The sequence below is a fragment of the Archangium sp. Cb G35 genome (assembly GCF_001896145.1).
Lineage (GTDB): Bacteria > Myxococcota > Myxococcia > Myxococcales > Myxococcaceae > Archangium > Archangium violaceum.
The window spans coordinates 1-57,671 of sequence record NZ_MPOI01000010.1; the positions used below are offsets into that span (position 1 = coordinate 1).

Below are 57,671 nucleotides of genomic sequence, written 5' to 3' on the forward strand. Positions count from 1 at the left end.
GGGCTGGAGGGGGGAGGGGAGCCAGCATGTTCGGGTTCTCTGGGAGGGGGAAGGAGTGGGCGGGGAGGTTCAGCGCGGCTTCTTGCCGGGAGCGGGGCAGCGCTGGACGGCGCGCCAGCGCACGAGGTCATCGAGCAGGGAGCGGAAGGAAGCGCGGGAGAAGGAGCGGGARGGGAGGCGGGAGAAGAAGGCGTGCTCGAGGGCGGAGACGCTCAGGGGCTTGCCCAGGTTGAGGGAGGAGACGAGGCGCTCGAGGCGGCGGCGCAGGAGGGGGGAGCCGGGGAGGGTGGAGGAGCGGCCGATGGCGGAGACCAGGAGCTGCTTGCCGGGAAGGGGAACGCAGACGATGGGGCGCTCGGGGTGGGCGCGGATCCACTCCTCGGGAGCGAGCGGGGGCTCCTGGGCCTCGGGCGGGGCGCCATTGAGGGCGCCGCAGGTGATGAGGCGGACCCAGTCGGCGGTGCTCTCGCGCTCGGCGGAGAGGAGGGCCTTGCGCTGGCCGCGCTGACGCAGGGCGGAGCGGATGCTGGCGGGCACCTGCCAGGAGCGCTTGCCGGGCAGCTCGTTGTGGCGCAACTGGCCGGGCCACTCATGCGGGGCCGCGTCGGCGGTGAAGTGCGGAGGGCCGAAGCTCACCCCGAGCGAGATGCTGAGGGACATGCCCTCGGTGGGCTCGGCGCGGTGCCAATGGGAGACGGGCCAGTAGGTGACGTCGCCCGCGGAGGCCTCGATGAAGGACGCGCGCGACAGCAGCTCCGCCTCCTCTTGTTTGTCGCGCAGGAGGATGGAGCAGGGCTTGTCGACGAGGGAGACGCCCTTGGGAACCTCCTCGCGGCCGGAGAGCGCCTCGTAGGGCCAGAGGCTGTAGGTCTTCCGGCCCTCGACGACGAAGTTGAAGACGTGCGAGTTGTCCTTGTGGATGCCGAAGGGCGTGTAGCGGTAGTTGCCCAGGAAGATGCTCGAGTCGTTGCTGCCCAGGGGCACACCGGCGGACGCGTAGAGGCCGGACAGGAAGCTCGTCGCTTGCAGCCAGTGCCTCCAGTGGAAGCCCTGGGCGCGGTTCAGCACGAGGCCGAAGCGCTTGCCCTCCAACAGCGTGTCCAGGCGCGCCAGATAGCTGGGGAGGTCTCCGTCCTCGCGCGTGGGCAGGAAGGGGGAGGGGAAGAGCTCCATCCCGTAGTGCGGCAGCCCGCCGGGCCCGTTCTCGTGCTCGATGAAGAAGCGCAGGGGGGTGGTGTACTCGCCCCGGCGCACGCGCCCGGCCGCCTCCAGGAGTGCCTCGTAGATCTCCTGGCCGGTGAAGAAGTGCTGGGTGAAGGGGCGCTTGAAGACGCCGGGCTCCCGGTTCCAGTGGCGCTGGGAGAAGTCCTTCCAGAAGGAGCGGGGCAGTGCGAGGGAGGGCTCGCCGTGGGGCGCGGGGGCCTGGGTCGGGAGGGGGGCCAGCATGGCCTGGGAGTCTAGCACCGGACACTGGGGCGGGGAGGAGCCCACCCCCGGCTCAGCTGCCCACGCCCTGGTAGCGCTTGAGGCATTGCGTCCAGAGCAGCCCCGCCAGACAGGTGATGGCGATTCCCACCAGGGGCGCGCCATAGCCCATCCACGGGTTGGCCCCTGGCTTGTTCAGCAGCAGGGTGCCCGGGTAGTAGCTGACGAAGGCGAATGGCAACACCCAGGTGGTGATCCACTGCAGCAGCCGGCCGTAGAGCGTGACGGGGTAGCGGGCGATCGTCGACATCTCCTGCACCAGCACGGGCACCTGCATGGAGGTGTCCGGCTCCCAGAAGACCACGCACTGGGCCATGAAGTTGAGCGAGCCGATGAGCAGCGTGGCGCCGAGCACGCTGGCGGCCAGGAAGACGTACTGCCAGGGGGCGAGGGCGAGGTTCAGCTCCGACACCGACCGCGCCAGCAACACGAGGCCCAGCACCACGCTGCCCAGCCCGTGGAGGCTCGAGGCGTGGCAGATGACCTGGAGCGCCGCGGGCAACGGCCGCACGAGCAGCCCGTCCAACTCTCCCAGGTTGACGAGCGCCGCCAGCTCCCAGGGGCCATCGTAGAAGAGCTCCACCAGCCCGATGGGGATGACGGCGAGTGAGTAGAGGAAGATCATCTCCCACTGGCTCCACCCCTGGACCTGGGGCACGTGGAGGAACACGGTCCAGAGGAAGACGAAGCCGGTGGCGTGGCGCAGCGCCATCGCGGCGATGCCGAGCCAGAAGTCGGCCTCGTACTCGAGCTGCACGCGCAGGTGCAGCAGTTGGAGCCGGAGGTAGATCCACACCCAGCGCGCGAGCCTCGTGAGCATGTTCAGCCTCCCTGGATGTCCAGGGCGCGGCGGCCCGGGTTCCACAGCGAGCGCGCCACTCCCCAGAGCACCAGCACCCAGAAGGCCTGGAGCGCCAGGGCCTGGAGGAGCGCGCTTCCCTGGAGCTCACCCAGGTAGATGGAGATGGGCGTGTGGATGATGCCCTGGAAGGGGAGGGCCAGGGAGAGGGAGCGGAGCCAGGAGGGGTAGAGGTCCAGCGGGACGAGCGCTCCAGAGAAGATGCTCATCAGGGCGGCCTGCATCCAGTGCAGGCCCAGCCAGTTCTTGGTCCAGAGGCAGAGCAGCGAGGTGATGAGGCTCACCATGAAGCGCACGAGGAAGCCGAGCAGGAGGCTCACGGCGAAGAACGCGGCGGCGGAGGCGGAGGCGGCGGGGAGCACGTCGAGCAGGGTGAGCCCGAGTCCCGCGGCCACGAGGACACCGAGGGTCCCCTCGACGAGGGCGGCGCCCGCGGAGAAGGCGAGCTGGGAGGTGAGGACGTCGTAGGGGCGGAGCAGCTCGATGGCGATGTCCCCGGTGCGGATGAGCTGCAGCATCCGGTGGACGGAGGAGGACGCGTTGATGAGCAGGTTGGCGGACTGGGCGAGCACCAGGTAGGTCCGCATGCGCGCCCAGTCGAGGCCGCCCACCTGCGAGGTGCCGTCGAAGACGGCGCTCCAGAGATGGTAGGAGACGGCCAGCCACACGGTGTTGCTCAGCAGGCTGAGCAGCACGGTGCGGGGGTAGGCGAGCGTGCGTTGGGCGCCGATGAACATCAGCGCGAGGTACTTGGAGCGAGGGGCCTGCCGGAGTGCCGCGGTGGCGGTGGAGCCGCTCATCGTGGGGGCTCCTGGAGCCGGTTCTCGTAGAGGTCGCGCAGGATGGAGTCGATGCTGGGCTCCTGGACGCGGAGATCCTGGACGGGGAGCGCGGCGAGCAGCCGGCCCACCACCGAGCCGACGGGAGCCTGGGCCATGTCGAACTGGACCACGAGCTGGTGTTGCTCGGGCTGGGTGCTGCAACTGGCGGCCAGCTCGGGCAGGGCCTGCCGCGCCAGGGCGAGCGCATCGGGAGGCTGCCCGCGCAGGGCGAGGTGGATGGCGCACGTGCGGCCGAAGCGTTCCTTCATGGTGCGCAGCGGCCCGTCGAAGAGGATGCGGCCGCTGTCGATCATCACCATGCGCTCACAGAGGTCCTCGATGTCCCCCAGGTCATGGGAGGTGAGCATGACGGTGACGCCGCGCTCGCGGTTGATGTGGCGGATGAAGCCGCGCACGCGCTCCTTCACCGCCACGTCGAGGCCGAGGGTGGGCTCGTCCAGGTAGAGCAGCTCCGGGCCGTGGAGCAGCGCGGCGGCGAGCTCGCAGCGCATGCGTTGCCCCAGGGAGAGCTGCCGGGCGGACCGGGCGAGCAGGTCTCCGAGCTCCAGCAGCGCGACGAGCTCGTCCAGGTTGCGGGTGAATTGCTCGCGAGGCACCTCGTAGATGTCGCCGAGCACCCGGAGGGACTCCTGGATGGGCAGGTCCCACCAGAGATGGGAGCGCTGGCCGAACACGACACCGATGCTGCGCGCATTGGCGGCGCGCTCGCGGTGGGGATCCACCCCGCGCACGCGGACCTGGCCGCTGGTGGGCGCGAGGATGCCGGTGAGCATCTTGAGCGTGGTGGACTTGCCCGCCCCGTTGGGGCCGACATACGCGACGCTCTCGCCAGCCTCGACGCGCAGGTCGAGCCGGTCCACCGCGGTGTGCTCGGTGTACCGAGGACGCAGGAGGTGACGGACCGCCCCGGTGAAACCGGGCGCTTTGTTGGAGATCCGGAAGGAGCGGGAGAGCTGCTGGGCTTCGATCAGTGCCACGCGCCGCATCCTAGCTCACGCTTCATCGGAGCCAGCCAGGGCAGGCCAGGGGGATGTAGGGGGGGATGCTACCCTCCGCGCGGGTGTTCGGCCGCCTCGAGCAAAGGCATCATCGAGGGACAGCAACTCAGGCGGGGAGGTCTGGTGTGAGCGTCGCAACCATCGAAGAAGGCCCCTTGCTGGGCCCGAGCTTCTTCCTCTCCCGGACGGCGCTCCGCTCGCTCGCGTTGGCCCACCGTGACAACTACGGCGCCGCACGGCCCTATCCGCACGTGGTCATCGATGGCTTCCTGGGAGAGCGGCTCGCGTCCGGACTGGCGGAGGTCTTCCCGGGCGCATCCGAAGCCAGCTGGAAGCGGCGAGATCACCAGGAACAGGCGGCGCGCCTGGGACAACTCCAGCGCAAGGCGTTCGAAGGGGTGCCCGGAGCGCTCCGGCATCTGCTCTCGGAATTCTCGAGCATGTCGTTCCTCGACTTCCTGGAGACGCTCACCGGCGTTCAGGGGCTCATCGCGGATCCGCACTTCCGAGGCGCCGGGCTGCACCTGACGCTGCGGGGAGGCCATCTGGCGTTGCACGCGGACTTCAATCGAGATCGCTTCCGTGCGCTCTCGCGGCGGCTCACCGTCCTCTACTACCTGAACCCTGGCTGGGAGCCCGCCTGGGGCGGCGACCTCGAGCTGTGGAATGCAGACCTCTCCCGGTGCGAGACGAAAATCGCTCCGCTCCTGGACCGGTTGGTCGTGATGGCGCACGGCGATGACTACTGGCATGGCCACCCATCCCCCCTGGAGTGCCCCGAGGGACGGGGCCGGGCGGCGGTCGCGGCCTACTTCTACACGGCGGAAGTGTCACCAGACGCGCCCGAGGCCCACAGCGCCATCTGGGCGCCCGTGCGTTCCCAGTCCTGACTGTCGCTTGCTCGCTCGCTGAGCCTTGGAGCCCATGGCGCGATCCGATGATGCTTTGGCGCGATCGGATTAGCGTGCTCCAGCCATCTTCGTGACTCTGCGTCTGGCCGAATCCCCGGCGCCACGAAGGAGCATGCGCATGTCGAAAGTCTGGCTCATCACTGGAAGCTCACGCGGTCTCGGCCGCGATCTCGCCAAGGCGGTGCTCGCTGCCGGCCACCGCCTGGTGGCCACGTCACGCAAGGCCGAGGACCTCCGGGAACTCGTCGCGAACCATGGCGATCAGGTGCGCGCGGTCGCGCTCGACGTGACCGATTCCGCCGCCGCGCGCCGGGCCGTCGCCGCCGCGACTTCTGCCTTTGGCCGGCTGGATGTCGTGGTCAACAACGCGGGCTACGCGAACATCTGCTCCATCGAGGATGTGGCGGAGGAGGACTTCCGCGCGCAGGTCGAGACGAACTTCTTCGGCGTGGTGAACGTCACGCGCGCCGCGCTCCCCGTGCTCCGGGCGCAGCGCGACGGACACATCATCCAGATCTCGTCCATTGGAGGGCGCCTGGGAAGCCCGGGGCTCTCGGCCTACCAGTCCTCGAAATGGGCCGTGGAGGGCTTCTCCGAGGTCCTGGCGAAAGAAGTGGGACCGCTCGGCATTCGAGTGACGATCGTCGAACCCGGCGGCATGCGCACCGACTGGGCGGGTGCGTCGATGCGCATCGATCCGGTCCAGGACGATTACAAGGCAACCGTCGGTGCGATGCAGAACCTCCGCGAGAACGCGGGGGTCGTGCGGGGTGACCCCCTGAAGGCGGCGCGGGCCATCCTCCAGATCGCCTCGGAACCCCAGCCTCCGCTCCGGCTCCTGCTCGGCTCGGACGCGGTGTTCCTCGCGGGGGCCGCTGCCCGGGCGCGAGCGGAAGAAGACGCCCGGTGGAAGCCGCTCGGCATGTCGACGGACTACGATGGCATGGGGGACTTCGCCGAGACTCCCATTGCCAGGATGATGGTCGAGAAGAGGAACTGAATTGCCCGCCGATCTCGTTCCCGTTCCAGGTGTGCTGCTCGAGCGCTTCGCCGTGCTCGGCGTGGATGTCGAGCGCGTGCTGCGACAAGCCGGTCTGTTGCGCTCACGATTCAAGGAAGCGAAGGCATATCTCACGACGCGCGAGTTCCTGGCGCTCTGGCGAGCGCTGGAAACCGGCAGTGGGCGGGACGTGGGCCTGCGCGTGGGTTCCGAGACGCTGCCGCACCAGTACGACGTCGCGTCGATGGCGGCGCTTCATGCCAGGAACCTCGGTGAGGCCCTGGAGAAGCTCGCCCGGTACAAACGCCTCACCTGTCCGAAGGATCTCACGATCGAGCGCGCGGACGGTGAGGCACGGGTGAGGTTCCACTGGGTGCTCGCCGAGGGGGCGTTGCCGGTGCGCCTCCTCGACGCGACGTTCGCTTCCACGCTCGGGCTGGCCCGCCGGGGAATGGGGAGGCCGCTCGTTCCGAGACGGCTCGAACTGGCACGGCGTCGAGCCGACGCGGACATGCTCACCCGCCACTTCGGCTGCGAGGTCGTGTTCGACGCTCCCGTGGATCTGCTCGTCCTGGACGAACGCGCGCTGGACGAGCGGTTCGTGACGCACAACGCGGATCTGCTCGCGGTGCTCCTGCCCGGGCTCGAAGCCGCGTTGAGTGAAAGCTCGCCCCATCGCACGCTCGCCGATGACGTGCGGACCGCGCTCCGCCGGAAGATGAGCGGAGAGCGCCCCTCCGTGGAGAAGCTCGCCGACGAGCTCCACATGAGTCCGCGCACGTTCCAGCGCCGGCTCAAGGAATCTGGGACGACCTATCAAGCGCTGCTCGACGAGGTCCGCCGGGAGTCCGCGTGCCGGCTGCTCGCGAACACGGAGCTGGATGCAGGAGAGGTGGCCTTCCTGCTGGGCTTCGAGGAGTTGAACTCATTCACACGAGCCTTCCGGGGTTGGGAAGGGGTGACGCCGAATCAGTGGAGAAACTCGGAACGTCGATCGGCTTGAAGACTCGCACGGCTGTGCTGGGCAAGTGCCCTGGAATACGGTGGGACCCGACCTTTTCTACTCAGACATCTGATGATGGCCACGCCTATGAGCCGCCTGCTGGAAGAAGTTTCCCGCGACCACTTCCCCTATCCGCCCGCCACGCCCGAGGAGATCGAAGCGTTCGAGCAGCGAGTAGGCTGGAAGCTGGACCCTGACCTCCGGGTCTTTTACATGCACTGCAATGGGGCGGAGCTGATCAAGCGGTTGCCGAACTCGCCATACCAGATGCTTCCCTTGTCTGAGATCGTCCGGGCCCGGGTGGCCATCTACGGCGAGGATGACGATAAATGGGGTCCGGCCTCGGTGTACGCCATCTGTGACGTGCAGGACGGCAACTACGTACTGGTGGACGTGAGTCGCCAGGCGAATGGTCGCTACCCCCTCTTCGACGGCGACCATGAAGCGTGGCCGGACCCGGCCTACTGCAAGCAGGTCGCCAGTTCCTTCTATGAGTTCCTGGAGCAGGTGATGCGGACCCGGCGAGGTCTCTACTGGCTGGGGGAATGAACCCACCACACCAGGAAGTCAGCGGGGACAACCGCCAAGGTTCTTACGCCGAAGCACGGGCGCTCTTTCTTGATGTACCCCTCGAATGACGCCGCCGAGAGCATCGGACACCGGGAGCTGTCAGACCAATAGGGTACCCGTTTGGAATAGCTACCCATCAGGGGGTGGTCATCGCCAGGGGGATTTCCCATGAAGCTGGGCTGGACGGCGGCGCTGCTGGTGCTCCTCGCCGGGTGTGCTACCGCTTCTCGGGTCGTGCGCCTGGACACGGGCCAGGCCGACACTCTCGTTTTCACCCCACGCTCCGGTGCCGAGCCGGTGAGGTTGAACGGCGACGAGTTCAAGGAGGCTGTGGCGAAGCGTGCCTGGGAGATTCGGCCCTCCACTCGGCCCCAGGAGGCCGCCCGGAAGTTGTTCGAGGTCGAGGCGCGGAGTGGTTCGTACACGTACGAGACACGCAGCCGCCGCGTCACTCCGCTCGGGTCGGACGAACATCTGGAGGGGGCACCACCGGCGGCGGAGGTGGAGTTGACGCGCGACTATCTGCGCTGGTGCGAGCGCACCGGCAGGCCCGGAGACTGTCTCCGCCTGCTGACGGAGAGCCATATCGTCAACGGGGACGGTCGTTTTGCTCTAGCCCTGGCCCTCGCCAAGGGAGCCGTGCTGGACGAGATGCTGGCTGCGTTCAAGGACATGGCCGATCCACACGCCATGGTGGCGGCGGTTCTCTGGACCTGGACCACATACATGGTCCTCATCTCCATTCCCGACGTGACGGTCTCGAAGGGCCTCGCGGCGGTGATGACCGCCACCCTCATCTCCTACGTGGGCATCGACACCTTCTGGGGCCTCGTCGTGGGCTTCAAGCGGCTGATGGACGAGGCGGATCGGGCCATCACGTTCAACGAGCTGCGTGAGGCCGGGGAGCGGTACGGCAAGGTGATGGGCCGCAACGCGGCGCGTGCGTTCGCCATGCTGGCCACGGTGGCTCTCGGCAATACGGCGACGGGGTTGGTGGCGAAGGTGCCGACGCTGCCCGGTGCGGTGCAGGCGGCGGCGCAGGCGGAGACTCAGGTGGGTATGCGCCTCGCGGCAGTGGGGGAGGTGGAGACGGTTGCCGTGAGTTCCGAGGCCGTCACCATCACCCTCGCCCCCAACGCGGTCGCGATGTCGGCCGGAGATGGCCAAGGCAACGGTCATGTCACGGGCGAGTTGGCAGAAGGCGCGTCGGATATCCACGTTGACAAGGTGGTCAACAGCAACATGCCGCACGCGGCGGAACGTGCGGTTGAGCGGGCTGGTTTCTCAAGCGTGCAGGATGCTCGCGCGGCCTTGCAGGAGTTCGGCCGACAGATCGAGAAGTCGGGGCTTCCGCCCGGAACCATTCGGGACACGGCCCACGCGGACCGCGTCATCGTTCCTGGCTTTGGCCGAGGTGGTGCGGTCGTCTATCAGCTCAGGGATGGTGTATTGAAGCTGAAGACCGTTTTGCAGTGGAGGCCGTAATGGGGCAGACGGATTCCAAGAAGAAGCTCGGGCGCTTCGAGCTGCGAGTCTCCCAAGACGATCAGGACGTGGCCTATTTGCGCCTCCCGAGTCATCCCGGTGAGACTTGCGAGATGTCGAAGTCGATCAGGCTGGCCGAACTCATGGGTTCCTACACGGGCCCCGATGTGGTGCTCGACTTCGACCAGGATGGAGTCCTGGTCGGGATCGAGCTCCTGGCGTGATGCCCTGCCGATGATGACGCGCATGGCCCCGTTTTGAGCTGAGCACCCAGTGGTGGGCTCTACTGGCCGGGGGAATGAATCTCCCCCAGCCCTACTTCAGTTCCGGGTTCTCACCGGCCCCGGGCGGAGGGGCTGGTGCTATCACCCTCGTGGGCTTGGGCACCCAGGGACAGGAGCACATCCGACGAAATGCCCAGGGTCTCGCACATACGGCGCAACGCAGGCACGCTGGGCGTCATCATCCCGCGCTCGTGAGCCTGCCCCGGTATGGTTCCATGCTGCCCATCTTGGCGAATCGCACCAGCTCCGAGACGTGCCAGTCGGTGCCTGCCTGCACGTCCATCCCGTCGCGCCAGTGCGGTGCAAGGTGCTTCGAGCCAGGAGGTAGTGCTCCCGGGGAATGTCCTTGGTCCGCTTCCACTGCTCGGGCCTGGCCGGGGCACGGTGAGCCGCCCGAAGGTCGGGTCCTCGGCCACCGAGAGGACGTGCTTCACCTTGCGCAACCAGGAGTAGACGCGCTTGAGGATCGCGATCCGATGCCCTCGGGCCTCCGTCCCCTCCAGGGTGGGGAGGATCTCATCGAGGAGCGTGGCCTTCCGCAGGTCTCGGCCCTTGAGCTGGTCGGCCCACCACACGAGATATCCCTGCTGCTTCTTCACTCAGGTGGAGCTGTTCTTGTCCATGTCGCGCGACCAGGCGAGGAATCCAGCCGCGAGCGGCGCGTCGAAGTAGATGGGTTTGGGGCAAGTCCGCCGGGTTGTAGTGCTCCAGGGCGGTCTCGAAGGTTGTCCGTGTTGTGCCCACGAGCAGGGGAGGGCAAAAGAAAAAGGGCGCCAGACTTGCGTCTGACGCCCTCTTTCAGCTCCCCGACGTGGACTCGAACCACGGACCTAGTGATTAACAGTCGTGAAAATGACTGGCGGACCACCATTCCTCCTCTAGGAGCTTGTCGGCGAATCGGCCAGAGGTACGGTAACGCGTAGCGGGCGCCATATGGCGCCCCAGGTGCAGAGGCCGTGGAGCCGCGACCGCCGTGCGGCGACCTGCTCCGCTACGCCGCCTGCGCGGCCAGGCTGGGCAGTTCCCACCCCAGCTTCCACAACTTCTTCAGGTTGTGGACGGCRCACGCCAGCGAGAATTCCCCTTGCACCTTGGTGAGGCCCCTCAGCGAGAAGCGTGGCAGGACTGTGTTCTTCACCTGCCCAATGACAGGCTCGGCTGTCACCTTGCGCCGCGCGTACGCCTTGCGTCCCCGCTTCGTCAAAATCTTGCGCTTCATGCGCTCCTTGAAGCTCAGCCCCGCCGGCGGGCGTCCGCGAGGAGCTGGCGGAGCTTCCTCTCCATGCTTGCTGCGCCCGGTGGCCACAAAGCACTCCACGCCCTTGTCCTCCACCTTCTCTACATCCTGCTGGCTCAGGTAGCCCGTGTCCGCACTCAGCTCCACGGGCAGCAGTCCCGTGTTGGCTTCCACCTGCTCCACCATCGGCGCGAGCTGGCGTGCATCACTGGTGCTCTGCCCCACTTCCTGGGCCACTATCAGTTGTGTGTCCGCGTCCGCCGCCACCTGCGCGTTGTAGGACTGCTGGAAAGCACCTGCCCGGGGCATGATTCTCGAGTCCGGGTCGGTGAAATTGCGCTGCGCCTTCTCGGAGGGCCTGGCCTTCTCGGGGTCGTCTCCCCTGGCCTCGGCCTTCTCCCTGGCCTCCTTCTCCAAGTCCTCCTTGGCCTTGCCAATCTTCTCCCGCCTCTTCTCCTTCTCCACCGCAAGCTCCAGCTTCTTCTCCGCCTCCAACTGGCGCGCGGCCTGCCGCAGCCGCTCGGCGCGCTTGTTGGGGTCCTTCATCTCCTCGGGCAGCTCATCCCCGCGCTGCCCCTTGCCGTAGCGCTTGTCCTCCTCGGCATCCAGCGCCTCAGCCTCTTGCAGCAGCCTGTCAATCTGCTCGTCCAGCTTCTTCATGGCCTCCTCCATCCGTCCGTAGCTCATCGCCTTGTGCTTGCTGGCGTTGGCCTTCCATTTCGAGCCGTCCACCGCCAGGTGCCCCAGCTTCTTGAGCCCCGAGCTGCGCGCCAGCCTCAGCGTGTCCACGAAGAGCGCTCGGAAGGCTTCCAGGTGCCTCACCCGGAAGGTGCACACCGTGTCGTGGTCGGGCCGCTCTCCTCCCGTCAGGTAACGGAAGGCGATGTCCGTCTCGCACCGCCTCTCAATCTCCCGGCTGCTCGTAATGCCCCGCGCGTACGCGTACATGAGCAGCAGCGTCATCATCACCGGGTGATAGGGCGGCTGGCCTCGCTCCTGGGTGTACGCCTTCAGTATGGGGCTGAAGTCCAGCGCCTTGCGCACCTCAACGAAGAAGCACGCCAGGTGCCCCTCTCCCAGCACCTCCCTCGCGTACTGCGGCAGCAACTGCCCCTGCTCCGGCGTCCACTCCCGGAATGGCCTCGGCGAGGCGTAGCGGGCAGAGCTCTTCGCTTGCTCCTCCCGCTCCGGCTTCTCGCTGGCGACTACGTCCAACAGGGCGGCCTGCTCTGGCTTCTTCGTCGAGGTGGTGCTCACCCTCCACCTTCAACCAGAACTCGCCTCCCCTCTGAAGGACCACCTGGGGCGTCACCCCTCTACTCCACCCTCTACGGTGGGATACTCCGACAAGCTCCTAGAGCGCCGGTGGGTGGCATCGCCTTCGTTGGGATCCAGAGAAGCCCGCGCATTCCTCCGTGCAACCCATAGCGACGGTGCTCGCGAATCCAAGCACCAGCTCTGCGGGGCGTGCACAGGTCTCCGACTGACCTCCACATTGAAAACTGGGAGATGTGCGGAGGGTTCCACATCATGGAAGGTACTCACGTCGAAGGCAGTCAACATCGTGTGCTGACGGCCGCACCCAGAATCACGCTGGGATGGATCAAGGCAAACCAAAGCACCCCTATTCGCAGTGAGGCCAAGGCCAACGATTTCCGAGTCGTCGATACGGGCGATGCATTCAAGGGCACAGGATGGAATAGGATTGACATCTGCACCGCAAATGCGACGGTTTCGTGCGAGGCCACCATCAATGGTCGATTGAGTATCGAATTGCAGTAATCGGGCCTCGCACCGGACAAGCAGGCAGGTGACCGCCTCCTGCACCTCCGTCGAGCAGCTCGCTGGAGGATGCAAGAGGCCAGGACCACGACGCTCCTCCGCCTGAGCTCTCTTCAGAAATTCTTTCTGAAGTAGAACGACCCTATCTTCAGCCTGCCCGCCCTAGGCGTCTCGTTGAAGAACAGATAGCCCTTCGGAAGAGATGAAAACCGGTGGTACTGCTCGGGTGTCCGATTGGAGAAAGGATACTCTCCCCACTCGTTGAGCATCATGACATATGCGGTGGTATAGGCCTTCATGAGACCTCGCCTGGCCTCCGACTGCCAGTAGCAATCCGCAATGGGGTTCTTCATGATCCTGTGGAAGTACGTCAGCTTCATACTCGGGTTCAGTCCGTTCAATCCATTGCCCACGGACATGTAATCACCCGCCATCTTCGCAATGACCCGGTTCGTCAAGCAGTCCGCGATGGCCTCAATGCTCTCTTCCTTGAGTTTGAGGTTGCTGATCTCGAAGTACATGGCCCGCGTCAACGCACTCACTGCGTCCGACGTGGGAGAGGAAATGGGCTTGACCGCTCCGACGAAGTCCAGGAAGGCATTGAACCCATCACTCCCGAAGATCGGATCACCGGCCATCTGCCCGAACTCCTCGTAGAATCTACCGAGGGAGTCACTGTAGGCCCGAGGATATCCTGCCTGGTAGATGAGTTCCTGCTGGCGGGCGGTGAGTGACAGGCTCAGGTTGGCCCTCACCTCATGCGGTGTCATTTCTTGCATTTCATTCCCTCCTTGTCCGATGGGCAATCCCCGGGTGAGGCACGAAACACCAGTGGAGCGAGCTGTTCATGGGGGATTGCCGACATGGCCGCTCCCGTTCATGAAGATTGAATTGCGCCTGAACGGTGACAAGAGTTCCCCTCCGAGGAGGAGCATGGGGCACCCCCTCGCAGGGAGCCCCTGCTCCCGGACACACGCCCGCCCGCGTGCATCGTCCACCGCAGCAACGGACGGACGGGCAGCGCGTCACCGTGGCGGACAAAGTAGCACCTTGCCCGGCGACGTAACGGTGCGGAAAAGCGCGCGAGCGGGAGGCCATGCCCTCAAGCGGTTCTCACCAGGGCGCGGAGAGAGGGGGGCCCACCCTGCCGACGCATGGCGGCATGGAAGTCGGGCCCAACCCCTCTCCATTCCAGCCATATGACAAGTCTGGGAACCGTTCCGCGTCCACGCACACGAAAGACGGTGCCGCCCGACGGGCCGGTAGGCGTGCTCCCTCAGGCTTCGTGCAGGACGCGGCCTTCCATGCCGCCGGCCACGGTGACGACCTCGCCCGTCACGTGGCCGGAGATGCGGTCGGAGGCCAGCGTCACCACCACGCGCGCCACGTCCTCGGGACGGCCCACCTTGCGCAGCGGCATGGTGCGCGTCACCCGGTTGATGAACGCCGGGTTCTCCAGCTTGTCCTTGTGGCGATCCACCGCCGTCCACCCCGGGCACACCGTGTTCACCCGGCCCAGCGGCGCGATGCGGGTGATCTCGTTCTTCAGGCTCTTGAGGAACCCGCTCGCCAGCGCGCCCTTCGCCGCCGCGTAGTCCGAGTGCCCTGCCTCCCCGAACAGCCCCGCCGTCGAGGCGATGATGATGATGTTGCCCGTCCCCGTCTTCTCCACGTGGCGCAGGAAGGCGCGGCAGCTCAGGAAGACGCTGTCCAGGTTCTCCGCCAGCGTCCGGCGCCACCGCTCCAGCGACATCTGCCACACGCCCTCATCCGGCGGCGGCCACACGCCCGCGTTCGCCACCAGCACGTCCAGCCGGCCCAGCTCCTTCACCGCCGCGGGCACCATCGCGTCCACGTCCGCCTCGGACGTCAGGTCCGCCCGCACCGCCGTGCCGCCCAGCTCACTGGCGAGCGCCCGCGCCTTGTCCTCGCTCCGGTGGTAGTGCACCGCCACCTTCGCCCCCTCCTCCGCGAAGGCCCGCACCACCGCGCTCCCGATGCCGCCCGCCCCGCCCGTGACGAGGACTCCCTTGCCTCGAAGATCCGTATCCATGGAGCTGCCCTCTAGCAGAGAGGGAGGGGGTCGCGTCCAGACACCCTCGGGCCGCTATGCGAAGCGCTTGAAGAGCAACACCGTGTTCGTGCCGCCGAAACCGAACGAGTTGCTCATCACCACGTCCACCCGCTGCTCGCGCGCCTGGTTGGGCACGTAGTCCAGGTCACACTCCGGGTCCGGCGTGGATTGGTTGATGGTCGGAGGAATGACCCGGCGCAGCAACGTCAGCACGCTCACCACCGCCTCGGCACCACCGGCCGCGCCCAGCATGTGGCCCGTCATGGACTTGGTGGAGGACACCGCCAGCGCGCGCGCGTGGGCCCCGAACACCGTCTTGATGGCCTTCGTCTCGTTGACGTCATTGAGGGGCGTCGAGGTGCCGTGCGCGTTGATGTAGCCCACGTCCTCGGGGTTCATCCTCGCCGACTCCAGCGCCAGGCGCATGCAGCGCGCCGCGCCCTCTCCTTCCGGGGCCGGGGCCGTCACGTGGTACGCATCCGAGTTGGCCCCGTAGCCCACCAGCTCCGCCAGGATGCGGGCGCCTCGCTTCTTCGCGTGCTCCAGCTCCTCGAGCACCACGACTCCCGCGCCCTCGCCCAGCACGAAGCCGTCGCGGTCCTTGTCGAAGGGGCGGCTGGCCCCCGCGGGATCCTCGTTCCGGGTGGACATCGCCTTCATCACCGAGAAGCCGCCCATGGCCAGCGGCGTGATGCCCGCCTCGGAGCCTCCGGCGATGGCCGCGTCCGTCTCACCCAGGCGGATGGACTTCCACGCCTCGCCGATGGCGTGCGCGCTCGTGGCGCAGGCGGACACCGGCGACCAGTTGGGCCCCTTGCATCCGTAGCGGATGGAGATGAGGCCCGGCGCCATGTTGATGATCATCTGGATGATGAAGAAGGGAGACACCCGATCGAATCCCTTCTCCAGTCCCTTGCGGTGCTGCTCCTCCAGGGAGTTGATGCCGCCAATACCCGAGCCGACGATGACACCCACCCGCTCGGGGTCGTAGCCGTGAGGCTTGTCCAGGCCGACCGGCAGCCCGCTCTCCCGCATGGCCATCTCGGCCGCGGCGAGCGCGTACTGCGCGAACAGGTCCATCCGGCGCACTTCGCGCTTGTCGATGAACTCCTCCGGCTGGAAGTCCTTCACCTCTCCCGCGATGCGGGTGTCGATCTTTCCCGTGTCGAAGCGGGTGATGGGCGCGATGCCGGACCTGCCAGCGAGCATCGCCTGCCAGTTCTTCTCGGTACCGGTCCCCAGGGGCGTGATGAGCCCCGTCCCGGTGATGACGACTCGACGGTGTGACATGGAATCCTTCCTTCAGGACGTGCTGCGATGGACAGCAATGCGGCCCTGGGGAGGACTCCCGCCGTCACCGGCTCTCGGGCGGAGCGGTGCTTCCCTCCAGGGCCTGTGCGCCGAACTTCCTGGCCGCCTCGAGGAGCTCGTCACTGAGGCGCGTGCCGCGCACGGCTCGCGACAACGTCAGCGCCCCGTACATGAGGGCCAGCAACGCGAGCGCCTTCTCCCGGGCCTTCTCCCCCTGTCCCACCAGGCCGCTCAAATCCTGGATGAACCCGTTGAGCTCCCCCTCCAGCGCCCCACGGTAGGGCTCCCCTTCCCTCGCGACCTCCGAGGCGATGCTCGGCAGGGGACAACCCACCTCCGGGTTGTCCCGGTGCTTCCGCGACAGATAGCGGTCGAGCACGCTCATCATCGGCGTGCGCGAGGAGTCGTTCATCGCCCGCTGGAGCATCGCGCTCCACATCGCCCGCGCCGTGCTCCGGATGGTCTCGGTGAAGAGGTGCTCCTTGGACTCGAAGTGCCCGTAGAAGCCCCCCACCGTGAGCCCCGCCCCCTTCATCACGTCCATGACGGAGCTGCCTCGGATCCCCCGCTCCCTCAGCAACGTCGCGGCGGACTCGAGGATGGCCTCGTGGGACTTTTGCTTCTGCTCCGCTTTCTGGCTCATGCCTCGACCTCGCTCCTGTTCATGATGGGGATAATGTTTCCCCCCTCATGGGTCAAGGCTCGCTCGGGCTCCGGACGAGAGGCGGCCCGTGGGCTCAGAGCCGCTCGAGCACGGTGGCGATGCCCTGACCGCCACTGACGCACAGCGTGATGAGCGCGGTCTGCTTGCCGGTCCGCTCCAGCTCGTCGAGCGCCGTGCCGAGCAGCATCGCGCCCGTCGCGCCGAGCGGGTGTCCGAGCGCGATGGAGCCTCCGTTGACGTTCACGCGCTCGGGGTCGATTCCCAGCGCCCGCGTCGTCTGCAGCACCACTCCCGCGAAGGCCTCGTTGATCTCCCACAAGTCGATGTCGCTCGCCTTCATGCCCGCGAGGCGGAGCGCCTTCTGGCTCGCCGGCGCGGGCGCGGTGAGCATCAGCACCGGCTCGCTCCCGAGCGTCGTCATCGCGCGGATGCGGGCCCGCGGTTTGATTCCCCGCTCCCGGACGTACCGCTCCGACGCGAGCAGCACCCCGGCGGCTCCGTCGACGATGCCGCTCGAGTTGCCAGCGGTGTGCAGGTGCTGGATGGTCTTCGCTTTCGGGTACGCCGCGAGCGCGAGTTGATCCAGCGTCTGCCCCTTCGGCCAGGCGGCCGTCTCCCCCAGCGCGGTGAACGCGGGCTTGAGCGCGGCGAGCCCCTCGGCCGTGGTGTCGGGGCGCGGGAACTCGTCACGCGCGAGCAGCACCGCACCGGTGTGCGGCTCCTTCACGGGGAACAGCGACTTCGCGAACCGGCCCTCCTCGATGGCCCGCGCCGCGTTCCTCTGCGAACGGAGCGCCAGGGCATCCAACTCCTCGCGCGAGAACCCCTCGAGCGTCGCGATGAGGTCCGCGCTGATGCCCTGGGGCACCTGGAACACGCGCTCGCGCAAGTGTGTGTTGCCGCCGTCCTGGCCTCCGCCATCCGAGCCCATCGGGACGCGCGACATGCTCTCCGCTCCACCGGCGATGACCAGGTCCATCGCCCCCGAGCCCACCGCCATGGCGCCGAAGTGCACCGCCTGCAGCCCGGACGCGCAGAAGCGGTTGAGCGACACCCCCGGCACCTCGTTGGGCCACCCCGCCGCCAACACCGCGTTGCGGGCCAGGTTCGCCCCCTGCTCGCCCACCTGCGAGACGCACCCCGCCATCACATCGTCCACCTCGCGCGCGTCGAAGCCCTGGCGCTTCTGGAGCGTGGTCAGCACCTGCGCCAGCAGTTCCTGGGGGTGGAGGCCGGAAAGTGCTCCCTTGCCCGCCTTCCCGCGCCCTCTCGGGGTCCTTACCGCGTCGATGACGTAGCTCGTGGTCATGTGCTCCCCTCTTCGCGACCGTTGATTACGGTCGTAATATGACATGGATAATCCGTAGCCGGGCCTCGCGCAAGGACGGATGGCGACACAGCCCTTTCCAAGCGGGCTCCGCCCGGCCATGGTGCGCCCGTCCATGAGCTTCTCGCCTCCCCTCACTCCCTCCTCCGAGGTCACCGCAGTCCTGCGCGAGCGCGGCTACGCCGTCCTCAGCCGCTCCGGCCTGTGCGAGCTGGTGGGTACCCCCTCCGCCTCACTCGATGCCCTGCGTCCGACCTGGGATGGACTCCTGCCCGATGCCTACCTGCGCGACGGCGGCCGCTACCGCTCCCGCCGGCACTCGTGCTTCGTCGTCGAGGGCGCGGCCGTCAGACCCGTGCCACACCGCGCTCACTGGCAGCCGGTCGAGTACAACGCCCTCCACGGCGGTCTGGAGCGCTGGTTCGAGCCCATCACTCCCGCCGTGGTCGAACAGCCGGCCTGGTCACAGTTGATTCGTGGGCTCGCCGCGTGCTGCTCCGCCTTGAAGGGGCCGCAGCCGTGGTTCGTCGAGGCCCATCAGTTCCGCATCGACACCACCGATGGCATCGGCCGGCCCACTCCCGAGGGCGCTCATCGGGATGGTGTCGACTTCGTCGCCGTGCTCCTCGTCGGCCGCGAGGGCATCAAGGGCGGTGAGACCCGTGTGTTCGAGGCCTCTGGGCCCCATGGCATCCGGTTCACCTTGACCGAGCCGTGGTCAGCTCTGCTGCTCGATGATGAACGGGTGATTCATGAGAGCACCCCGATCCAGCCGCTGGGTGAACGGGGCCACCGGGACACGCTGGTTCTGACCTTCCGCTCGAAGGGATTCCAGGGGCCCTCGGCTTCGGAGGGGTGAACGGGTTCAACCCGAGGACCTGGCACCCTCACCCCGTCCCTCTCCCGAGGGGAGAGGGGATGTGGGCGAGGTATCTAATCCTGTGGGCACAGTCAGGCGTCGAGGCGCAGCAGCTTGCGCGCTTCCTGCGGCGTCGCCAGCGTCCGGCCCTTCGCCTTCGCCCTCTTCACCGCCTCCGCCACCAGCTCCCAGTTTCCCTTCGCCAGTACGCCCTTGGACACGTAGATGTTGTCCTCGAGCCCTACTCGCGCGTTACCGCCCCGCTCCGCCGCCAACTCCACGAACGGCAACTGGTGCCTCCCCACCCCCGCCACCGTCCACGTGCTCCCCTCCGGCAGGGACTTGATCATGAAGTCCAGTGCGTCCTCCCGCGCCGTCAGCGCCCCAGGCACCCCCAGCACGAAGTCGAAGTGGCCCGGGAGATCCGCCACCCCCTCCTTCGCCAGCGCCCTCGCCTCGTCCACCATCCCCACGTCGAAGCACTCGAACTCCGGCTTCAACCCCAGGGCCTTGATGCGACGCGCGATGTCACGCACCAGTGGCCTCGGGTTCCAGAACACCTCGTCCCCGAAGTTCACCGTCCCCGTCGTCAGCGTGGCCATGTCCGGCCGATCCTCGCCCGTCAGACGAAGCCCGCCACACCGCTCGTCCACCCCCATCCCCACCGCTCCTCCCGTGGATACCTGGATGAGGATGTCCGTCCGCTTGCGAATGGCCCGGATCGCCGCACGGAACAGCTCCGTGTCCTGTGAGGGCTTGCCGTCCGGCGTGCGCACGTGCAGGTGCACCATCGCCGCTCCCGCCTCCCGGCACTTCACCGCGTCCTCGGCGATCTCCTCCGCGCTGATCGGAAGGTAGGGCGTCTGCTCGCGCGTCGTCTCCGCCCCCACCATCGCCGCCGTAATGACCATGGGGTTCATCGCTGACCTCGCTGTTTGTCCTTCGGCACCACGCACGTTCCGCTCGCCCGGCACACCACCACCGGCTCCGCCAACACGTCCGCCGCCGAGTCGTTCACGTCCGGCCTCGGGCGGATCACCTTCCGCGCCTCGAAGCGCATCTTCCTCGACGTGTTGCCCGTCTGGATGATCTCCCCCTCCGCCTCGATGAAGTCCCCCGCGTACACCGGCGCCAGGAACTCCACCGAGTCGTAGGCCCGGAACAGGCCCTCGTCTCCATCCATCCGGATGCACAGCTCGGTGGCCACGTCGCCGAACAACCCCAGCATCCGCGCCCCGTCCACCAGGTTTCCACCGTAGTGCGCGTCGTGGCTGCTCATGCGCAGCCGGATGACAGCCTTCACGTTGCTCACTTGGGCTCCCCCTCCCAGTGCACGTTCTTGTCCTCCTTGCCTTCCTTCTGGAGAACCTGGTGCACGATGTAGTTGGCCACGTCCGAGGGCTTCGTCCCCGGGCCGAAGCCCACGTCGAAGCCCAGTTCCAGCGCCAGCTTGAGATCCACGCGCGGCCCACCCAACAGCAACAGCGTCTTGCCGTGGATGCCCGCCGCCTTCGCCGCCTCGATGAACTGGCGCGAGTTGTCCTTGTGCACGTCCCGCTGCGTCACCACCTGCGACACGAGGATGGCGTCCGCGTTGCGCGCCATGGCCCTCTTGATGAGCTCCTCGTTGGGCACCTGGCTGCCCAGGTTGAAGGCCTCGAACCAGGGATAGCGCTCCAGGCCATAGTCGCCCGCGTACCCCTTCATGTTCAGGATGGCGTCGATTCCCACCGTGTGCGTGTCCGTGCCCGTGCACGCGCCGAACACCACGATGCGCCGCCCCACCTTCTCCTTGATGAGCCCGTTGAGGTCATCGTACCCGAGCTTCTTCACCACCACCTCGGGAACGTCGATCTCCGCGTAGTCCAGCGAGTGCTGCGTGCGCGCGTACACGATGAAGAAGGTGTACGTGTCGGCGGCACGCTCGGCGGCGGCCACCTTCACGTCGCTGAACCCCATCTTCCGCGCGAACACCGCCGCGGCCTCCTTGGCCTTCTCCGACAACGGCACCGGCAGCGTGAACGACAGCTGCACCACGCCGTCGTCGCGCCGGTCGCCGTAGGGGCGGATGATCTGTTTCGTCGGCTTCGTCGCCATGGCCGTTACTTCCCCTTCCTGGCCGAGGACTTCGCGTACGCGACACTGCCGGCCACCTTCTCCGCCAGCGTCTCGAAGCGGTCCTTCTTCTTCGCGTCCATGTGGAAGACGAGCGACCAGGTGGTCTTCCCGTCACAACCCACGTACGTCACCGTCTGCACCGACTCCGCACCGTCCGGCGTGGTGTCCGAGTCCACACGGCGCGCCGCCGGAGCCTTCCCCAGCTTGAGCTGCTTCCAGCCGCCCTGCTCGCTCCCCATGGCCGCGAGGATCTTCTCCAGGCACTTCTGGGGCTTCATCCCCGCCGTCTGCACCGCCCCCACGTCCAACAGCAGGTACGCGTCCCCGGTCGGGTCGTCGAAACGCTGGGTGCCATCCGCCTCGGACTGCTGCCACTCGGAGGGCACCTGCAGCGCGAGCGTCTTCACCTCGTACTTCGTCAGCTCGGCCGCCGGCTCCCCGGCCGCGAGCACCATCACCAGCAACGAGCCGAGCATCATGGCGCCTCCAGCATTTCCTGGAACGGGTTGAAGTAGTCCGGAGCCTTCTCCAGCACGCCATCCAGCCCCTTGCCGCCCGTCTCCGCGCGCTTCACGTCACCGAAGTGGCCCCGGCCGATGGCCGCCACCATGCCGTCCTTCTGGCACTCCTCCAGCAGCTCCATCGCCCTGCCGAACACCTCGCGCGCCCGGTTGGCGATCTTCCCGTCCTCGCGCACGGTGAACTCCTCGTCGATGCCCGCCGCCGCCCGGTGGATGTAGCTGGCCGCCTTCAGCGCCACGTACCGGTCCGCCAGCAGCGGCGTGTGCATGGCCTCCGTCATCATCCCCAGCAGCTGGATGCCCTGCCGCGTCCAGATGGCCACCAGGTCCGCCATCACGTCGTACGCGTGGCTGAAGAAGATGTCCGTCTCCTTGTGCTTGGTGGGCGGCATGTACTTCAGCGGCGCGTTGGGGAAGCACCGGCGCACCAGCATCGCCTGCGACAGCTCCAGCAACAGCGTGTCCGCCCGGTACGGATCGATCTCGTACGAGTGCCCCAGGCCCAGCTGCCAGTCCTTCAGGCCCGCGCGCTTGGCGAAGGTCTCGTTGATGAACTGGCTGGCGATGACGGTGTGCGCCGCGTCGTAGGCGTCCGCGGTGGTGATGTAGTTGTCCTCGCCGGTGTTGATGATGATGCCGGCCTGGGCGCAGATGCGGCGGCTGAAGTACTGGTCGATGAAGGTGCGCCGCATGTTGATGTCACGGAACAGGATTCCGTACATCGCGTCGTTGAGCAGCATGTCCAGCCGCTCGTAGGCCGCGGCGAAGGCGATCTCCGCCATGCACAGGCCCGACGAGTAGTTCGTCAGCTGGATGTAGCGCCCGAGCTTGCGGCTCTCGTCGTCCAGGGCCTCGCGCATGATGCGGAAGTTCTCCTGGGTGGCGTACGTGCCGCCGTAGCCCTCGGTGGTGGCGCCGTGGGGCACGTAGTCCAGCAGCGACTGCGCCGTGGAGCGGATGACGGCGATGATGTCCGCGCCCGCCTGCGCCGCCGCCCGGGCCTGATCCACGTCGTCGTAGATGTTACCCGTGGCGACGATCACGTACTTGTGCGGCGCCGCGCCACTGCCCAGCTCCTTGCGCAACGCGTCACGCTGGGCGATGCGGGACTTGAAGTCGTCCATGGCGGAGCGGGCCTCGGCGCGCACCTCGTCGCGGAGGTTCTGCTCCATCTCCGGGGAGAGGGGCCCCAGCTTCTCCGCTGGCAGCGCAGTCAGCCGCTCCACGGCCTCCATGGGGCTGCGCGCGCCCATTTGCAGCGCACGGCCGTACCAGTACGCCGCGCCCTTGTTGAGGACTCCGGCCGCCTTGAGCCGGTCGACCATCAGGTTGGCGAGCGGCACACCTCCGGCTCCCGCGTCGGAGATGCCGAAGAAACGCAGCACGGTGCGCTCGACGGAGACGGTGGTGTTGCGGCGGATGAGCTCGAAGATGGGCTCGGTAATGTCTTCCGCCAGCTTTCGCGCACGAGCGATCTGCGCGTCATCGATGAACGGACCTGGCATGGTGGCACCTTACTATACGTAACGCGTTTCAAAGAGGCGGCGCAGGGCCGGCTCGGCGCGCAGCAGCTCGAGCGTAAAGTCCGCATGCCCGGGCACGTAGCCACTGCCCACCACCATGGTCACATCCTTGCCCACGCCCTCGGCGCCCAGCGCCGCCGCGGTGAAGCTCGTGGCCATGGAGAAGAGGATGACCGTGCCGCCGTCCTTCGCGCTGAGGATGGAGGCCATCTCCGTATTCCCCACCGAGGCGCAGTTGATCACCAGATCACACATGGCGCCATCGGTGGCCCGGGACACCGCGTCCATGGTGTCCACGGCCTGGGTGGCATCCACCTTCAGGCCCACGTCGCACAGCCCGATACCTTTCAGGGTGTCGAGCGCCTGCTCGGAGATGTCGAGCGCCAGCAGCCGGCCCTGGCCCTTGAGGCTGCGCCGCGCCTGCGCGAGGCACAGCGCGCCGCTCTTGCCCGAGCCGAGCACCGCCACCGTCATGCCCGGACGCAGCCACCGGGCCACGAGGGCCGGCGCGCCCGCCACGTCCAGCGCCGCCAGCGCCAGCATGTCCGGCATGTCCGTGGGCAGCTTCGCGTAGAGGCCCGTGGCGAAGAGGATGGCGTGGCCGCGGATGTCCACACGGTCGATGGACGGGTGCACGGCCTTCACCTCGTCGATGACGAGCGGCGTCAGGCTGAGGCTCACCAGCGTGGCGATGCGGTCTCCCGGCTGGAGCTCGCCGCGCGCCGGGTGCTTGGGGCCAATCTCCTTCACCCGGCCGATCAGCATGCCGCCCGAGCCCGTCACCGGGTTCTGCATCTTACCGCGCTCGCGGACGATCTCCTGAACGCGGGCGGCGATGCGCGCCGGCTCCGCGCCCACGTCGTCCTTGATCTGCTTGAAGGAGGCCGCGTCGATGTTGAGGCTCTCCACGTCGATGAGGAGCTCGGCCTCCCGGCAGGGCAGCGAGGGTTCGAGCTTGCGCGCCCGCTGGGGCAACACGCCCTTCTCCCCCACCACGCGGGACAATCCGTAACGGTCGATGCTCATGGCGTCTCCAGGCCTCGGGTGGGCACGTGTCCCACCCGCGCGAATACACGGCTAGCGTGTACCCGGGCAAACGTTGGAGCGCTAGAGGCAACGTGACACGGCCGCGACAACGCCCCGCGTCATCGCGATCCGTGTTTCACGCGGTGAGAAGACGCGCTCGGGTGACTACTCGCTCGCGAGCCGCTGACCGATCACCGACAGCGAGCGCTCGAAGCGGTAGTTCACCCCGGTGTGCCCGTCCTCGAACTCCTCGTGCACGGCCTCGACGCCGCCGTTCTTGAGGTCCTCGGCCACCATCCGCGCGCCCCAGCGCAGGTTGAACTCGTCGCGCGAGCCGCAGTCGATGAAGACGGTCTTCTGCTTGCGGAAGGCGTCCAGGAACTTGGGCACGAAGCGCACCGGATCATGCACCAGCCAGCGGTTCCATACGTCCAGCCGCATGCGGCCCGTCTGCAAGTCGAAGGGCAGCTCCAGGTTGAGCGGCTCGCCCTTCTTCGGCGAGTACGCCGCCGCCATGGCCAGCACGTTGATGACGGTGAAGTCATCGCCGCGCGCCTTGGTCTCGCGGGCGCGCCGGGTGAAGTCCTGGTACCAGGCCTCTACGCCCCCCGCCTTGAGCAGCGCCGAGGCCGCCTTGGGGAGATCCGGCAGGTAGCAGTACTCGAAGTAGGCGTCCGGGGACTGCGCGCTCAGGTGCGAGAAGATCTCCGGATGGTAGCGGCCCATCACCAGCGCGCCGTAGCCGCCCGAGCTGTGCCCCACCACCGCGCGCGCCACCGCCTTGGGCACCGTGCGGTACGTGCGGTCCACGAACCCCACCACGTCCTTGGCCAGGAAGTCCCGGTAGCGGCCGATGGCGTCGCTGTTCACCCACTGGCTCCCGCCCATCGACGTCCACCCGTCCGGGAACACGCCGATCACCGGAGGAATCGTCCCCGCCGCCACCAGCGCGTCCAGCCGCTCGGGCACGCTCACCGAGAACGCGGAGAAGTTCGTCCACGACTTGCCGCTGTTGGAGAACGCGTTGAGGAAGTACACCGCCGGGTAGCGCCGCGCGCCCTCCACGTAGCCCGGGGGCAGGTACACCCGCAGCTGACGCCGCGCCGGATCTCCCAGCGGATTGGACTCCAGCGCCGGTGAGTGCATCTCCTGCGTCTCGAGAACTCCCTTCATCGCGTTCCCCCTCCAGGGGTCTCCCAGGTCAGCCGCGCTGCCCGGGTTGCTTGCCGAAGAACTTCATGACCTGTTGCAGGTCCTCCCACGCCTTCTTCTTCTCCGCCGGTTGGCGCAGCAGATAGGCGGGGTGGAAGGTGGGCATCAGCTTGATGCCCTCGTACTCACGCCAGGTGCCCCGCATCTTCGTGATGGGCGTGCTGTCACGCAGCAGCGTCTGCGCCGCGAACTTGCCCAGCGCGACAATCGCCTTGGGTTGCACCGCCCGGAGCTGCGCGCGCAGGAACGGCTCGCACGCCGCCACCTCGTCCGGCTCCGGGTTGCGGTTGTTCGGCGGACGGCACTTCACCACGTTGCAGATGTAGACGTCGTCGCGGCGGTAGCCCATCGCCTCGATCATCTTCGTCAGCAACTGGCCCGCCGCGCCCACGAAGGGCACACCCTGCGCGTCCTCGTCCGCTCCGGGGCCCTCGCCCACGAAGACCAGCTCCGCGCGCGGGTTGCCCGAGCCGAAGACGATGTTCTTGCGCCCGTCGCACAGCTTGCAGCGGCGGCAGTCGCCCAGTTCGCGGCGGATTTCGTCCAACGTGGGCCGCTCGCCCTCCACCACCCCGGGCAGCGGACCCGCGAGCGGGCGCGGCTGGGCGGGGGCCTCGATGAGCCTCGACGCCGGAGCCTCCCGGCGCGCGGCGGGCGGCTCTGGCGCTCGGGCGGCCAGCGGGCGCTCGGGCTCGGGAGGCGGGGCTCTCGGGGGCATCGGGCGCGCGGCGGGCGGCGGTTGGGCGGCGGCGGGCGCGGGCTGCGCGGCCACGGACGGGGCGGGCTTCGCCGTCTGGGCACGCAGACGCGCCAGTCCCGCTCCGCGCAGCTCGGCGGCCAGACGGGCGTCTACCTGGAGGAATCGGCCACCGTCCTCCTCCTGCCAGAGGAGGTGGCGGCGCAGATCCTCCAGCACTTCGCTCAACTCCTGCGAGGTATCGGGGGCTTCGCTCACGGTGACTCTGGGTTTATGGGTCCGCGCGCCCCGGTTCAACCGCCTGCCGGGTAGGGCGCCCCCACGCTTACCCCAGCGTCGAGTACAACGCCATGGTGGAAATCCGTTGGAATCGATGAGATTGTTTGAGCTCAAATTTTTTGAGCCGAACAGGTACGTTCCGACGATGGCGCGGCGACAGGAACCGTTGGACGAGGAGCAGCGAGCGCTGCACGACTCGTGGGACACGATGGCGCGCACCCTGGCGCGGGTGGCGGTCAACTCCGTGCTCATCTGGGGAGTGTGCTCGGCCCTGCGCTACGGGGTGCATGCCAGCAGCGATCGGTTGCTGGCGTTCGTCGCCGAGGCGGGCGTCTGGTGGGCCCCGGGGATGCTGGTGGGCCTGCTCGTGGCGGGCGGCCTGTTGCGCGGGCTGCTCAACCGGCGCCCCGGCTGGAACGAGGTGGCCTCCGACGGCGTGGACGTGGCCCTGTCCAACTACCACATCACCTACCAGGACGCGGCGGATGATCCCCGTCCGCGCTACTCGCTGCCGGCCTTCGGGCTGGCCTTCCGCAAGGCAGCGGCCACCCTGCTGACGCTGGGGACGGGAGCCTCCGGTGGACTGGAGGGCCCGGTGGTGCTGGTGGGCGAGTCGATGGGCGCGGGTCTGGCGCGCATCACCCGGGCGCGCTCGGAGCACACCCTGCGCACCTGCCAGCTCGCCGGCATCGCCGCGGCCGTGGGTACCCTGCTCAACACGCCCTTCGCCGCCGCGCTCTTCGCGCTCGAGGTGGTGTACGGCAACCGCATCGTCTACCGGAAGCTGGCCTACTGCCTCTTCGCCGGCATCATCACCTACGCCCTCAACAACCGCTTCCTCGGCTTCCGCCCCATCTTCGTGGCACCGCCTCACGGCCATACGTACACCCTGGCCGAGTACGCGCTCACCGCGCTGGTGGCCGTGGCCATCTCGGCGCCCGTGGCGCTCGCCCTGGGCCTCACCATGAAGCACACGCGCCAGCTCGTGGAGCGCGTCCACCCGGTGCTGCGCGGCGCCGCCGGCTCGCTCTTCACCGCCGTGGTGGCCGTGGGGCTCTTCTACGGGTTGCGCATGGATCCACGGCACGTGCTGGGCATGGGCGAGTACACCATCGCCCGGCTGCTCGCGGGGGACGGCGGTGCGCTGTCGCTGTGGTGGTTCCTGCTGCTCATCGTCGTGGGCAAGCTGTTCACCACCGGCTTCACCATTCAATCGGGCGGCTCGGCGGGCATGCTCATCCCCTCCATGGTGCTCGGAGGCGTGTCCGGCGCGGCCACCGCCCAGCTGCTGGCCGCCGCCACCGGGCTGACGTTGAGCCCGCAGCTCTTCGTGGTGGTGGGCATCGCCTCGGCCCTGGTGGCCGTGGTGGGCGTGCCCCTGGCCGCCATCGCCCTGGTGCTGGAGGTCTTCGGGTCCGAGTACGGCCCACCCGCGGTGCTCGCCTGCGGCGTCACCTACGTGCTGACGTTGCGGCTCTCCATCTACCAGCAGCAGCTCCGGGAGCCGGCGGCCCAGGTGGCCGAGGCTCCCGCCGGGAGCTGAAGGTTCAGACGCGTGGAGGCAGCAGCTCGTGGACGAGCCCCAGGATGGAGCGGGCCACCTCGCGCTTCGTCCCGGACAGCTCCCGCTGCGTCCCATCCCGCGTCAGCACCGTCACCTGGTTGGTGTCCACCCCGAAGCCCGCCCCTGGCGCCGACACGTCGTTCGCCACGATCGCGTCCAGCCCCTTCCGCTCCAGCTTGTCCCGCGCGTACTCCACCACCCGCTGCGTCTCCGCCGCGAAGCCCACCAGCACCGGCCGCTTCTCCCGCCCCGACACCCGCCTCGACGCCTCGGCCAGCACGTCCGGCGTGCGCACCAGCGTCAGCGTCTCCGGGCCCTCCGACTTCTTCACCTTCTGCGCCGCGCGCGTCTCCGGCTTCCAGTCACTCACCGCCGCCGAGGCGATGAAGCAGTCCACCTCGTCCACCCGCGCCAGCACCTCGCGCGCCATGTCCTCCGCGCTCACCACATCCACCACCTCGTAGCCGCTCCGCTCCACCGTCCCCACCGGGCCCAGCACCACCGTCACCTTCGCCCCCATCCCCCGCGCCGCCTCCGCCAGCGCCAACCCCATCTTCCCCGTCGACGGGTTGGAGATGAAACGCACCGGATCCAGGTACTCGCGCGTGGGCCCCGCCGAGATGAGCACGTGCCGGCCCGCCAAGGGGCCTGGCGCGAACAGGCTCGCCGCCGCCGCCACGATGGCCCCCACTTCCGCCAACCGCCCCGCTCCCACGTCCCCGCAGGCGAGCATCCCCGCCCCCGGCCCCACGAACTGGAAACGAGGCTCCGCTCGCAGCGCCGCCACGTTCTCCTGCGTCCGCTCGTTCTCCCACATCGCCACGTTCATCGCCGGCGCCAGCAGCACCGGGCCCCGGAACGCCAGCAGCGAGGTCGTCACCGCGTCGTTCCCCATCCCCGCCCGGATGCGCGCCAGCAGGTCCGCCGTCACCGGCGCCACCACATACAGCTCCGCCCAGCGCGCCAGGTCCAGGTGCCCGAAGTTCCCCTCCTGCGCGGGATCGAAGTAGTCCGTCAGCACCGGGTGCCCGCTGAGCGCCTGGAACGTCAACGGCGTGACGAATTGCTTCGCCGCCTCCGTCATCGCCACCCGCACCTGCGCCCCGGCACGCCCCAGCTCGCGCACCAACTCGCATGCCTTGTACGCAGCGATGCCGCCGCCCACTCCGACAATCACCCGGCGCCCCTGCAGAGCCGAAGCTTCCATGCAGGCTTCATTACGCGCGCGGGCCCGGGCTCGCAACCACAGTGCACGGACAGGCGGGAATACCCTCACCCCCGCCCTCTCCCAGAGGGAGAGGGAGTTCTGCCTTGCCCCCTCTGAAAAATGGGCCTACGACGCCGTTTGTTCCTCATTCTCGGGAGGTGTGCCCGTGCCTGTTCCCTTCACCGGAGGCTGCGCCTGCGGGGCCATTCGTTATGAGGGCTCCACCGCCCCCGTCGCCGTCCTCAACTGCTACTGCCGCGAGTGCCAGCGCTCCAGCGGTACAGGGCTCACCACCGTGGCCGTCGTCCCCACGGACTCGCTGCGCGTGTTGCGCGGCACGCCCAGGCAGTATGCGTCGATCGCGGACAGCGGCTCCGAGGTGCGGCGGGAGTTCTGCTCCGAGTGCGGCACCCCGCTGTTCGCCCGCGGTGGCATCCCCTCCTTCGTCGCCATCAAGGCCGGCAGCCTCGATGATCCCAGCTGGTGCGTGCCGATGCTCGACATCTGGACCCAGAGCGCCCAGCCCTGGTCCACCCTGAACCCCGCACTGCCGAAGTTCCCGAAGAACATCCCGGCTCCGCCTCGGTGATGCCTCGAGCCGCCGGCTCGGGTAACTTCTCTGGAGATGAAGAAGGAATGCGGCAGCAACCTGTGGTGGCTCGATGACACGAAGCTCGTCATCCAGCGGCAGCGCAAACCGGTGGACATCCTCAAGGGCGTCTTCGCCCTGGCCATGTCCGCCGTGCTCGGCTGGATTTCGAGGTCCGTGGTGGACATCCAGGCCGTGCTCTTCATGCTCTTCGGTATCGGCTACGGCCTCTACTGCACGCTGGGCGTGTGGGAGGTCACCCTCCACCGGACCTCCGGCCGGGCTTTCTGGCGGTGGGGGCTCGGCGTCCCCTTCTTCTCACAGCAGTCTCGGGTGACGGACACCGACCACGTCCAGCTCGTCACCGCGCAGAGCGGGGACTCCAGCGACTCGAGCATCAACAAATACTCGGTCCGTCTCCCGTCCGGGACCCTCGCGGGCACCGACGACTACGAGGAGGCGCTCGCGCTGGCCGAGGCCGTGGCCCGTCACATGCGGATGGGATTGCAGGTGGACGACGGGCGCATGCGTTCACCCCTGGATTCACCCGCGCTCGCGGAAACCCCGCCCGTGGAGCCGCCCTCCGCCCCTCCCCCGGGCTGCCTCATCCAGGTGCGCGCGCACGGTGAGCAACGGGTCGTGGAGCTGCCCGCCCCCGGATGGTTGGACGCGTACCGCTTCCAGGCCGGCGTCTGCGTTGTGTTGATGCTCATTCCCCTGGGATTCGCCGGCTACCTGTACTCGCTCGACTCATCGTGGAAGGTGGTGGGCATGGTGTCGCCGATCCTGCTGCTCCTCACGGGGTTCGGTGCCTTCCTCCTGCGGGCGACCTTGACGGGCGTCCACACCTCCTGGCGCATCTCCGTGTCGCGGCGAGGGCTCAGGGTGGAGAGCACCAGGGCCGGCAAGCGCCCCGCGACACAGCGGGCCGCCGGGCTCATCCGCGACATCGACGTGCGCGAACAGATGGCGGACTCGCTCCGCGTGGGCATCTCCCGGCGCCCCACCATCCCCATGCTCGTCATCGAATGGCAGAACGGGACGCGGCTCTCGCTCGGGGAGGGGTTTTCTCGCGAGGAGCTCGAGTGGACGGCGAGCCGCATCCGGCAGGAGCTCGCCTCGCTCACCGGCGAGAAGAATCGGGAACTCAAGGCCGGCTGACCCTCACCCCAACCCTCTCCCAGAGGGAGAGGGAGCTGACGCGGATCCAACCTGGGATTCTCGATACCCTCACCCCGACCCTCTCCCGGAGGGCGAGGGAGGTGCTTCGCTCACGGATTATTGAGGATGATGTCTCCCGAGGTGGGGAGCTGCACCGTTCGTATCACCGGGCCTCCCTCCATCTCCGTGTGGAAGTTCGTCCACACCACCGTGTAGCGCCCCGGCGGGAAGCCCTGCAACGTCACCCGTTCTCCCGCTGGCTGGTAGAGCAATTGGCCGTAGCTCACCTTCATCAGCGCCGTCGGCGGGCTGCTCACCGCCCCCACGTCCCCGGCGATCACCCACAGCGCGTTGCCCCGCTCCGGCTTGAGCTGCACTGTCAGCGACGCCGAACCCGGTCCGGGCCCGATGTCCAACCGCTTCTCCCCTCCCTCCACCTGCACCAGCAGTGCCGGCTCTCCCGAGAACTGGCGCGCCGCACCCAACGCGAAGCGGTAGTTCCCCGGCGCCACGTCCACGCTGTAGCGCCCGTCCGGCCCCGTCACGATGCTCACCGACTCGCCCCGGTCCGCGTTCACTCCCTCCAGCTGGAAGCCCGCCGCCGGTGTTCCGTCCGCCCGGTATACCGTCCCGTACAGCTTCGTCGCCGGCTTCAGCACCAGCTCCACCGGCTGCTGCCCCTCGCGCGATGCCTGCGCCGATGCGCTCAGCTTCCCCTTGCGCGCCGACACCGTGAACCTCGCCACGAAGGCCGGGCTCGGCAGCGTGAAGCGTCCGTCCGGCCCCGTCAGCACCGAGTCCTCGCACGCATCACATCCCACCACCGCGTCCGCCACCGGTCCTCCGCCCTCGTCCCGCACCAGCCCCGTCACCGACGGCGCCTTCTCCAACACCAGGTCTCCCAGGTCACTCGGCTGTGCCGGCTTGTCCACCATCAACGGCTCGAAGCCCGGCGCCTCCACCGACACGATGACCCGATCTCCCGCCGTCTGCAGTGCCACCTCGAAGCGCCCATCCGCGCTCGACACGTCGTGCTCGTCCAGCCGGAAGCGCCGCACCGGCTCACCGTCCGAGGCCACCACCCGGCCCGTGAACGTCCCGCGCTCCTCCATCACCAACCGCACCGGCTCGCCCCCAGGCGAGCCCTGTACACGCTCGCGCTGGTCGTACTTCGAGTGCCGTGCCTCCACGAGGTAGGCCCGTCCGGGCTTCAGCGCGCGCACCTCGAAGTGCCCCTGCGCGTCCGTCACCGCAGGCTCGGCCAGGCGCGGCAGCACCGACACCGAGGCCTCCGCCACCGGCACGCCCCGTGTGTCCACCACCTCGCCACGAAGCACCGCTCCCGGCTCGAGCGTCACCGTCACCCGCTGCGTCTGCCCGTCCGCCACCACCACCTTCTGCCGCTCCGAGGGCAGGTAGTCCTTGTGCGTGGCCACCATCGAGTACGTCCCCGCCGGCAACCCCCTCATGGGCACCATCCCCTCCGGCCCGGACGAGGTGTCGCTGCGGAAGATGTTCTCGTTGTCCACCCACAGCACCACGTCGGCGCCCTCCAGCCGGCGCCCCTCCCCCATCACCGTCACCTCCAGCGCCGCCCGGGGCTCCAGCTCCAGCTTCACCCCCTCGGCCGGCGCCGTCGCCTTCACCTGCCCGCCCCCCCACTCCGAGTGGTGCGCGTGCAGCTCGTACAGGCCCGGCGTGGGCACCGCCGCCGTGAAGTTGCCCTCCCCGTCCGCCAACACCGCGTCGCCCGTGGGCTGCACCAGCACCGACACGTTGGGCGCCGGCCGGCCGTACTGGTCCAACACCTGCCCGCGAATCAGCGTGGCCTGGGCCAGCTCCAGCTCCAGCGTCGTCTCGCCCTGCTTCACCCGCGCCGGCATCTGCGCGTCCCGGTAGCCCTCGGCCTTGCCCTCCAGCACGTAGTCACCCACCGCCAGCGGGCCGAACTGCACCAGCGCCCCCGTGGACGGCTTCTGCGACTGGATGGGCTTGCCCCGCGCCGTGCGCAACACCAGCTCCGGCGAGGCCACCGGCTCCCCGGACTCGTCCACCACCGTCACGAGCAATGTGCCCGCGTCCTCCAGCTCCAACGTCACCTGCGTGAGCTGCTCGCTCAGCGTGAGCATTCGCGGAATCGCCCCCAGCTTCCCCGCCTCGGCCGTCACCACCAGCTCGTCCGGGTACAGCCCCTCGAAGCGCGCCACGCCGCCCTCGGCACGTGCCTCCCGCGCCAGGTGGTCCGCCTTCAACCGCACCGTGGCCGTCACCGGCGTGCCCTGCCGCATGACGCGCACCTCCAGCGTCCGCGACGTCTCCAGCCTCAACCGCACCGGCTGCGGGCCCGCCTCGGCCTGGGACTCCACCGCCGGGAGGAAACCCTCCGCGCTGGCCAGCACATAGAAGGGCCCCTCGCCCAGCCCGGACAGCGTGAAGGTTCCATCCGGCCCCGCCACCGTCTCCGACGGCAGCGGCACCTTGAGCGACACCGCGTACACACGCGCGCCCGGCAGTCCCCGGCCCGCCCCGTCCACCACCTGCCCGCCAATGCTCCGCAGGGGCGGCAGGAACAGGTCCACCGGATCGCCCGGGGCCGCGCGCTCGCGCATGGCCGCGCCGAAGCCCGGGGCCCTCGCCCACACGGAGAAGGACACGCCGGCCAGGCGCTCGAAACGGAAACGCCCCTGCCCGTCCGTGCGCACCGCCGCCTTCGGCTGGAGGAAACCCCGCGCCTGCTCGAAGAAGGCCAGCGCGTGCAGGCCACTCTCCCGCGCGGGGCACGTCAGCAGCCCCAGCCCACACTCGTCACACCGCACCGAGTTGAGCGTCTTCTGCGCGCTCGCGGAGAGGAACACCTCCGCTCCAGGCACCGGCCTGCCCGCGGAGTCCAACACCCGCCCCGTCAGCGTGAGGCCCTCCTCCATGCCGGAGGACACCTCCACCGCCTCGAAGTCGGGCAACACACGGGCCGCGGACGCGTCCACGGCGGAAGACGGAGGCGGCGGTGGCGTACGAGGCCACAGCACCGCCACCGCCACGATGACCAGGGCGGCTGCCGCCCCTATGACGAGCCATTTGCGCATGGGACGGCGCGGGACGTTACCCCCGCGACCGGCCTGCCAACCGACATTTCCGGCCTTTCATTCCGGCCGCGTCACCCGCCCGACGCCTTCTTCCCGCCGGGTGCTCACTCCTCGGCGAACGGCTGGATGGCCTGCGCCACGGCCAGCTCCTGCCTCGCCTCGCTCAGCTCCGAGTTCGTCGCCCTCAACCGGTCCGACAGCACCTGGACGAAGCTCCACAGCATCTTCACCGCCAGGATGGACTCGCGCTTCATGAGTCCCATCAGATCCGAGCGTGAAATCACCATGGTGCGCGTGGGCTCGACCGCTCGCACGGTGGCCGAGCGGGGGGCGTTGTCGATGAGCCCCATCTCTCCGAAGTGCCCACCCGGCCGCAGCTCGGCGATCTCCACCCCGCTCTTCTCGATGACCACCCGTCCCCGGATGACCACGAAGAGCTCCTCGCCCGGCTGGCCCTCCACCACAATCTCCCTCCCGGCCGGGAAGGTGCGCGTGGTGGCGATGGACAACACCGCCGTCTGCTCCTTGTAGGTGAGGTGACGGAAGAGCGGAATCTTGCGCAGCGCCTCCATGCGGCTCTGCGCCTCGGAGGTCTCCGCCTCCATGGTGCCTTCGCCGGAGACCTTCACCACCACCGCGGTGATGTTGTCCTTGCCGCCGCGCTCGTTGGCCAGGTCGATGAAGCGCTTGGGCAGCTCCGCCGGCTGCGAGCCCTGCACGAACGGCAGCACCTCGTCGTCGTCCAGGTAGCCGTGCAGGCCGTCCGAGCACAACACGAACAGGTCGCCCGGGAACAGGTCCACAATGAGCGTATCGACCTGGACGGACTCCTGGATGCCCACCGCGCGGGTGATGACGTTGCGGTACTGCGAGGTGGCGGCCTGCTCCTTGGTGATGGTGCCGGCCTTGAGCTGGGCGGCCACCAGGGTGTGATCCTCGGTGAGCCGGTGGCACTGGCCGTGACGCACCAGGTAGATGCGCGAGTCACCCACATGGCCGATCACGCCCTTGTTGCCACTCACGGCGAGGCACACGAAGGTGGTGCCCATGCCGCGCTTGGTGGGGTCCGCCAGCGCCATGCGGAAGATGTCCGCGCACGCCCGCTGGATGGCCACTTCCATCAGGGCCTGGGCCGCGTTGCGCGCGTCCTGGCTCGTGTTGGTGCTCAGGTCCTTGAGCAGGTGCCGGTTGGACACCATGTGCTGGCGGACCACCTCGGTGGCACGGTTGCTGGCCACCTCGCCCGCCGCGTGCCCTCCCATGCCATCGGCCACGATGAACAGGCCGAGCGGGGCGTCCACGAGCATCGCATCTTCATTGTGTTGCCGCTTCCGGCCCACGTCGGTCTGGCCGAACGCCTCTGTCATCAATGGCACCGCGAACGCTCCCTGTTCCCTCGCTTGAGGGGTGAATCACACGTTACGAAGCCCGTGGAAGGGCTGACAAGCTCACGGACCCACCCGCCGCGAAAGCACCTTCGTGAAACCACTCGCCAGGTAGAAGGTCACCTCCACCTGCCCGAAGCGCAGCTTCGTACCGTCCGTGATGGGAGACGGGCGCCGCGGGGTCAACCGGACCCCCCCCACGTACGAGCCGTTCTTCGAGCCCGCGTCGGTGAGGATGAAGCGGCCATCCGTCTCGCGCTGGAACCACGCGTGGAAGCGCGACACGGTGCCATCGTCCAGCACCACGTCGTTGTTGCCCGTGCGCCCCACGGTGATGCCCCGGCCAAACGCGTTCTCCTGGTTCTTCACCACCGGGAAGACGATGGGCTCACCCACCCCCAGCATCGGCGTGGACACGTTGGTGAGCGTCTTGAAGTGGTGGTGCGTCTCGTCCTCGTCGTCTCCCTCGGCTCCGCTCAGCATGGAGGGCGCGGGCGAGAACACGAGCACCGCCGCCGGCAGCGTGCGCTCATAATCCGCCCGCTCTCGCTGAAAGCGACCGATATGGAGGCTGAGAAGCTCGACCATTCGCTACACACTTCACCCCACCCGAGGGGTGAGGGTCCAGAGGCGCCTAGCGCCAGTCCGCATAGAATCCCAGTTGCAGTCCGCCCACATAGGACCGGGCCAGACTCGACCGCCTGTAGTTGTAGGGATCACCATATCCCACTGTGAAGCCGAGGGAAACCGAGCTGAAGCGGTAGCCGATGCGTGCCCGGCCATCCAGCAGGCCGCCCAGGTAGAACTCCTCGTCCGTGGAGCGGTTCTCGAAGCGGGCGTGGAGCCAGGCGGGGCCGGTGCCGACCTGGAAGCCCCACTCCCAGCCGGGCCCGCGGCGGCTGGTGTACCCCAGGGCGAACATCAGCGAGTAGTACTGGAGCGACGTCATGGGGACGTCCTCGTCCTCGACGACGGTGGCCGGCCGGGCCACGGCGATGGCCGCCATGGGCTCGATGAGCAGCCCGAGGGTGTCCGAGCGGCCCTGGAAGAAGACGAGCTGCCACTGCAGGCGGGCCTGGGGGGCGATGACTCCGTCCCGGATGAAGGTGCCCAGGTAGGCCCCCCGGGGGAGCCAGGGAGGCGTGGGTGAGGGAGGCGGAGGAGGGCGCTGGGCCAGTGCGGCCGAGGCGAGACACAGCGTGAACAGGACGCAGGGGAGGAAGCGACGGTTCATGACGCTTCCTTACCTCGTGTCCGGGCAGGGCTTGTCAAGCGCTTGTCAACGAAGGTTTACGTTGGCTATAGCACGTTACCCCCACCCTGTACGGGAGGGTTCCAAGGAGTCGTTTCCCACATGCCCGGTGCGTCAACGCGTACAGGCAACACCAAGAAGAATCTCCCGCGGACCGAGACCCTGGTCCGCAAGGCGGCGGCCGCCGCCACGGGTCTGCTGAACCAGAGTGAGCGCGTGCTGGTCGTCTACGACGAGGGAGGGGCCACCCTCTACTACGAGTCGGACGACGCGGAGGATGGCATAGGCCGCCGCAAGCTGCCTCGAGCCGCCTCCTGACCTGAAGTGACGAAGCAGTGAACGGCGTGCCGGCTGCGCCGCCCGGAGCCCTGGACCGTATGTCTCCGGAAGTCAGTCCCCAGCCGGCTCCCGAGCACCCCCGCTCGGAACCACCGATGAGCGCCGTCACGGGGAACGGCGCCCGGTACTTCCCCTGCCATGACGAATATGGATGAAGCCCTGGTGTCGGCCGTGTGCGAGGTGGCGCGGGAGGCCGGACGGGCCACGCTCCAGTTTCATGGAGGCGCCGTCTCCGTCGAGCGCAAGGGGGATGACTCCCCGCTGACGGCCGCGGACAAGGCCGCGCATGCACTCATCCTCGACGCACTGCGGCGGCTGACGCCGGACATCCCCGTGCTCTCCGAGGAGTCCAGCGAGAAGGACGTGGCCGGACGGCGCGCGTGGAGCACCTTCTGGCTGGTGGATCCGCTCGACGGCACCAAGGAGTTCATCAAGGGCAGCGGCGAGTTCACCGTGAACATCGCCCTCATCTCCGGCACCGGCCCCGTGCTGGGCGTGGTGCACGTGCCCGTCACGGGCGTCACCTACTGGGGCCGTCAGGGAGCGGGCGCTTTCGTGGCCCGGCCCGGCCAGGCGCCAGTGGCCATCCGCACCCGGCCCGCGAACCTCGAGCGGCTCGTCATCGTGGCGAGCAAGGACCACGCGGGCCCCCAGGTGGAGGCGCTCCTGCAGCGGCTCACCACGGCGAGCACCGCCAATATGGGCAGTTCCCTGAAGTTCTGCCTCATCGCCGAGGGCAAGGCGGACTTCTACCCGCGGCTCCAGCCCACCTGCGAGTGGGACACCGGGGCGGCCCAGTGCGTCCTGGAGGCCGCGGGAGGCGGAGTGACGGACCTGACGGGCCGGAGGCTCGTCTACAACAAGGAACGGATCCTCAATCCGTCCTTCCTCGCCTTCGGCGACTCCCGCCCGGACTGGCTCGCGCTGCTGGAGGGACGCTAATCCCTTCAGGGACATATCCCCTCTCCCCTCGGGAGAGGGTCGGGGTGAGGGTATCTGTCCCTGTTCTCCAACCCATGGACCCCAGTGTGGACAGGGGGTTCAACCCGGGATTCGTGGCACCCTCACCCCGTCCCTCTCCCGGAGGGCGAGGGGAAATGGCCGCGTTCATACCTGAAGGGGCTCGCTCAGGCGATGAGCCCGCGCTCCCGCAGCGTGAAGAGGACACGCTCTACACTCGCTTCCACCGTCTCCGAGTCGGTGTGGACCATGACCTCGGGCGACTCGGGGGCCTCGTACGGGTCGGAGATGCCGGTGAAGTGGGGGATCTCCCCCGCCAGCGCCTTCTTGTAGAGCCCCTTCACGTCACGCCGGACGAGCACGTCCAGGCTGGCCCGCGCATACACTTCGATGAAGGGAATGCCCTCCTCCGACGCCAGCCGCCGCACCTCGTCGCGTGAGTCGCGGTAGGGCGAGATGGCCGCCGAGATGACGGCCACCCGGTGTCTGGCCAGGATTCTCGCCACGTAACCGATGCGCCGGATGTTCTCCTCGCGATCGGGCCGGGTGAACCCCAACCCTCGCGACAGGAAGGTCCGGACCTCATCCCCGTCCAGCACCTCCACGGAGCGGGTGGGCTGCAACCGGTCGCGAATCGCCTGGGAGAGGGTGCTCTTGCCCGCCCCGGACATGCCGGTGAACCAGACGATGAACCCCCGCGGACCCGCCGCGTCCGACTGCTCATAGCGCATGGCCACCCTCCTCCCCCCAGCATACCCACCTTCGCCTCAATCCCGTGTGAGACGGGCCAGGAGCCGTGCCGCCAGCCGCTCGACGTGCGGCGGCTGCAACATGCTCGTGTGCCCCCCGGGAACGACCTCCACCGATACCGATTCGCACCGGCCAATCCATGCCAGCTCCGGGTGCTCCGGCATCCATGGCTCGCGCTCGGCGGCGCGGAAGAACTGGAGCACCCCACCCTCCCAGGGCGCGATCGTGTACCGGCTCAGCGCCTCCAGGTTCGTCTTCCACACCCGGAGCAAACGCTCTCCCCGCCCGGGCTCGGAGAAGAGCGCCTCGCCCCTCATCCGCTTCGCCTCGTCCTCGAAGCGCTGCGGCAACGGCCCCGGACCGGGAGCGTCGAGCAGCGCGCACAGGGGCACCGCGTGTCCCTCGGCGGATAACCGGCGCGCCATCTCGTACGCCACCGCGCCTCCGAACGACGCCCCCACCAGCAGGTAGGGACCCGAGGGCCGCACCGAGCGAAGCACCTCGAGGTAGTGCGCCGCCATCTCCTCGACGGTGGTGTGGCAGGGCACGCCCTCCTCCAGCCCCACCGACTCGAACCCGTACACCGGCCGCGAGGCCCCGAGGCCTCGCGCGAGCTCCCGGTAGAAGAGTGTCTGTCCGCCCGCCGCGTGCACGAAGAAGAGCGGCGTCCCGTGTGTCCCCTCCTGCAGCCGCACGAGGCAGCCAGGACGGGCCGGCGCCAGGGTGCTCACGGGGCCGAGCTTCTCCGCCAACGCGGCGGGCGTGGGCGCCTCCACCACGTCCTTCAACGCCAGCCGGGTCCCCAGCCGATCCGCGAGCCGCCCCGTCAGCCGCAGCGCCATGAGCGAGTCCCCACCGAGCGAGAAGAAGTCATCGTGAATGCCGATCTCCTCGAGGCGGAAGACGTCGCGGAAGCACTCGACCAGCATCCGCTCGGTGTCGTTACGGGCCGGCACGGCGGCGGCACCCCGGCGCGGAGTCCTCGCTGGCGGCGAGGTCCGCGGGGGCTGTGGCGCGAGCGGCTGTCCAGTGGGCCCGGCTCCCTCCGGAGTGGAAGGCCCCACGGGCTCGAGCCAGTACCGCTCGCGCTCGAAGCCGTAGCCCGGCAACACCACCCGGCGGCGGCGCTCCCCGGCACGGAAACGCTCCCAGTCGATCTCCACCCCCGCGAGCCACGCCTCGCCGAGCGGCACCAGCGGACTCGCCGGCGGAGCGGAGACGTCTGGCAGCGAGGCCACCACCGGCTGCGACGTACGCGCCGGGTGCTGCCGCACGAGCGCGCTCAGGATGGAGCCCGGCCCCACCTCGAGGAACGCCCGCTCCCCGGAGGAGAGCAGGAAGGCCAGGCCGTCGGAGAAACGGACCGTCTCCCTCAGGTGACGCACCCAGTACGCGGGGTCCGTCGCCTCGCGCTCCTCCAACCAGCGCCCGGTGACGCTCGACACCACCGGCAGCTTCGGCGGACACAGCTTCACCCGCGACACCAACCGCCCGAAGTCGGCGAGGTACGGGTCGAGCATCGACGAGTGCATCGCCCGCGGGTAGCGCACCCGCTTGAACGCAAGGCCCCGCTCCGCGAGCACCTTCTCCAACGCGCCGACGGCCTCCACCGGCCCGGCGATCACACACGTCCCGGGGCCGTTGATCGCCGAAACGGACAGCTCCGCGCCGAGCAGCGGCTCGACCTCCCCCACGGGGGCGAGCACCGAGACCATGGCCCCCTCGGGCATCCGATCCACCAGGAGGGCGCGCGCCGCGACGAGCGATGCGGCCTCCTCGAGCGTGAAGACGCCCGCGAGGCATGCCGCCACGTACTCTCCGAGCGAGTGGCCCAGCAAGGCCTCGGGCTCCACGCCCCAGGAGCGCCAGAGCTGCGCGAAGGCCCAGTCACAGGCGAACAGCGCCGGCTGCAGCCACCTCGGCTGATCCAGCTCGCGGCTCGCGGCATCGAAGCGCTCGGAGGGCGCGAACATCACCTCCCGGAGATCCCCCCCGAGCGGCCCGCGCATCAGCCCGGCGCACCGGTCGAGCGCTTCACGGAAGACGGGCTCGCGCAGGAAGCAGGTGCCCATGTTCACGCGCTGCGCGCCCCCTCCCGGGAAGAGGAAGACCGCTCCCCGCCTCACGGCCTCGTCGTGCGCCGTGCGCACCCGCCCCGGCTCCCGGCTCGAGAGCCACGCCCCCGCCTCCTCGCGCCGGCCACTGATGACGGCGCGCCTGAAGGGGAAGCGGGCCCGCCCCACCTGGAGCGTGTGGGCCATGTCCGCGAGCGGCTCGCTCCCCTGCCCCAGCTGCCCGGCCAGCGCATCGGTCATCCTCTCGAGCGCGGCCTCGGACTTCGCCGACAACAGCAGCAGCTCCTCGTCACGCCGGGGCGCGTCGCCCGGGACGGCCGGAGCCTCCTCCAGGATGACGTGGGCGTTGGTGCCTCCAAAGCCGTAGGAGCTCACCCCCGCGCGCAGTGGCGTGGGGCCCGTCCACGGGCGAGCCTGGGCCACGACGTAGAACGGGCTGTTCTCCAGCCCGAGCCGGGGGTTGGGCGTCGTGAAGTGCAGGGTCGGAGGCAGCGTCCGGTTCTCGAGCGCCAGCACCGTCTTGATGAACCCGGCGATCCCCGCCGCCGCGTCCATGTGCCCCAGGTTCGTCTTCACCGAGCCGAGACCACACGAGCCCGGCGCTCCTCCACGGAACACCTGCTCGAGCGCGGAGACCTCGATCGGATCTCCCAGGGGCGTGCCCGTGCCGTGGGCCTCGATGTACGAGACGGAGCGCGGCTCGACCCCGGCCAGGGACAGGGCCTCGGAGATGGCCGCGGCCTGGCCCTTCACCGAGGGGGCGGTGAAGCCCGTCTTCGCGCCACCGTCGTTGTTGATCGCCGTGCCGAGGATGATGGCCCGGATGGGATCCCGGTCCGCGAGCGCGTCGGAGAGCCGCTTGAGCACCACCACTCCGGCGCCGTTGCCAGTCACCATCCCCGCCGCCCGGGCATCGAAGGCGCGGCAGCGGCCATCGGGCGAGAAGATGCCTCCCTCCTGATAGCGGTACGCCTCGAGCTGCCGCGCCCGGACGCAGGCGCCCCCCGCGAGCGCCACGTCGCACTCCCCGGCGATCAACGCCTGGCACGCGACGTGGACCGCGACCAGCGAGGTCGAGCAAGCGCTCTGCACGTTCAGCGCGGGGCCGGTGAGATCCAATTCGTAGGAGACGCGCGACGCGAGGAAATCACCGGCGGTGCCCAGGACGTTCTCGATGAGACCGCTCCCATTGCGCGCGGCGTGGGGCAACACGCTGGAGAGCAGGTACGTGCTGAAGGTGGCTCCCGCGTAGACGCCCGCGCGCATCGGCTTGCCCCGGGGCGCGTAACCGGCGGACTCCATCGCCGTCCAGGCACACTCGAGGAAGATACGGTGCTGGGGATCCAACTGCTCGGCCTCACCCGGCGTGTAGCCGAAGAAGGTGGCATCGAAGCACTCGGAGTCCTCGAGCACACCCGCCGCGGCCATCCAGCCCTCCTCCGAGGGCAGACCGGCTTTCGCGCGCTGCGCGGCATCCAGGCGGGTGATCGACTCCACCCCCGTGACGAGGTTGTGCCAGAACTGGCGCTCGTCCGCCGCGCCGGGGAAGCGCAGCGCGAGGCCGATGACGGCGATGGCCAGGTCCTTGGATGCGCCCTGGGAGTCGGTTTCGTTCAGGTCTTCCACGTGCATTGCTCCTCAGTTCGAGCCCGGCCGCTCACGCCGCTGCCGCGCCAGACGCCGTTGTCCATCCCGGCGGTTGCCACTCCCGGAGACCGGATCCCCGGCGGCGGCCGTTCCCTCTCCGCGCGCGAGTTGCGCGGCCAGCGCGCGCACCGTGGGGAACTGGAAGAGCCCCACCAGGGGGAACCGGTGGCCCACCAGCGCCTCGGCCTTCACGTGCACCGCCTGGAGCAGGAGCGAATTGCCACCGAGATCGAAGAAGTTGTCGTCCGCGCCCACGTGCTCCAACCGGAGCACCTCGGCCCAGATGGCCGCGAGCGACTGCTCGAGCCCCGCTTCCGGAGCGATGTAGGAGTCACCGGGCGCGGGCCGGTGCATGTCCGGCATGGGCAACGCCGCGCGGTCCACCTTCCCATTGGGCGTGAGCGGCAGCGCCTCCAGGAACACGAAGGCGGAGGGCACCATGTGCTCCGGGAGCGTCCGCTTCAGCCAGGTCCGCAGCGCCGCGCTCTCCGCCGGAGGGCGAGGGGACTCGGGCACCACGTACGCCACCAGCCGCTTGCCGCCCGGCGCGTCCTCCCGCACCACCACCACCGCGTCCTTCACCTCCGCGTGGCCCACCAGCGCCGATTCCACCTCTCCCAATTCGATGCGGAAGCCCCGGAGCTTCACCTGCGCGTCGGAGCGGCCCAGGAATTCCAGCGCGCCTCCGGACAACCACCGGCCCAGGTCTCCCGTCCGGTACAGCCGGGCGCCCGGCTCCCCACCGAAGGGATCCGGGATGAAGCGCTCGGCCGTCAGGGCCGGCTGCTCCAGGTAGCCCCGCGCGACTCCCGGGCCCCCCACGTACAACTCCCCCGTCACGCCCACCGGCACGGGCCGCAGCCACCTGTCCAGCACGTACACCCGCCCGTTGGGCAGCGGCCGCCCGAGCGTCGGCCTCGACGCGTCCACGTCCGCGTTGGAGGTGGCGCAGACCGTCACCTCCGTGGGGCCGTACTCGTTGATGAAGCGCCTTCCCGGCCGCCACTTCGCCACCAGCTCCGGCGTGCACACCTCTCCCCCGGAGATGACCGTTTCGAGCGCCGGGTACTCCCCCTCCTGCTGCGCCAGCACCGAGGGTGTCATCGCCCACAGCGTCACCCGCTGCTTCTTCAGCAGCGCGTCCAGCGGAGCTCCCGGCAGGAGCGACTCCCGCGGCGCCATCACCACGCACCCGCCCACCACCAGCGTGGGGAAGATGTCCGTCACCGAGACGTCGAAGCCGATCGACCCGTACTGGAGCACCCGGCTGCCCGGGTGCATCCCGCGCGTGTCCATCGCGGCCAGCACCGTGTTGCAGAGCCCCCGGTGGGTCAGCAGCGTCCCCTTGGGCCTGCCCGTGCTGCCCGAGGTGAAGATGACGTAGGCCAGGTTGTCCACCCCCACGTCCGGCGCTGGATTGTCCTCCGGCTGGAGGGCCAGCACCCCGGCCTCCGCGTCCAGCAGGACCCGTTGCTCGCCTCGTGAGGGCAACCCGTCCGCCAGCGCTCGCGAGGTCACCAGCACCGGCATCCGGGCCTCTTCCATCATGAAGGCCAGGCGCTCCCGGGGGTAGGAGGGATCCAACGCCACATAGGCGCCTCCGGCCTTGAGCACGCCCAGCAGCCCCACCACCAGCTCCAGGGAGCGCTCCAGGCACACGCCCACCCGCGCCTCCGGCCCCACGCCCAGGCTCCGCAGCCGGTGGGCGAGCTGGTTGGCCCGCTGGTTGAGCTCCCGGTACGTGAGCTGGCTGTCCTCGAAGACCACGGCCACCGCGTCCGGCCCGAGCGCCACCCGCTCCTCGATGAGGTGGTGGGTGCACGTGTCCTGGGGGTAGGCGGCCCGGCGGCCGTTCCACTCCACCAGCACCTGGGCCCGCTCGGCCTCGCCCATCAGCGGCAGCTCGAGGACGCGCTGTCCCGCGTCCGCCACCACGCCCTCCAACAGCGTCCTCAGGTGCCCGGCCATCCGAGCGATGGTGGAAGCCTCGAACAGCGACGTGTTGTACTCGAGACCCCCCTCGAGCCCCGCCCCCGTCTCCGTCAGCGCCAGCAGCAGCTCGTTCTTGGCCGTCTGGCTGTGGAGCTCCACCGGCCGCGACACCACCCCCGGCAGCGCCAGCTCCGGCGCGCCGTGATTCAGGGCGAACGCCACCTGGAACAGCGGTGCGCGGCTCGTGTCGCGAGACGGCTTCAGCTCGTCCACCAACATCTCGAAGGGCACGTCCTGGTGCTCGTACGCCCCCAGCGCCGTCTCCCTCACCCGCCCCAGCAACACGCGGAACGGCTCCTCTCCCCTCACCCGCGCCCGCATCACCAGCGTGTTGATGAAGAAGCCGATCAGCTCCTCCAACCCGGCATGGCCACGGCCCGCGATGGGCGAGCCCACGCACACATCCTCCTGTCCCGAGTAGCGGTGCAGCAGCGCCTGGAAGCCCGCCAGCAACGTCATGAAGAGCGTCACCCCCTCGCGCTGGCTCAGCTTGCGCAACCCCTCGGTCAGCGCCAGGGGCAGGTGGAGCCGGTGCCACGCCCCCCGGTAGGACTGCACCGGCGGCCGCGGCTTGTCCGTGGGCAGCTCCAACGCTGGCGGCGCGCCTCGAAGCTGCTCGCGCCACCAGACGAGCTGCGCTTCCAGCACCTCGCCCCGCAGCCACTCCCGCTGCCACCGCGCGTAATCCGCGTATTGGATGGGCAGCCCGGCCAGCGGGGACTCGCCACCCGCCAGGAAGGCTTCGTATAGCGCCTTCAGCTCCCGGACGAGCACCTCCAGCGACCAGCCATCCGACACGATGTGGTGCACCACCAGCACCAGCATGTGCTCCGCCGCTCCGAGCCTCAGCAGCGTCACCCGCAGGAGGGGCCCCTCCGCCAGCACGAAGGGCCGCCGCACCTCCTCACCGGCCAGCCGCAGCGCCTCCGCCTCACGCGCATCCCCGGGCAGCTCGCGCAGCTCCACCTCCACCAGTGGGAGCTCCACCCGGGCGGAGATGGATTGGAAGGGTCCTCGCTCGCCTTGCTGGAACGTCGTCCGCAGCGACTCGTGACGCTGGAGGAGCGCGTGGAAGCTCCGCTTCAGCACCGCCGTGTCGAGCGCTCCCTCCAGCCTGAGCGCCAGGAAGACATTGTAGAGCGGGCTGTCCGGCTCCAGCCGGTCCAGGAACCACAGCCGCTGCTGGGCGAAGGACAGCGGCGGCGCTCCGTCCCCGGGCACGGGGAGCAAGGGTGGCGGCCGGGTGGCCCGACTCCCCATCGCCGGCTCCTCGAGCCGCCGCGCGAGCTCCTCTACCGTGGGCGCCTCGAAGAGCACCCGCACCGGAAACTCCCGGTGGAGCACCTCCCGCAGGCGCGACACCACCTGCGTGGCCAGCAGCGAGTGCCCGCCCAGCTCGAAGAAGTGATCACGTGCACCCACTCGCGCCAGCCCCAGCAATGGAGCCCAGAGATCCGCCACCACCTGCTCCATCCGTGTCCGCGGCGCCACGTACGCTTCGCGCTCCGTTCCCTCCGCCTCCGGCGCGGGCAGCGCCTTGCGGTCCACCTTGCCGTTGGGTGTCAGCGGCAGGGCATCCAGCCACACGAAGGCCGACGGCACCATGTGCTCGGGCAACGTCTGCTTGAGCCAGGCCCGGAGCTCCTCGGGTTTGAACCCGGGGCCCGTGGCACCCTCACCCCGTCCCTCTCCCGAAGGGAGAGGGGAAGTGGGGGCAGTGGGGGAAGTGGGGACCACGTAGGCCACCAGGTGCTTGCCGCTGGGACCGGCATCCCTCGCCACCACGGCCACCTCGCCCACTCCCGGGTGCTTCGCCAGCGCCGCCTCCACCTCTCCCAGCTCGATGCGGAAGCCGCGCACCTTCACCTGCTCGTCCCGCCGGCCCAGATATTCGAGCCTCCCGTCCGGCAGGTGCCGGGCCAGGTCTCCCGTCCGGTACAGCTTCGCTCCTGGCTCCGCGCGGAAGGGATGCGAGATGAAGCGCTCCGCCGTCAGCTCCGGCTGGTTCAAGTACCCGAGCGCCAGCCCATCTCCGCCCACGTACAGCTCTCCGGCCACCCCCACCGGCACCGGCTGCCTCCACTCGTCCAGCACATAGGCTTCCGAGTTCGCCAACGGCCTGCCAATGGGCACCGACACCGCGCCCTCCGGCACCTCCCTCACCTCGTGGGACGTCGAGAGCGTCGTGTTCTCCGTCGGCCCATAGCCATTCACCAGGTGCTTCGGCGCGCCCCGCTCCAGGACCCGCCTCAGCGGCTTCACGTCCGCCGCCTCCCCCCCGAACATCACGTACTTCACCGCATGGAAGGCCTCCGGGCACTCGGCCACCGTCTGGTTGAACAGCGCCGTGGGCAGGAAGGCCGTGCTGATCCGCCGCTCCCGGAGGAACGCGGCCAGCGCCTTCGGAGACAGCGCCGTCTCCCGGGGAACACCCACCACGCACCCGCCACTGAGGAGCGCGACCCACAGCTCGAAGGTGGACCCGTCGAACGAGGTGTTGCTCAGTTGGGTGACGCGCTCCGCCTCCGTCAGCCGGACATACCCGGTGCCGCACACCAGCCGGACAATTCCCCGGTGCGGGATGCACACGCCCTTGGGCCGGCCCGTCGAGCCCGACGTGTACATGACGTACGCCATCGCCTCCGGCCCACTCCGCTCGCCAGGGTTCTCCGCGCTCTCGCTCGCGAATGCGTCCCATCCGGGCTCCAGCGGCACCACCTTCGCGCTCGGGACTGGCAGCTTCGACACCAGCTCCGGCTGCGCCAGGACCACGGACAGCGCCGCGTCCTCCACCATGAACGCCAGGCGCTCCCGCGGGTACGACGCGTCGAGCGGCACATACGCCCCGCCCGCCTTCAAGATGCCGAGCATCGCCGCCACCAGCTCCAGCGAACGGCTGGCACACAGCCCCACCCGCGTCCCCGCTCCCACGCCCAGCCGCCGCAAGTGCCTGGCGAGCTGATTGGCCCGGCGGTTCAACTCCGCGTACGTCAGCCGCTCGCCCTCGTACTCCACCGCCAGCGCCTCGGGCCGGCCCTCCACGTGCGCCTCGAACAACTCCTCGAGGCACGCCTCCCGCGGGTACTCCGTGCGCGTCTGGTTCCACTCCACCAGCACCTGGTGCCGCTCCGCTTCCGACAGCATCGGCAGCGCCGCCAGCGCCTGCTCCGGGTGCGCGAGCGCCTCCTCCAGCAGCCGCGCGTAGTGCGCCGCCATCCGCGCTACCGTCGCCTCGTCGAACAGCTCGCTGTCGTATTCCCACAGACCCACCCAGCCCTTCTCCGTCTCCCGCGCGAAGAGGGTGAGATCGAACCTGGCCACGCCGGGCTCGAAGCCGAGCTCCTCCACGGCCATGCCGGGCAGCTCCAGCGCAGCGAAGGGCGCGGAGCCCTGGAGCACGAACGAGGCCTGGAACAGCGGCGTACGGCTCAAGTCCCGCACCGGCTGCAGGGCGTCCACCAACCGCTCGAAGGGCACGTCCTGGTGGGCATAGGCGCCCAGACACGCCTCGCGCACCCGCTTCAGCAGCTCCCGGAAACCCACTTCTCCCGGAACCTCCACCCGCAGCGCCAGCGTGTTGGCGAAGAAGCCGATGAGCCCCTCCACCTCGCGCCGGTTGCGCCCGGAGATCGGCGTCCCCACCACGATGTCCCGCTGTCCGCTGTAGCGCGCCAGCAGGGCCTGGAAGCCCGCCAGCAGCGTCATGAACGGCGTGACCCCTTCCCGGCGGCTCACCTCCCGTACCGCTCCAGACAGCGCCGGGGGCAGCTCCACCCTCAGCACCGCCCCGCGCGAGGACCGCACCGCGGGCCTGGGCCTGTCCGTGGGCAACTCCAGCACCGGCGGCGCTCCCGCCAGCCGCCGCTTCCACCACGCGACCTGCGCTTCCAGCACCTCGCCCTTCAGCCACTCCCGCTGCCACACCGCGTAGTCCGGGTACTGCACCGGCAAGGCCGGCAACCGCGGCGCCTCGCCTCGCGAGTGGGCCCGGTACAACTCCGTCAGCTCCCCCTCCATCAACCCCAGCGACCAGCCATCACACACGATGTGGTGCAGCATCAGCACCAACACGTGCTCATCCGCCGCCAGCCGCAGCAACCTCGCCCGCAGCAGTGGCCCCTTCTCCAGCTCGAACGGGCGCTGGGCCTCCTCCTCTACCCGCCGCACGGCCGCACTGGCGCGCGCTTCCTCGGGCAGCGCCTCCAGGCTCTCCACGAGCAGCACGAGCCCCGGCTCCTGCGCGATCCGCTGGACCGGCCTCCCATTCTCCAGACCGAACGTCGTCCGCAGCGCCTCGTGCCTCCGGACGAGCTCCACCAGACTCCGCTCCAGCGCGGCCACGTCCAGGCACCCCTTCAGCTTCGCGGCGAGCGGTACGTTGTACGCGTACCCTCCCGGAGCGAGCTGCTCCAGGAACCACAGCCGTTGCTGCGCGAAGGACAGCGGCAACTCCCCCAGCCTCGCGACCTTCACCACTAGGGGCAGACCGCGACCCCGCCGGCCCACCGGCTTCGCCTCTTGTGCGCTCATGGAGATTCTCTTTTTCGGGTGCTGTCCGCCTCCCGGGCGCGCTCTTCACGAACTTGTCCAACAGTTGGACAAGTCTGGCGACACCGTGCCCGGAGGACCGCTTCGTCTGGCTCAGGCGATGAGCCCCCGCGCCCGCAGTGTGGCGAGGATGCGCTCCACTCCCGCTTCCACCGTCTCCGAGTCGGTACGGACCGTCACCTCGGGCGACTCGGGTGGCTCATACGGGTCCGAGATGCCGGTGAAATGAGGAATCTCCCCGGCCAGGGCCTTCTTGTAGAGCCCCTTCACGTCACGCTGGACGAGCGCGTCCAGACTGGCCTGTGCATACACCTCGATGAAAGGGATTCCCGCTTCCGAGGCCAGCCGCCGCACCTCGTTGCGCGACTCACGGTAGGGAGAGATGGCCGCGGAGATGACGGCCACCCGGTGTCTGGCCAACACCCTGGCCACGTAGCCGATGCGCCGGATGTTCTCCTCCCGGTCGGGCTTCGTGAAACCCAGCCCTCGTGACAGGAAGGTCCGGACCTCATCCCCGTCGAGCACCTCCACGGAGCGGGTGGGCTGCAACTGGTTGCGGATGGCCTGGGAGAGGGTGCTCTTGCCCGCACCGGACATGCCGGTGAACCAGACAATGAAACCCCGGGGGAACGCTGCGTCTGAAGTGGGCTGACTCACGGATGTGCACCCGATGTCCACGTCGCTGGACCGTTGATCATTCCGGCGGCCACGGTGGCGTTCGTCCCCTCGTCGATGAGGATGAAGCTGCCGGTGTGGCGATTGCGCCGGTACTCGTCGAAGAAGAGCGGCACAGTGGTGCGCAAGGACACCCGGCCGATCTCGTTCAACTCGAGGGACTTGCGCGCCTCGTCCCGGTGAAGCGTGTTCACGTCGATCCGGTACTGGATGTCCTTGACCAGGGTCCGGGCCGAGCGCGTGGTGTGCTTGATGGCCAGCTTCGCGCCGGGCCGCAGCGGCTGCTCCACCATCCAGCACACCATGGCGTCGAGGTCCTGAGCGACGGTGGGCGGATTGCCCGGGCGGCACAACATGTCGCCCCGGCTGATGTCGAGCTCCTCCGTCAGCGAGACGTTGACGGACATGGGAGGGAAGGCCTTCTCCACGGGCTTGCCGGCCAGCTCGATGGCGCGGATGCGCGAGGTGAAGCCCGAGGGCAACACCACCACCTCATCGCCCGGCCGCATCACGCCGCCCAGCACCTGCCCGGAATAGGCCCGGTAGTCGTGGAGCTTCCGGGAGATGGGGCGGGACACGTACTGCACGGGGAAGCGCACCCGGATGAGGTCGCGGTCCGAGGCGATGTGCACATTCTCCAGGTGGTGCAGCAGCACGGAGCCCTGGTACCAGGGCATCTTCTCCGAGCGCGTCACCACGTTGTCGCCATTGAGCGCGGAGATGGGAACGAAGGTGAGGTCCGTGAGCTCCAGCTTCATGGAGAACTTCCGGAACTCGTCCTTGATGGACTCGAAGACGGCCTCGTCGTAGCCCACCAGGTCCATCTTGTTGATGCACAGCACCACATGGGGCACGCGCAGCAGCGAGGCGATGAAGGCATGGCGCCGCGTCTGCTCGAGAATGCCCTTGCGCGCGTCCACGAGGATGAGCGCGAGATCCGCGGTGGAGGCCCCCGTCACCATGTTGCGCGTGTACTGGAGGTGGCCGGGAGTGTCCGCGATGATGAACTTGCGCCGGGGCGTGGCGAAGTAGCGGTAGGCCACGTCGATGGTGATGCCCTGCTCGCGCTCGGCGCGCAGGCCGTCCATGAGGAGGGCGAGGTTGACGTACTCGTCTCCGCGCGCCTTGCTGGTGCGCTCCACGGAGGCGAGCTGGTCCTCGAGGATGGATTTCGTGTCGTGGAGCAGCCGGCCGATGAGGGTGCTCTTCCCATCATCCACCGAGCCGGCCGTGGCGAACCTGAGCAGCTCCATTAGAAATACCCCTCGCGCTTGCGGTCTTCCATGGCCGTCTCGCTGAACTTGTCGTCGGCCCGGCTCGCCCCACGTTCGGTCACCCGGGAGGCGGCGACCTCCTGGATGACCTGTTCCACCGTGGAAGCCGTGGACTCGACGCAGGCGGTGCACGTCATGTCGCCCACGGTGCGGAAGCGCACCTGGGCCGTCGCCGCCCGCTCACCCGGCAGCAGCGGCAGATAGGGAGAGCACGCCATCCACATGCCGTCGCGGCGGAACACCTCGCGCCGGTGGCTGAAGTAGATGGACGGCAGCGGAATGCGCTCCTGGCCGATGTACTGCCAGATGTCCATCTCGGTCCAGTTGGACAGGGGGAAGACGCGGATGTGCTCCCCACGCCGGTGACGGCCGTTGTAGAGACTCCACAACTCGGGCCGCTGGTTCTTCGGGTCCCACTGGCCGAACTCGTCGCGGAAGGAGAAGACCCGCTCCTTGGCTCGGGCCTTCTCCTCGTCACGGCGGGCGCCACCGAAGACGGCGTCGAACTGGTTCTTCTCGATGGCGTCGAGCAGCGGCGCCGTCTGCAGCCGGTTGCGCGAGGCGCGCGGGCCCTTCTCCTCCACCACCCGGCCCGAGTCGATGAACTCCTGCACGGAGGCCACCACCAGGCGGGCGCCCAGGGCGGCCACGCGCTCGTCCCGGTATGCGAGCACCTCGGGGAAGTTGTGCCCCGTGTCCACGTGCATCAGCGGAAAGGGCAGCGGAGCGGGCGCGAAGGCCTTCTCCGCCAGCCACAGCATCACGGCGGAATCCTTGCCACCGGAGAACAGGAGGACGGGCCGCGAGAACTCGGCCACCACTTCCCGGATGATGAAGAGGGACTCGGCTTCCAGCGCCTGGAGATGAGACAGCTCGTCACTCATCCCTCCGCCTCCGCCTGCTCCTGGAGCAGCTGCTCACAGAGCGTGGCCACCTCCTCCAGGGTGTTGAACAGCTCCCCCATCATCGGGCGGATCCCCAGCTCCTCCTCGATGCGGTTGGCCAGCATCGTCGCGAGCAGGGAATTGCCACCAAGCGAGATGAAATGGTCTCCCCGGCCGATCTCCTGGAGGCCCAGCAATTCACTCCAGTATCCGGCGAGTCTCTGTTCCATCTGCGTGCTGGGAAGAGGTTGGGTGCTCATGAGGAGGCTCAGGGTTTTTCGGCGGAGGCGATGACGTAGTCATCACAGTTGAACTGGGAGAGGTGCTGGTACTGCTCGGGGTCCTGCTCCCGGAGCTTGCGGACCTCCGCGCGGATGCGCTCCGGGCTGACCGAGCCGGGTTGCCGGCTTGCCGCCGTCACCATGCGCAGGGCCGTGAACGCGGTATTCACCGGCCCATAGACATCCGCCGCGATGGATTCGAGCCGGGCCTTCTGGAAGCCCACCGACTTCAGCTCCGTCTCATACCGCTGGACCGTCCAGACGTTGGCCTCCGGAAAGGCAATCAGGCCCCGCCAATAGCGATGACGCAGGCGGCGGCGCAGCCCGGCGCCCGCTTCCCGATCCGTCTTCTGGCACATGTCCGCCATGACCAGACGTCCACCCGGACGGAGCACCCGGAACGCCTCGCGCAGGAAATCGCGCCGCGTCTTGAAATGCATGGCGGACTCGAGCGCGAAGACGACGTCGAACTCGCCCGAGCCGAAGGGCAGCTCGGTCGCGGAGCCCACGTCCAACTGAACCACCTTCTCGAGACCCGTGAGCCGGACACGCTCGCGGCCAATCCGGACTTGATTGGGCGTGACGTTCAACCCGTGGATACGCGCGGGGCGGTACTCCTCGGCCCAGAGGATGTCCTGGTCCGCATAACCAAAGCCACAGTCCAGCACCACGTCGCCCTGCCCCAGGCGCGCGGTCTTCGCGAGCAGGTGTGCCATCTGCGCCTGGGCGGCCTTGAACAGCTCGCCCACGCGCTCGTAGTTGTTCTCGTCGACACGATCCACGTCGCGCCAATAGCCAAGGTTCAGCCACAAGGGCTCACGGCCCGTAGTGACCTGGATCTCCTGCGGTTTGGGAAGACCCGTGACCCAGGCCCCCGTGTCGACCGAATAGAAACGCTTGGGATCCGCCAGCAGCGCCTTCTTGAGATTCTTCGCGTACGTCGTGACGGCATTCAGCATTGCCAGACCCACCTTTCATTCATCCAAGACAGTCATTCGACCAGGGCCCGCTCCAGGCACTCCTGGAGCCGCGCCGCCAGGACGTCCACATGCGGCGGGAGCAACATGCTGTCGTGGTCTCCCGGAACGACCTCGACACGCACCTCCGAGCACCGGTCCGCCCAGCCTGGCTCCGGATGCGCCGGCCTCCCCGGCTGGAGCTCTGCGGCCCGGAAGAACCGCAGCGCACCTCCCTCCCAGCGCGGGGCGGTGTACCGGTGCAGGGCTTCCGCATGGCTCCTCCACACCCGGAGGAAGCGAAGGCCCCGCTCGACGTCCGGGAAGGGGGGCTCGATGCCCCTCCGGGCCGCCTCGTCGAGCACCTTCTGGAGCTGTGCCTCGGCTGGCAGTCCGCGCAGCGCTCCGGCCGGGAGGTCCACCCAGGAAGCCACCATGCCCGCCAGGAGCACGGCGTCGTCCTCGGGCGGTGGAGGGAAGTGCTCCGGGCCGGGCGAGTCGAGCAGCGCGCACAGCGGCACCGCATGGCCCTCGGCGGACAGACGGCGGCCCATCTCGTACGCAATCACCCCTCCGAAGGACGCACCGATGAGCAGGTACGGCCCCGTGGGCTGCACGGCACGCAGGAGCTCGAGGTAGTGCGCGGCCATCTCCTCGATGGTGGTGGGCTCCAGTCCTCCCGCCTCCAACCCCGGCGCGTCGAAGCCGTAGGCGGGCCGGTGGGGAGCGATGCGCCGCGCCAGCTCCCGGTAGAAGAGCGTCCGCCCCCCCATCGCGTGCGGGAAGAAGAGCGCCGGCCCGGGAGAGCCCCCCTGGAGCCTCACGAGGCAGCTCGTCCGCTCCGGCGCGGCCGGCTCGCGGCCGTCTCCGAGCTTCTCCGCCAGCCGCGCGGCGAGCGTACGCACCGTGGAGAACTGGAACAGCTCCACCATGGGCAACGTGCGGCCCACCAGGGCCTCCACCTTCATGTGCACCGCCTGCAACAGCAGCGAGTTGCCGCCCACGTCGAAGAAGTTGTCGTCCGCGCCCACCCGATCCAACTGGAGCACCTCGGCCCAGAGGGCCGCGAGTGACTGCTCGAGTCCACTCTCGGGAGCGACATAGGAGGCACCGAACCCCGCCCGCTGTGAGTCCGGCGCGGGCAGGGCCTTGCGGTCCACCTTGCCGTTGGGCGTGAGCGGCAGGGTTTCCAGCAACACGACGACCGCAGGCACCATGTGCTCCGGGAGGCGCTGCTTCAGCCAGATGCGGAGTTCCTCGGAGTTCAGCCCGGGGCCCGTGACACCCTCACCCCGTCCCTCTCCCGGGGGGAGAGGGGAAATGGGGACCACGTAGGCCACCAGCCACCTGCCACTCGGGCCGTCATCCCTCGCCATGACGACGCCAGCGCTCACTCCCGGGTGTCTCGCCAGCGCGGCTTCGATCTCGCCGAGCTCGATGCGGAAGCCTCGCACCTTCACCTGTCCGTCCCGCCGCCCGAGGAACTCGAGCCTCCCGTCCGGCAGGTACTTCACCAGGTCTCCCGTCCGGTACAGCTTCGCTCCCGGCTCCGTGCTGAACGGATGCGCGACGAACTTCTCCGCCGTCAACTCCGGCCGGTTCAGGTACCCCCGCGCCAGCCCGTCTCCGCCCGTGTACAGCTCTCCCGGGACGCCCACCGGCACCGGCTGCATCCGCTCGTCCAGCACGTACACGTCCGTGTTCGCCACCGGCCTGCCGATGGGCACCGACACCGCGCCTTCCGGCACCTCCTTCACCTCGTGCCAGGACGTGTTCGTCGTGTTCTCGGTGGGCCCGTACAGGTTCAGCAGCTTCGGGTTTCCGCCCTGCCGCAGCACCTCGCGCAGCCGCACGGGGTCCGCCGCCTCACCTCCGAACATCACGTACCGCACCGTCTGGAATGCGTCCGGGCACTCGGCCACCACCTGGTTGAAGAACGGCGTCGTGAAGACCACCGCGCTCACCCGCTGCTCGCGCACGAAAGCGGCCAGCGCATTCGGAGACAGCGCCACTTCCCGGGGCACGCCCACCAGACTCGCTCCGTTGAGCAGTGCGCCCCACAACTCGAGGTTCGACGAGTCGAACGAGGTGTTGGCCATCTGGGTGAAGCGGTCCTCCGCCGTCACCTGGAATGCGTCGGTGTCGCGCACCAGCCGGACGACACCCCGGTGGGGAATGCACACGCCCTTGGGCCTTCCCGTCGAGCCCGACGTGTACATGACGTACGCCAGGGACTCGGGCCCCACCGTCTCCTTAAGGTTCTCCCCGCTCTCGTGCGCGAACTCCTCCCACGTCAGCTCCAGGACGAAGGCGCTCCCCGCGGGCAGTTCCGAGGCCAGCTCCGGCTGGGCCAGCACCACGGGCACCGCCGAATCCTCCAGCATGAACGCCAGCCGCTCCGGCGGGTATGACGGATCCAACGGCACGTAGGCGCCGCCCGCCTTCAGGACACCGAGCATCGCCGCTACCAGCTCCGGAGAACGCCTCGCGCACAGGCCCACCAGCGTCCCCGCGCCCACGCCGAGCCGCCGCAGGGCCCGAGCCACCTGATTGGCCCGCGCGTTCAGCTCGGCGTACGTGAGCCGTTGCCCCTCGTAGTCCACCGCCAGGGCCTCGGGCCGGCGCGCCACCTGCTCCTCGAACAGCGCGTGCACGCTGGCGTGCCTCGGGTACTCCGTCCGTGTCTGGTTCCACTCCACCAGCAGCCGCCGCCGCTCCTGCTCGTCCAGCAACGGCAACTCACCCACGCGGCGTTCGGGGTCCGCCACCACGCCTTCCAACAACGTCCGCAGATGCCCCAGCATCCGGACGATCGTGGAGGCATCGAACAGGTCGGTGCTGTACTCGACGACGCCTTCCAGCCCCGCCTGCGTCTCCCTCAACGATAACGTCAGGTCGTACTTCGACACCTGGCCCGTCAGCTCCACCGGACGGGACTCGATGCCCGGTAGCGCCAGGTCCGGCGACGGGGCGTTCTGCAGGGAGAACGACACCTGGAACAGCGGCGCACGGCGGGTGTCGCGCACGGGATTCAGCGCCTCCACCAGCTTCTCGAATGGCACCTCCTGGTGCGCATATGCGCCCAGCGCCACCTCCCTCACCTGGTGCAGCAGCTCCCGGAAGGACGCCTCTCCCCTCACCTTCGCCCGCATCACCAGGACGTTGACGAAGAAGCCGATCAACCCTTCCAGCTCGGCGTGGTCACGGCCCGCGATGGGCGAGCCCACGCTGATGTCGTCCTGTCCCGAGTAGCGGTGCAACAGCGCCTGGAAGCCCGCCAGCAACGTCATGAAGAGCGTCACGCCCTCCTTCTGGCTGAGCTTCCGCAGCCCCTCGGCCAGCTCCCAGGGCAGGTGCATGTAATGGACCGCGCCCCGGTAGCTCTGCAGCGCGGGTCTCGGGCGATCCGCCGGCAACTCCAGGGCCGGTGACGCGCCTCGCAACTGATCGCACCACCAGGCGAGCGTCGACTCCAGCACCTCGCCCCGCAGCCACGCCTGCTGCCACGTCGCGTAGTCCGCGTACTGGATGGGCAATGCCTCCAACGCTGGCGCCCTGCCCTCCACGAAGGCCTCGTACAGGGCCTTCAGCTCCCGGGTGAGCACCCCCATCGACCACCCGTCCGAGACGATGTGGTGCATCGCCATCACCAGCACGTGCTCCGCCTCGCCCGTCCGCAACAGCGTCACCCGGAGGAGCGGCCCCGTCTTCAGGTCGAACGGGCGCTCCACTTCCCCGCTGGCCAGCCTCCGCGCTTCTTGCTCTCGTGCGCCCTCGGGGAGTTCGCGCAGGTCCACCACCGCGAGAGGCAGCTCCATCGCCGCGGAGACGACCTGGACTCCGCCCTGCTCGCCCTGCGGGAAGGTGGTCCTCAGCGCCTCGTGCCGCTGCACCAGCGCCTGGAAGCTCCGCTCCAGCGCCGCCACGTCGAGCACCCCCTCCAGCCTCAGTACCAGCGCGAGGTTGTAGAGCGCACTCGACGGATGGATGCGATCCAGGAACCACAAGCGCTGCTGCGCGAAGGACAGTGGCAGCGCGCCCTGCCTCGGCACGGGTACCAACGGCGGAAGCCGTGGCTCCGGCCTGGCCTGCGAGAGCACCTCGAGCCGGCTCGCGAGCTCCGCCACCGTCGGGGCCTCGAAGAGCACCCGCACCGGGAGATCCACCTTCAACGCCTCGCGCAGGCGTGACGTGACGCGCATCGCCAGCAGCGAGTGCCCACCCAGCTCGAAGAAGCTGTCGTGTGCGCCCACTCGCCGCACGCCCAGCAACTGCGCCCAGATCTCCGCTACCGCCTGTTCCAGTGCCGTCCGGGGTGCTTCGTACTCTTCCTGCCCCGTGCCTTCTGCTTCCAGCTCCGGCAGCGCCCTTCGGTCCACCTTCCCACTCGGCGTCAGCGGGAAGGACTCCAGGCACATGAACGCCGATGGCACCATGTACTCGGGGAGACGATTCTTCAGCCAGGTGCGGAGAGCCTCGGGTTTCAGCTCGGGGCCCGTGGCACCCTCACCCCGTCCCTCTCCCGGGGGGAGAGGGGAAGTAATCACGTAGGCCACCAGTTTTCTGGCTCCCGCTCCGTCCTCCCTCGCCACGACCACTACGTCCTTCACCGCCGGGTGTCTCGACAGCGCCGACTCCACCTCCGCCAGCTCGATGCGGAAGCCGCGCACCTTCACCTGCGCGTCCCTCCGCCCCAGGAACTCGAGGTTCCCGCCCTCCAGGTACCTCGCGTAGTCCCCCGTCCGGTACAGCCTCCCTCCCGGCTTCGCCTTGTACCCGTCCGGGATGAACCGCTCCTCCGTCAGCTCCGGCCGGTGCAGGTAACCGCGCGCCACCGCCGCACCTCCGATGTACAGCTCCCCCACCACCCCCACCGGCACCGGCTCCCCCCGCGCGTCCAGCAGGTGCACGCTCGTGTTGGAGATCGGCCCGCCGATGCTCGGCACCTCTGGCCACGTCTCCGGGTCTCCCTCCAGCCGGTA

General features: G+C 68.8%; 45 protein-coding genes (1 of these 45 running past the window's edge). 13 read left to right on the top strand and 32 right to left on the bottom strand.

Going from position 1 to position 57,671, the window contains the following annotated elements; translation table 11 throughout:
* Positions 1-69: 69 nt before the first annotated feature.
* Genes BO221_RS57415 through BO221_RS28615 form a run of 4 tightly spaced genes read right to left on the bottom strand, consistent with a single transcriptional unit; the run spans position 70 to position 4,163 of the window.
* Positions 70-1,446, bottom strand: coding sequence for a cupin-like domain-containing protein (locus BO221_RS57415; protein WP_073563762.1), 1,377 nt, complete (start codon positions 1,444-1,446; stop codon positions 70-72).
* 52 nt (positions 1,447-1,498) lie between these two features.
* Positions 1,499-2,305: an ABC transporter permease gene (locus BO221_RS28605; protein WP_073563764.1), complete on the bottom strand. Its 807-nt coding sequence runs from the start codon at positions 2,303-2,305 to the stop codon at positions 1,499-1,501.
* 2 nt (positions 2,306-2,307) lie between these two features.
* Complete coding sequence (locus BO221_RS28610; protein ID WP_073563766.1) at positions 2,308-3,144, bottom strand: ABC-2 family transporter protein; 837 nt, start codon at positions 3,142-3,144, stop codon at positions 2,308-2,310.
* Positions 3,141-4,163: an ATP-binding cassette domain-containing protein gene (locus tag BO221_RS28615; RefSeq protein ID WP_073564365.1), complete on the bottom strand. Its 1,023-nt coding sequence runs from the start codon at positions 4,161-4,163 to the stop codon at positions 3,141-3,143. Before BO221_RS28615 ends, BO221_RS28610 begins: the two co-directional genes overlap by 4 nt.
* 146 nt (positions 4,164-4,309) lie before the next feature.
* On the opposite strand from BO221_RS28615, the gene BO221_RS28620 reads away from it, so the two are divergent.
* The 6 genes from BO221_RS28620 (at position 4,310) to BO221_RS28645 (ending at position 9,377) form a co-directional block, all read left to right on the top strand.
* Positions 4,310-5,074 carry a 2OG-Fe(II) oxygenase gene (locus BO221_RS28620; RefSeq protein ID WP_073563768.1) on the top strand — a complete coding sequence of 255 codons (765 nt, stop codon included), beginning with the start codon at positions 4,310-4,312 and terminating at the stop codon, positions 5,072-5,074.
* Between the two features lie 139 nt (positions 5,075-5,213).
* Positions 5,214-6,095, top strand: coding sequence for an oxidoreductase (locus BO221_RS28625; protein ID WP_073563770.1), 882 nt, complete (start codon positions 5,214-5,216; stop codon positions 6,093-6,095).
* Position 6,096: 1 nt separating this feature from the next.
* Entirely contained in the window at positions 6,097-7,098 is a 1,002-nt protein-coding gene (locus BO221_RS28630) for an AraC family transcriptional regulator (RefSeq protein ID WP_073563772.1), read from the top strand.
* A 75-nt stretch (positions 7,099-7,173) separates the two neighbouring features.
* Positions 7,174-7,647, top strand: a complete 474-nt coding sequence (locus tag BO221_RS28635) for an SMI1/KNR4 family protein (RefSeq protein ID WP_073564366.1) — start codon at positions 7,174-7,176, stop codon at positions 7,645-7,647.
* Positions 7,648-7,836: 189 nt separating this feature from the next.
* Positions 7,837-9,153, top strand: coding sequence for a hypothetical protein (locus BO221_RS28640; protein ID WP_233166296.1), 1,317 nt, complete (start codon positions 7,837-7,839; stop codon positions 9,151-9,153).
* Positions 9,153-9,377, top strand: a complete 225-nt coding sequence (locus tag BO221_RS28645; protein WP_073563774.1) for a DUF2283 domain-containing protein — start codon at positions 9,153-9,155, stop codon at positions 9,375-9,377. Before BO221_RS28640 ends, BO221_RS28645 begins: the two co-directional genes overlap by 1 nt.
* A 1,051-nt stretch (positions 9,378-10,428) precedes the next feature.
* Here BO221_RS28645 and BO221_RS28650 read toward each other — a convergent pair.
* Positions 10,429-11,931 (bottom strand): IS1182 family transposase, encoded by a 1,503-nt coding sequence (locus BO221_RS28650; protein WP_083681114.1) that lies wholly within the window; start codon positions 11,929-11,931, stop codon positions 10,429-10,431.
* A gap of 273 nt (positions 11,932-12,204) precedes the next feature.
* Between BO221_RS28650 and BO221_RS54060 the strand changes: the two genes are divergently transcribed.
* Positions 12,205-12,456 (top strand): hypothetical protein, encoded by a 252-nt coding sequence (locus tag BO221_RS54060; protein ID WP_143195743.1) that lies wholly within the window; start codon positions 12,205-12,207, stop codon positions 12,454-12,456.
* Between the two features lie 113 nt (positions 12,457-12,569).
* Here BO221_RS54060 and BO221_RS28655 read toward each other — a convergent pair whose 3' ends face one another.
* From BO221_RS28655 to BO221_RS28675, 5 genes are all read right to left on the bottom strand, one after another.
* The gene (locus tag BO221_RS28655) at positions 12,570-13,235 is read right to left on the bottom strand and encodes a hypothetical protein (RefSeq protein WP_073563775.1); all 666 of its coding nucleotides are present in this window, start codon (positions 13,233-13,235) and stop codon (positions 12,570-12,572) included.
* A gap of 497 nt (positions 13,236-13,732) precedes the next feature.
* A complete protein-coding gene (locus tag BO221_RS28660; RefSeq protein ID WP_073563777.1) occupies positions 13,733-14,509 on the bottom strand; it encodes an SDR family NAD(P)-dependent oxidoreductase in 777 nt (258 codons plus the stop codon).
* Positions 14,510-14,563: 54 nt separating this feature from the next.
* Complete coding sequence (fabF, locus tag BO221_RS28665) at positions 14,564-15,820, bottom strand: beta-ketoacyl-ACP synthase II (RefSeq protein WP_073563779.1); 1,257 nt, start codon at positions 15,818-15,820, stop codon at positions 14,564-14,566.
* A gap of 64 nt (positions 15,821-15,884) precedes the next feature.
* Positions 15,885-16,484, bottom strand: coding sequence for a TetR/AcrR family transcriptional regulator (locus BO221_RS28670; protein WP_073563780.1), 600 nt, complete (start codon positions 16,482-16,484; stop codon positions 15,885-15,887).
* A gap of 94 nt (positions 16,485-16,578) precedes the next feature.
* Positions 16,579-17,814, bottom strand: a complete 1,236-nt coding sequence (locus BO221_RS28675; protein ID WP_073563781.1) for an acetyl-CoA C-acetyltransferase — start codon at positions 17,812-17,814, stop codon at positions 16,579-16,581.
* A gap of 133 nt (positions 17,815-17,947) precedes the next feature.
* Here BO221_RS28675 and BO221_RS28680 point away from each other — a divergent pair, with 133 nt between their 5' ends.
* Positions 17,948-18,691, top strand: coding sequence for a 2OG-Fe dioxygenase family protein (locus BO221_RS28680; protein WP_073564367.1), 744 nt, complete (start codon positions 17,948-17,950; stop codon positions 18,689-18,691).
* 92 nt (positions 18,692-18,783) lie between these two features.
* Here BO221_RS28680 and BO221_RS28685 read toward each other — a convergent pair whose 3' ends face one another.
* The 8 genes from BO221_RS28685 to BO221_RS28720 all read right to left on the bottom strand — a co-directional run bounded on the left by BO221_RS28685 (position 18,784) and on the right by BO221_RS28720 (position 26,046).
* Positions 18,784-19,602 (bottom strand): 3-keto-5-aminohexanoate cleavage protein, encoded by an 819-nt coding sequence (locus BO221_RS28685; RefSeq protein ID WP_198956211.1) that lies wholly within the window; start codon positions 19,600-19,602, stop codon positions 18,784-18,786.
* Positions 19,603-19,607: 5 nt separating this feature from the next.
* Positions 19,608-19,970, bottom strand: coding sequence for a hotdog fold domain-containing protein (locus BO221_RS28690; RefSeq protein ID WP_198956210.1), 363 nt, complete (start codon positions 19,968-19,970; stop codon positions 19,608-19,610).
* 29 nt (positions 19,971-19,999) lie between these two features.
* Positions 20,000-20,788, bottom strand: a complete 789-nt coding sequence (locus BO221_RS28695) for an OAM dimerization domain-containing protein (protein WP_073563785.1) — start codon at positions 20,786-20,788, stop codon at positions 20,000-20,002.
* A 5-nt stretch (positions 20,789-20,793) separates the two neighbouring features.
* Positions 20,794-21,288 (bottom strand): hypothetical protein, encoded by a 495-nt coding sequence (locus tag BO221_RS28700; RefSeq protein ID WP_073563787.1) that lies wholly within the window; start codon positions 21,286-21,288, stop codon positions 20,794-20,796.
* Positions 21,285-22,835, bottom strand: a complete 1,551-nt coding sequence (locus tag BO221_RS28705) for a lysine 5,6-aminomutase subunit alpha (protein WP_073563789.1) — start codon at positions 22,833-22,835, stop codon at positions 21,285-21,287. The genes BO221_RS28700 and BO221_RS28705 overlap by 4 nt, the downstream gene beginning before the upstream one ends.
* A gap of 12 nt (positions 22,836-22,847) precedes the next feature.
* Positions 22,848-23,879, bottom strand: a complete 1,032-nt coding sequence (locus BO221_RS28710) for an L-erythro-3,5-diaminohexanoate dehydrogenase (RefSeq protein ID WP_073563791.1) — start codon at positions 23,877-23,879, stop codon at positions 22,848-22,850.
* Between the two features lie 165 nt (positions 23,880-24,044).
* Complete coding sequence (locus BO221_RS28715; RefSeq protein WP_073563792.1) at positions 24,045-25,052, bottom strand: esterase family protein; 1,008 nt, start codon at positions 25,050-25,052, stop codon at positions 24,045-24,047.
* 28 nt (positions 25,053-25,080) lie between these two features.
* Positions 25,081-26,046 (bottom strand): uracil-DNA glycosylase family protein, encoded by a 966-nt coding sequence (locus tag BO221_RS28720; protein ID WP_073563794.1) that lies wholly within the window; start codon positions 26,044-26,046, stop codon positions 25,081-25,083.
* A gap of 166 nt (positions 26,047-26,212) precedes the next feature.
* On the opposite strand from BO221_RS28720, the gene BO221_RS28725 reads away from it, so the two are divergent.
* On the top strand, positions 26,213-27,610 hold the full coding sequence (locus tag BO221_RS28725; protein ID WP_073563796.1) for a chloride channel protein: 1,398 nt from the start codon (positions 26,213-26,215) through the stop codon (positions 27,608-27,610).
* A 4-nt stretch (positions 27,611-27,614) separates the two neighbouring features.
* Here the strand turns inward: BO221_RS28725 and coaBC are convergent, their stop codons facing one another.
* Positions 27,615-28,838: a bifunctional phosphopantothenoylcysteine decarboxylase/phosphopantothenate--cysteine ligase CoaBC gene (gene coaBC / locus BO221_RS28730; RefSeq protein ID WP_073563798.1), complete on the bottom strand. Its 1,224-nt coding sequence runs from the start codon at positions 28,836-28,838 to the stop codon at positions 27,615-27,617.
* 166 nt (positions 28,839-29,004) lie between these two features.
* On the opposite strand from coaBC, the gene BO221_RS28735 reads away from it, so the two are divergent.
* Positions 29,005-29,427 (top strand): GFA family protein, encoded by a 423-nt coding sequence (locus BO221_RS28735; protein ID WP_073563800.1) that lies wholly within the window; start codon positions 29,005-29,007, stop codon positions 29,425-29,427.
* A 36-nt stretch (positions 29,428-29,463) separates the two neighbouring features.
* A complete protein-coding gene (locus BO221_RS28740) occupies positions 29,464-30,588 on the top strand; it encodes a hypothetical protein (protein WP_073563802.1) in 1,125 nt (374 codons plus the stop codon).
* Positions 30,589-30,698: 110 nt separating this feature from the next.
* On the opposite strand, the gene BO221_RS28745 is transcribed toward BO221_RS28740, so the two are convergent.
* The 4 genes from BO221_RS28745 to BO221_RS28760 form a co-directional block, all read right to left on the bottom strand.
* Complete coding sequence (locus tag BO221_RS28745) at positions 30,699-33,671, bottom strand: carboxypeptidase-like regulatory domain-containing protein (RefSeq protein WP_073563804.1); 2,973 nt, start codon at positions 33,669-33,671, stop codon at positions 30,699-30,701.
* Between the two features lie 104 nt (positions 33,672-33,775).
* Complete coding sequence (locus tag BO221_RS28750; protein WP_043408468.1) at positions 33,776-35,038, bottom strand: Stp1/IreP family PP2C-type Ser/Thr phosphatase; 1,263 nt, start codon at positions 35,036-35,038, stop codon at positions 33,776-33,778.
* Positions 35,039-35,119: 81 nt separating this feature from the next.
* A complete protein-coding gene (locus BO221_RS28755) occupies positions 35,120-35,644 on the bottom strand; it encodes an FHA domain-containing protein (RefSeq protein ID WP_073563806.1) in 525 nt (174 codons plus the stop codon).
* A 46-nt stretch (positions 35,645-35,690) separates the two neighbouring features.
* Positions 35,691-36,290: a hypothetical protein gene (locus BO221_RS28760; RefSeq protein ID WP_073563808.1), complete on the bottom strand. Its 600-nt coding sequence runs from the start codon at positions 36,288-36,290 to the stop codon at positions 35,691-35,693.
* 120 nt (positions 36,291-36,410) lie between these two features.
* On the opposite strand from BO221_RS28760, the gene BO221_RS28765 reads away from it, so the two are divergent.
* Entirely contained in the window at positions 36,411-36,626 is a 216-nt protein-coding gene (locus BO221_RS28765; RefSeq protein WP_073563811.1) for a hypothetical protein, read from the top strand.
* Between the two features lie 159 nt (positions 36,627-36,785).
* Entirely contained in the window at positions 36,786-37,589 is an 804-nt protein-coding gene (gene cysQ, locus BO221_RS28770; protein ID WP_073563813.1) for a 3'(2'),5'-bisphosphate nucleotidase CysQ, read from the top strand.
* A 185-nt stretch (positions 37,590-37,774) separates the two neighbouring features.
* Here the strand turns inward: cysQ and cysC (BO221_RS28775) are convergent, their stop codons facing one another.
* The 9 genes from cysC (BO221_RS28775) to BO221_RS28815 form a co-directional block, all read right to left on the bottom strand.
* Positions 37,775-38,338 carry an adenylyl-sulfate kinase gene (gene cysC / locus BO221_RS28775; RefSeq protein WP_073563815.1) on the bottom strand — a complete coding sequence of 188 codons (564 nt, stop codon included), beginning with the start codon at positions 38,336-38,338 and terminating at the stop codon, positions 37,775-37,777.
* 36 nt (positions 38,339-38,374) lie between these two features.
* Positions 38,375-42,058: a type I polyketide synthase gene (locus BO221_RS28780; protein ID WP_233166297.1), complete on the bottom strand. Its 3,684-nt coding sequence runs from the start codon at positions 42,056-42,058 to the stop codon at positions 38,375-38,377.
* Positions 42,059-42,070: 12 nt separating this feature from the next.
* Positions 42,071-48,601 carry a non-ribosomal peptide synthetase gene (locus tag BO221_RS28785; protein ID WP_083681472.1) on the bottom strand — a complete coding sequence of 2,177 codons (6,531 nt, stop codon included), beginning with the start codon at positions 48,599-48,601 and terminating at the stop codon, positions 42,071-42,073.
* Between the two features lie 111 nt (positions 48,602-48,712).
* Positions 48,713-49,276, bottom strand: a complete 564-nt coding sequence (gene cysC, locus BO221_RS28790) for an adenylyl-sulfate kinase (RefSeq protein ID WP_255408492.1) — start codon at positions 49,274-49,276, stop codon at positions 48,713-48,715.
* Complete coding sequence (locus tag BO221_RS28795; protein WP_073563821.1) at positions 49,273-50,547, bottom strand: sulfate adenylyltransferase subunit 1; 1,275 nt, start codon at positions 50,545-50,547, stop codon at positions 49,273-49,275. Before BO221_RS28795 ends, cysC (BO221_RS28790) begins: the two co-directional genes overlap by 4 nt.
* Positions 50,547-51,452, bottom strand: a complete 906-nt coding sequence (gene cysD, locus BO221_RS28800) for a sulfate adenylyltransferase subunit CysD (RefSeq protein ID WP_073563823.1) — start codon at positions 51,450-51,452, stop codon at positions 50,547-50,549. The genes BO221_RS28795 and cysD overlap by 1 nt, the downstream gene beginning before the upstream one ends.
* Complete coding sequence (locus BO221_RS28805) at positions 51,449-51,712, bottom strand: phosphopantetheine-binding protein (RefSeq protein ID WP_073563825.1); 264 nt, start codon at positions 51,710-51,712, stop codon at positions 51,449-51,451. Before BO221_RS28805 ends, cysD begins: the two co-directional genes overlap by 4 nt.
* A gap of 8 nt (positions 51,713-51,720) precedes the next feature.
* Positions 51,721-52,692: a cyclopropane-fatty-acyl-phospholipid synthase family protein gene (locus BO221_RS28810; protein ID WP_073563828.1), complete on the bottom strand. Its 972-nt coding sequence runs from the start codon at positions 52,690-52,692 to the stop codon at positions 51,721-51,723.
* A gap of 32 nt (positions 52,693-52,724) precedes the next feature.
* Positions 52,725-57,671: the final stretch of a non-ribosomal peptide synthetase gene (locus BO221_RS28815; RefSeq protein WP_083681476.1), read on the bottom strand. Its footprint extends 8,790 nt past the window's final position; only the last 4,947 of its 13,737 coding nucleotides appear in the window; its start codon lies beyond the right edge, outside the window — the gene reads right to left on this strand; its stop codon occupies positions 52,725-52,727.

Excerpts from the sequence above, each read along its gene's own strand:
- BO221_RS28605 (WP_073563764.1), bottom strand. The coding sequence starts at position 2,305 with ATGCTCACGAGGCTCGCGCGCTGGGTGTGGATCTACCTCCGGCTCCAA.
- BO221_RS28610 (WP_073563766.1), bottom strand. The coding sequence starts at position 3,144 with ATGAGCGGCTCCACCGCCACCGCGGCACTCCGGCAGGCCCCTCGCTCC.
- BO221_RS28625 (WP_073563770.1), top strand. The coding sequence starts at position 5,214 with ATGTCGAAAGTCTGGCTCATCACTGGAAGCTCACGCGGTCTCGGCCGC.
- BO221_RS28635 (WP_073564366.1), top strand. The coding sequence starts at position 7,174 with ATGGCCACGCCTATGAGCCGCCTGCTGGAAGAAGTTTCCCGCGACCAC.
- BO221_RS28640 (WP_233166296.1), top strand. The coding sequence starts at position 7,837 with ATGAAGCTGGGCTGGACGGCGGCGCTGCTGGTGCTCCTCGCCGGGTGT.
- BO221_RS28645 (WP_073563774.1), top strand. The coding sequence starts at position 9,153 with ATGGGGCAGACGGATTCCAAGAAGAAGCTCGGGCGCTTCGAGCTGCGA.
- BO221_RS54060 (WP_143195743.1), top strand. The coding sequence starts at position 12,205 with ATGGAAGGTACTCACGTCGAAGGCAGTCAACATCGTGTGCTGACGGCC.
- BO221_RS28655 (WP_073563775.1), bottom strand. The coding sequence starts at position 13,235 with ATGCAAGAAATGACACCGCATGAGGTGAGGGCCAACCTGAGCCTGTCA.
- BO221_RS28660 (WP_073563777.1), bottom strand. The coding sequence starts at position 14,509 with ATGGATACGGATCTTCGAGGCAAGGGAGTCCTCGTCACGGGCGGGGCG.
- fabF (WP_073563779.1), bottom strand. The coding sequence starts at position 15,820 with ATGTCACACCGTCGAGTCGTCATCACCGGGACGGGGCTCATCACGCCC.
- BO221_RS28670 (WP_073563780.1), bottom strand. The coding sequence starts at position 16,484 with ATGAGCCAGAAAGCGGAGCAGAAGCAAAAGTCCCACGAGGCCATCCTC.
- BO221_RS28675 (WP_073563781.1), bottom strand. The coding sequence starts at position 17,814 with ATGACCACGAGCTACGTCATCGACGCGGTAAGGACCCCGAGAGGGCGC.
- BO221_RS28680 (WP_073564367.1), top strand. The coding sequence starts at position 17,948 with ATGAGCTTCTCGCCTCCCCTCACTCCCTCCTCCGAGGTCACCGCAGTC.
- BO221_RS28685 (WP_198956211.1), bottom strand. The coding sequence starts at position 19,602 with ATGGTCATTACGGCGGCGATGGTGGGGGCGGAGACGACGCGCGAGCAG.
- BO221_RS28690 (WP_198956210.1), bottom strand. The coding sequence starts at position 19,970 with ATGAGCAGCCACGACGCGCACTACGGTGGAAACCTGGTGGACGGGGCG.
- BO221_RS28695 (WP_073563785.1), bottom strand. The coding sequence starts at position 20,788 with ATGGCGACGAAGCCGACGAAACAGATCATCCGCCCCTACGGCGACCGG.
- BO221_RS28700 (WP_073563787.1), bottom strand. The coding sequence starts at position 21,288 with ATGATGCTCGGCTCGTTGCTGGTGATGGTGCTCGCGGCCGGGGAGCCG.
- BO221_RS28705 (WP_073563789.1), bottom strand. The coding sequence starts at position 22,835 with ATGCCAGGTCCGTTCATCGATGACGCGCAGATCGCTCGTGCGCGAAAG.
- BO221_RS28710 (WP_073563791.1), bottom strand. The coding sequence starts at position 23,879 with ATGAGCATCGACCGTTACGGATTGTCCCGCGTGGTGGGGGAGAAGGGC.
- BO221_RS28715 (WP_073563792.1), bottom strand. The coding sequence starts at position 25,052 with ATGAAGGGAGTTCTCGAGACGCAGGAGATGCACTCACCGGCGCTGGAG.
- BO221_RS28725 (WP_073563796.1), top strand. The coding sequence starts at position 26,213 with ATGGCGCGGCGACAGGAACCGTTGGACGAGGAGCAGCGAGCGCTGCAC.
- coaBC (WP_073563798.1), bottom strand. The coding sequence starts at position 28,838 with ATGGAAGCTTCGGCTCTGCAGGGGCGCCGGGTGATTGTCGGAGTGGGC.
- BO221_RS28740 (WP_073563802.1), top strand. The coding sequence starts at position 29,464 with ATGAAGAAGGAATGCGGCAGCAACCTGTGGTGGCTCGATGACACGAAG.
- BO221_RS28745 (WP_073563804.1), bottom strand. The coding sequence starts at position 33,671 with ATGCGCAAATGGCTCGTCATAGGGGCGGCAGCCGCCCTGGTCATCGTG.
- BO221_RS28750 (WP_043408468.1), bottom strand. The coding sequence starts at position 35,038 with ATGACAGAGGCGTTCGGCCAGACCGACGTGGGCCGGAAGCGGCAACAC.
- BO221_RS28755 (WP_073563806.1), bottom strand. The coding sequence starts at position 35,644 with ATGGTCGAGCTTCTCAGCCTCCATATCGGTCGCTTTCAGCGAGAGCGG.
- BO221_RS28760 (WP_073563808.1), bottom strand. The coding sequence starts at position 36,290 with ATGAACCGTCGCTTCCTCCCCTGCGTCCTGTTCACGCTGTGTCTCGCC.
- BO221_RS28765 (WP_073563811.1), top strand. The coding sequence starts at position 36,411 with ATGCCCGGTGCGTCAACGCGTACAGGCAACACCAAGAAGAATCTCCCG.
- cysQ (WP_073563813.1), top strand. The coding sequence starts at position 36,786 with ATGACGAATATGGATGAAGCCCTGGTGTCGGCCGTGTGCGAGGTGGCG.
- cysC (WP_073563815.1), bottom strand. The coding sequence starts at position 38,338 with ATGCGCTATGAGCAGTCGGACGCGGCGGGTCCGCGGGGGTTCATCGTC.
- BO221_RS28785 (WP_083681472.1), bottom strand. The coding sequence starts at position 48,601 with ATGAGCGCACAAGAGGCGAAGCCGGTGGGCCGGCGGGGTCGCGGTCTG.
- BO221_RS28795 (WP_073563821.1), bottom strand. The coding sequence starts at position 50,547 with ATGGAGCTGCTCAGGTTCGCCACGGCCGGCTCGGTGGATGATGGGAAG.
- cysD (WP_073563823.1), bottom strand. The coding sequence starts at position 51,452 with ATGAGTGACGAGCTGTCTCATCTCCAGGCGCTGGAAGCCGAGTCCCTC.
- BO221_RS28805 (WP_073563825.1), bottom strand. The coding sequence starts at position 51,712 with ATGAGCACCCAACCTCTTCCCAGCACGCAGATGGAACAGAGACTCGCC.
- BO221_RS28810 (WP_073563828.1), bottom strand. The coding sequence starts at position 52,692 with ATGCTGAATGCCGTCACGACGTACGCGAAGAATCTCAAGAAGGCGCTG.